The 51,735-nt window shown below is 60.8% G+C and carries 49 protein-coding genes, 1 tRNA gene and 1 pseudogene; 20 read left to right on the plus strand and 31 right to left on the minus strand.

The window, feature by feature from the left end; genetic code table 11:
• Positions 1-176: 176 nt before the first annotated feature.
• The 6 genes from prpD to QRN10_RS18430 all read right to left on the minus strand — a co-directional run bounded on the left by prpD (position 177) and on the right by QRN10_RS18430 (position 8,396).
• On the minus strand, positions 177-1,661 hold the full coding sequence (prpD, locus tag QRN10_RS18405; protein ID WP_253508929.1) for a 2-methylcitrate dehydratase: 1,485 nt from the start codon (positions 1,659-1,661) through the stop codon (positions 177-179).
• 31 nt (positions 1,662-1,692) lie between these two features.
• Positions 1,693-2,883: a 2-methylaconitate cis-trans isomerase PrpF gene (gene prpF / locus QRN10_RS18410; RefSeq protein ID WP_285428850.1), complete on the minus strand. Its 1,191-nt coding sequence runs from the start codon at positions 2,881-2,883 to the stop codon at positions 1,693-1,695.
• An 11-nt stretch (positions 2,884-2,894) separates the two neighbouring features.
• On the minus strand, positions 2,895-5,489 hold the full coding sequence (gene acnD, locus QRN10_RS18415; protein ID WP_285428851.1) for a Fe/S-dependent 2-methylisocitrate dehydratase AcnD: 2,595 nt from the start codon (positions 5,487-5,489) through the stop codon (positions 2,895-2,897).
• 137 nt (positions 5,490-5,626) lie between these two features.
• A complete protein-coding gene (prpC, locus tag QRN10_RS18420; RefSeq protein ID WP_181081673.1) occupies positions 5,627-6,754 on the minus strand; it encodes a bifunctional 2-methylcitrate synthase/citrate synthase in 1,128 nt (375 codons plus the stop codon).
• Between the two features lie 41 nt (positions 6,755-6,795).
• A complete protein-coding gene (prpB, locus tag QRN10_RS18425; protein WP_122772418.1) occupies positions 6,796-7,689 on the minus strand; it encodes a methylisocitrate lyase in 894 nt (297 codons plus the stop codon).
• Complete coding sequence (locus QRN10_RS18430) at positions 7,686-8,396, minus strand: GntR family transcriptional regulator (protein WP_181081674.1); 711 nt, start codon at positions 8,394-8,396, stop codon at positions 7,686-7,688. The genes prpB and QRN10_RS18430 overlap by 4 nt, the downstream gene beginning before the upstream one ends.
• A gap of 268 nt (positions 8,397-8,664) precedes the next feature.
• Here QRN10_RS18430 and rloA point away from each other — a divergent pair, with 268 nt between their 5' ends.
• From rloA to QRN10_RS18460, 6 genes are all read left to right on the plus strand, one after another.
• Positions 8,665-9,201 carry a retropepsin-like aspartic peptidase RloA gene (rloA, locus tag QRN10_RS18435; RefSeq protein WP_285428852.1) on the plus strand — a complete coding sequence of 179 codons (537 nt, stop codon included), beginning with the start codon at positions 8,665-8,667 and terminating at the stop codon, positions 9,199-9,201.
• Positions 9,202-9,206: 5 nt separating this feature from the next.
• Positions 9,207-10,739: an osmotic stress tolerance membrane protein RloB gene (rloB, locus tag QRN10_RS18440; RefSeq protein WP_181081676.1), complete on the plus strand. Its 1,533-nt coding sequence runs from the start codon at positions 9,207-9,209 to the stop codon at positions 10,737-10,739.
• On the plus strand, positions 10,739-11,725 hold the full coding sequence (locus QRN10_RS18445; protein ID WP_034099736.1) for an alpha-L-glutamate ligase-like protein: 987 nt from the start codon (positions 10,739-10,741) through the stop codon (positions 11,723-11,725). The genes rloB and QRN10_RS18445 overlap by 1 nt, the downstream gene beginning before the upstream one ends.
• Positions 11,726-11,823: 98 nt before the next feature.
• Entirely contained in the window at positions 11,824-13,167 is a 1,344-nt protein-coding gene (pabB, locus tag QRN10_RS18450; RefSeq protein WP_285428853.1) for an aminodeoxychorismate synthase component I, read from the plus strand.
• 223 nt (positions 13,168-13,390) lie between these two features.
• Positions 13,391-13,693: a type II toxin-antitoxin system HigB family toxin gene (locus QRN10_RS18455; RefSeq protein WP_285428863.1), complete on the plus strand. Its 303-nt coding sequence runs from the start codon at positions 13,391-13,393 to the stop codon at positions 13,691-13,693.
• Positions 13,693-14,049, plus strand: a complete 357-nt coding sequence (locus tag QRN10_RS18460; RefSeq protein ID WP_040269126.1) for a helix-turn-helix domain-containing protein — start codon at positions 13,693-13,695, stop codon at positions 14,047-14,049. The genes QRN10_RS18455 and QRN10_RS18460 overlap by 1 nt, the downstream gene beginning before the upstream one ends.
• A 66-nt stretch (positions 14,050-14,115) precedes the next feature.
• Here the strand turns inward: QRN10_RS18460 and thrH are convergent, their stop codons facing one another.
• Complete coding sequence (thrH, locus tag QRN10_RS18465; RefSeq protein ID WP_266246347.1) at positions 14,116-14,733, minus strand: bifunctional phosphoserine phosphatase/homoserine phosphotransferase ThrH; 618 nt, start codon at positions 14,731-14,733, stop codon at positions 14,116-14,118.
• Between the two features lie 151 nt (positions 14,734-14,884).
• On the opposite strand from thrH, the gene QRN10_RS18470 reads away from it, so the two are divergent.
• From QRN10_RS18470 to QRN10_RS18480, 3 genes are all read left to right on the plus strand, one after another.
• Complete coding sequence (locus tag QRN10_RS18470; protein ID WP_181081678.1) at positions 14,885-15,619, plus strand: phosphoadenylyl-sulfate reductase; 735 nt, start codon at positions 14,885-14,887, stop codon at positions 15,617-15,619.
• A gap of 467 nt (positions 15,620-16,086) precedes the next feature.
• A complete protein-coding gene (locus QRN10_RS18475; RefSeq protein WP_181081679.1) occupies positions 16,087-17,616 on the plus strand; it encodes an NCS1 family nucleobase:cation symporter-1 in 1,530 nt (509 codons plus the stop codon).
• A gap of 13 nt (positions 17,617-17,629) precedes the next feature.
• On the plus strand, positions 17,630-18,358 hold the full coding sequence (locus QRN10_RS18480) for an aspartate/glutamate racemase family protein (protein ID WP_181081680.1): 729 nt from the start codon (positions 17,630-17,632) through the stop codon (positions 18,356-18,358).
• A gap of 13 nt (positions 18,359-18,371) precedes the next feature.
• On the opposite strand, the gene QRN10_RS18485 is transcribed toward QRN10_RS18480, so the two are convergent.
• On the minus strand, positions 18,372-19,295 hold the full coding sequence (locus QRN10_RS18485; protein WP_285428854.1) for a LysR family transcriptional regulator: 924 nt from the start codon (positions 19,293-19,295) through the stop codon (positions 18,372-18,374).
• Between the two features lie 126 nt (positions 19,296-19,421).
• Between QRN10_RS18485 and QRN10_RS18490 the strand changes: the two genes are divergently transcribed.
• Positions 19,422-20,168, plus strand: coding sequence for a 3-oxoacyl-ACP reductase family protein (locus tag QRN10_RS18490; protein WP_181081682.1), 747 nt, complete (start codon positions 19,422-19,424; stop codon positions 20,166-20,168).
• Between the two features lie 48 nt (positions 20,169-20,216).
• Here QRN10_RS18490 and QRN10_RS18495 read toward each other — a convergent pair whose 3' ends face one another.
• Positions 20,217-20,903 carry an HAD-IA family hydrolase gene (locus QRN10_RS18495; protein ID WP_285428855.1) on the minus strand — a complete coding sequence of 229 codons (687 nt, stop codon included), beginning with the start codon at positions 20,901-20,903 and terminating at the stop codon, positions 20,217-20,219.
• A 164-nt stretch (positions 20,904-21,067) separates the two neighbouring features.
• On the opposite strand from QRN10_RS18495, the gene QRN10_RS18500 reads away from it, so the two are divergent.
• The 3 genes from QRN10_RS18500 to QRN10_RS18510 all read left to right on the plus strand — a co-directional run bounded on the left by QRN10_RS18500 (position 21,068) and on the right by QRN10_RS18510 (position 23,199).
• Entirely contained in the window at positions 21,068-21,646 is a 579-nt protein-coding gene (locus QRN10_RS18500) for a DUF4337 domain-containing protein (RefSeq protein ID WP_181081684.1), read from the plus strand.
• A 115-nt stretch (positions 21,647-21,761) separates the two neighbouring features.
• A complete protein-coding gene (locus tag QRN10_RS18505) occupies positions 21,762-22,097 on the plus strand; it encodes a hypothetical protein (protein WP_181081685.1) in 336 nt (111 codons plus the stop codon).
• A gap of 61 nt (positions 22,098-22,158) precedes the next feature.
• On the plus strand, positions 22,159-23,199 hold the full coding sequence (locus QRN10_RS18510) for a DMT family transporter (RefSeq protein WP_285428856.1): 1,041 nt from the start codon (positions 22,159-22,161) through the stop codon (positions 23,197-23,199).
• 15 nt (positions 23,200-23,214) lie between these two features.
• Here the strand turns inward: QRN10_RS18510 and QRN10_RS18515 are convergent, their stop codons facing one another.
• Positions 23,215-24,780, minus strand: coding sequence for a diguanylate cyclase (locus tag QRN10_RS18515; protein ID WP_285428857.1), 1,566 nt, complete (start codon positions 24,778-24,780; stop codon positions 23,215-23,217).
• A 162-nt stretch (positions 24,781-24,942) separates the two neighbouring features.
• On the opposite strand from QRN10_RS18515, the gene QRN10_RS18520 reads away from it, so the two are divergent.
• Positions 24,943-25,320 carry a c-type cytochrome gene (locus QRN10_RS18520; RefSeq protein WP_285428858.1) on the plus strand — a complete coding sequence of 126 codons (378 nt, stop codon included), beginning with the start codon at positions 24,943-24,945 and terminating at the stop codon, positions 25,318-25,320.
• 111 nt (positions 25,321-25,431) lie between these two features.
• Here QRN10_RS18520 and QRN10_RS18525 read toward each other — a convergent pair.
• Positions 25,432-25,521, minus strand: a tRNA-Ser gene (locus QRN10_RS18525).
• A gap of 320 nt (positions 25,522-25,841) precedes the next feature.
• Between QRN10_RS18525 and QRN10_RS18530 the strand changes: the two genes are divergently transcribed.
• From QRN10_RS18530 to QRN10_RS18540, 3 genes are all read left to right on the plus strand, one after another.
• Complete coding sequence (locus QRN10_RS18530) at positions 25,842-26,534, plus strand: crotonase/enoyl-CoA hydratase family protein (protein WP_034099749.1); 693 nt, start codon at positions 25,842-25,844, stop codon at positions 26,532-26,534.
• Positions 26,535-26,746: 212 nt separating this feature from the next.
• A complete protein-coding gene (locus QRN10_RS18535; RefSeq protein ID WP_181081689.1) occupies positions 26,747-27,469 on the plus strand; it encodes a 1-acylglycerol-3-phosphate O-acyltransferase in 723 nt (240 codons plus the stop codon).
• A gap of 104 nt (positions 27,470-27,573) precedes the next feature.
• A complete protein-coding gene (locus QRN10_RS18540) occupies positions 27,574-28,545 on the plus strand; it encodes a magnesium and cobalt transport protein CorA (RefSeq protein ID WP_181081690.1) in 972 nt (323 codons plus the stop codon).
• Here QRN10_RS18540 and QRN10_RS18545 read toward each other — a convergent pair.
• The 3 genes from QRN10_RS18545 to QRN10_RS18555 all read right to left on the minus strand — a co-directional run bounded on the left by QRN10_RS18545 (position 28,523) and on the right by QRN10_RS18555 (position 32,720).
• Entirely contained in the window at positions 28,523-29,266 is a 744-nt protein-coding gene (locus tag QRN10_RS18545; RefSeq protein WP_253508949.1) for an amidotransferase, read from the minus strand. The genes QRN10_RS18540 and QRN10_RS18545 overlap by 23 nt on opposite strands.
• Before the next feature lie 84 nt (positions 29,267-29,350).
• Positions 29,351-31,498, minus strand: coding sequence for a 3-hydroxyacyl-CoA dehydrogenase NAD-binding domain-containing protein (locus QRN10_RS18550; protein ID WP_285428859.1), 2,148 nt, complete (start codon positions 31,496-31,498; stop codon positions 29,351-29,353).
• A 16-nt stretch (positions 31,499-31,514) separates the two neighbouring features.
• Entirely contained in the window at positions 31,515-32,720 is a 1,206-nt protein-coding gene (locus QRN10_RS18555) for an acetyl-CoA C-acetyltransferase (protein ID WP_253508953.1), read from the minus strand.
• Positions 32,721-33,365: 645 nt separating this feature from the next.
• Between QRN10_RS18555 and QRN10_RS18560 the strand changes: the two genes are divergently transcribed.
• The gene (locus QRN10_RS18560; protein ID WP_181081694.1) at positions 33,366-34,172 is read left to right on the plus strand and encodes a c-type cytochrome; all 807 of its coding nucleotides are present in this window, start codon (positions 33,366-33,368) and stop codon (positions 34,170-34,172) included.
• Positions 34,173-34,222: 50 nt separating this feature from the next.
• Here QRN10_RS18560 and QRN10_RS18565 read toward each other — a convergent pair whose 3' ends face one another.
• The 14 genes from QRN10_RS18565 to QRN10_RS18630 all read right to left on the minus strand — a co-directional run bounded on the left by QRN10_RS18565 (position 34,223) and on the right by QRN10_RS18630 (position 45,903).
• Positions 34,223-35,026 carry a transglutaminase family protein gene (locus tag QRN10_RS18565; RefSeq protein WP_266246369.1) on the minus strand — a complete coding sequence of 268 codons (804 nt, stop codon included), beginning with the start codon at positions 35,024-35,026 and terminating at the stop codon, positions 34,223-34,225.
• Positions 35,023-35,973 carry an alpha-E domain-containing protein gene (locus QRN10_RS18570; RefSeq protein ID WP_181081696.1) on the minus strand — a complete coding sequence of 317 codons (951 nt, stop codon included), beginning with the start codon at positions 35,971-35,973 and terminating at the stop codon, positions 35,023-35,025. The genes QRN10_RS18565 and QRN10_RS18570 overlap by 4 nt, the downstream gene beginning before the upstream one ends.
• A 4-nt stretch (positions 35,974-35,977) precedes the next feature.
• The gene (locus tag QRN10_RS18575; RefSeq protein ID WP_181081697.1) at positions 35,978-37,387 is read right to left on the minus strand and encodes a circularly permuted type 2 ATP-grasp protein; all 1,410 of its coding nucleotides are present in this window, start codon (positions 37,385-37,387) and stop codon (positions 35,978-35,980) included.
• A 411-nt stretch (positions 37,388-37,798) separates the two neighbouring features.
• A complete protein-coding gene (locus QRN10_RS18580; protein WP_181081699.1) occupies positions 37,799-38,140 on the minus strand; it encodes a ribonuclease E inhibitor RraB in 342 nt (113 codons plus the stop codon).
• A 214-nt stretch (positions 38,141-38,354) separates the two neighbouring features.
• Positions 38,355-38,591, minus strand: a complete 237-nt coding sequence (locus tag QRN10_RS18585) for a hypothetical protein (RefSeq protein WP_253508959.1) — start codon at positions 38,589-38,591, stop codon at positions 38,355-38,357.
• Between the two features lie 103 nt (positions 38,592-38,694).
• Positions 38,695-39,300, minus strand: a complete 606-nt coding sequence (locus QRN10_RS18590; RefSeq protein ID WP_285428860.1) for an START domain-containing protein — start codon at positions 39,298-39,300, stop codon at positions 38,695-38,697.
• Between the two features lie 41 nt (positions 39,301-39,341).
• Entirely contained in the window at positions 39,342-39,596 is a 255-nt protein-coding gene (locus QRN10_RS18595) for a YkgJ family cysteine cluster protein (RefSeq protein ID WP_181081702.1), read from the minus strand.
• Between the two features lie 162 nt (positions 39,597-39,758).
• Entirely contained in the window at positions 39,759-40,247 is a 489-nt protein-coding gene (locus QRN10_RS18600; RefSeq protein ID WP_181081703.1) for a translation initiation factor 2, read from the minus strand.
• Positions 40,248-40,361: 114 nt separating this feature from the next.
• Complete coding sequence (locus QRN10_RS18605; protein WP_017527404.1) at positions 40,362-41,801, minus strand: aminotransferase-like domain-containing protein; 1,440 nt, start codon at positions 41,799-41,801, stop codon at positions 40,362-40,364.
• 335 nt (positions 41,802-42,136) lie between these two features.
• Positions 42,137-42,952: an OmpA family protein gene (locus QRN10_RS18610; RefSeq protein ID WP_253508963.1), complete on the minus strand. Its 816-nt coding sequence runs from the start codon at positions 42,950-42,952 to the stop codon at positions 42,137-42,139.
• Positions 42,949-43,311, minus strand: coding sequence for a DUF4398 domain-containing protein (locus QRN10_RS18615; RefSeq protein WP_181081705.1), 363 nt, complete (start codon positions 43,309-43,311; stop codon positions 42,949-42,951). The genes QRN10_RS18610 and QRN10_RS18615 overlap by 4 nt, the downstream gene beginning before the upstream one ends.
• A 9-nt stretch (positions 43,312-43,320) precedes the next feature.
• A complete protein-coding gene (locus tag QRN10_RS18620; protein WP_253508965.1) occupies positions 43,321-44,139 on the minus strand; it encodes a substrate-binding periplasmic protein in 819 nt (272 codons plus the stop codon).
• 82 nt (positions 44,140-44,221) lie between these two features.
• Positions 44,222-45,151, minus strand: coding sequence for an electron transfer flavoprotein subunit alpha/FixB family protein (locus QRN10_RS18625; RefSeq protein WP_181081707.1), 930 nt, complete (start codon positions 45,149-45,151; stop codon positions 44,222-44,224).
• Between the two features lie 2 nt (positions 45,152-45,153).
• Positions 45,154-45,903: an electron transfer flavoprotein subunit beta/FixA family protein gene (locus QRN10_RS18630; protein ID WP_181081708.1), complete on the minus strand. Its 750-nt coding sequence runs from the start codon at positions 45,901-45,903 to the stop codon at positions 45,154-45,156.
• Positions 45,904-46,420: 517 nt separating this feature from the next.
• On the opposite strand from QRN10_RS18630, the gene QRN10_RS18635 reads away from it, so the two are divergent.
• Entirely contained in the window at positions 46,421-48,085 is a 1,665-nt protein-coding gene (locus tag QRN10_RS18635) for an electron transfer flavoprotein-ubiquinone oxidoreductase (protein ID WP_181081709.1), read from the plus strand.
• A 162-nt stretch (positions 48,086-48,247) separates the two neighbouring features.
• Here QRN10_RS18635 and QRN10_RS18640 read toward each other — a convergent pair whose 3' ends face one another.
• Positions 48,248-49,141 carry an AraC family transcriptional regulator gene (locus tag QRN10_RS18640; protein WP_181081710.1) on the minus strand — a complete coding sequence of 298 codons (894 nt, stop codon included), beginning with the start codon at positions 49,139-49,141 and terminating at the stop codon, positions 48,248-48,250.
• A gap of 222 nt (positions 49,142-49,363) precedes the next feature.
• On the opposite strand from QRN10_RS18640, the gene QRN10_RS18645 reads away from it, so the two are divergent.
• On the plus strand, positions 49,364-50,416 hold the full coding sequence (locus tag QRN10_RS18645) for an NAD(P)-dependent alcohol dehydrogenase (protein WP_253508971.1): 1,053 nt from the start codon (positions 49,364-49,366) through the stop codon (positions 50,414-50,416).
• Here the strand turns inward: QRN10_RS18645 and QRN10_RS18650 are convergent, their stop codons facing one another.
• Complete coding sequence (locus QRN10_RS18650) at positions 50,417-51,220, minus strand: IclR family transcriptional regulator (protein WP_285428861.1); 804 nt, start codon at positions 51,218-51,220, stop codon at positions 50,417-50,419.
• Positions 51,221-51,577: 357 nt separating this feature from the next.
• A pseudogene (locus QRN10_RS18655) lies at positions 51,578-51,735 on the minus strand (L-arabinose ABC transporter permease AraH); the annotation flags it as partial.

A 51,735-nucleotide genomic window follows, 5' to 3' on the forward strand; every position in this document is an offset into this window, starting at 1 on the left:
AAAGCGAGAGCAAGAGCGGCTCGCTTCGCATCGTGGTTAGGGTTGGTGGCTGCATGTCTTCGGTGAAAACATAGCCTGAGAAAATGAGGTTCTTGTAGTGAACGGGCTTGCTGTGGTGAGCAGGCTTGTCGAATCGTCGCACCGCCCCTGCCACAGGTTTAGCTCGGCGCATCCTGCTAGATCACGAACAAGTCCACGAAACGGTTGACCGGGGTGGCTTCAAGCTTCGCCTGATCCTTGCACAACGCAAAAATCTCGGCACTGCGCTGCGCGGTAAACCGCGTGGCCAGGTTGGCCTTGAACTTGTCTTCCAGCAATGGAATGCCCTGCGCCCGGCGGCGACGATGACCAATCGGATATTCCACCGCCACCTCTTCGGTGCAAGTGCCATCGGTAAAGAACACTTGCACCGCATTGGCAATCGAACGCTTGTCGGCCTCCAGGTATTCACGGCTGTAGCGCGGGTTCTCGACGATGACCATCTTGTTGCGCAGCACGTCGATGATCGGGTGCGCGGCATGGAAAGTATCCTCGTAGTGCTCGGCCACCAGGTTGCCGAACGCCAGGGGCACGGCGGTCATGTATTGCAGGCAGTGGTCGCGGTCGGCGGCGTTGGCCAGGGGGCCGACCTTGGAGATGATACGAATCGCTGACTCATGGGTAGTGATCACGATGCGTTCGATCTCGTGCAGGCGGTCCCTGACCTGCGGATGCAACCTCACCGCCGCTTCGCAGGCGGTCTGCGCGTGGAACTCGGCGGGAAAGCTAATCTTGAACAGCACGTTCTCCATCACATAAGTGCCATAAGGCTGACTCAAGCTGAATGCACGCTGGTCTTCGGGCTTGAGCGCCAAGTCCTTGTTGGTGTGGCTGAACAGTACGTCATAGAAACCCCATTGCGGCGCACTCAGCACCCCCGGGATGCCCATTTCGCCACGCAGCGCGATATCCGCCAGGCGTACGCCGCGACTTGAAGCGTCCCCCGCCGCCCAGGATTTGCGCGAACCGGCATTCGGCGCGTGGCGGTAGGTGCGCAACGCCTGGCCGTCAACGAATGCATGGGACAGCGCCGACAGTAACTGCTCGCGATTGGCGCCCATCAGTTTGGCGCTGACCGCGGTGGAGGCGACTTTCACCAGCAGCACATGGTCGAGGCCGACACGGTTGAACGAATTTTCCAGGGCTATCACGCCCTGGATTTCATGGGCCATGATCATCGCCTCCAGCACCGCGCGCAGGGTCAAGGGCGCATCGCCATTGGCCACGCGCTTTTGCGAGAGGTGATCGGCCACAGCGAGGATGGCGCCCAGGTTATCCGAAGGGTGGCCCCATTCGGCGGCGAGCCAGGTGTCGTTGTAGTCGAGCCAGCGCACGAGGCAGCCGATGTCCCACGCGGCCTTGACCGGGTCCAGCCGGAATGAAGTACCCGGCACCCGCGCGCCGAACGGCACCACCGTGCCCTCCACCGTCGGCCCCAGATGCTTGGTGCATTCGGGGAAACGCAGGGCCAGCAGGCCGCAGCCGAGGGTGTCCATCAGACAGTGGCGTGCGGTGTCCAGGGCGGCCTGGGATGCGATCCGATAATCGAGAACGTAATCGGCGATGTCCTGCAGGACCTGATCATAGTCAGGACGGTTGTTCTGGTCGACGTTGGCGCTCATGGCAGTTCTCCACAAGGATTGGTGTTGCGCTTTAGAAGGAGCCCCCGGGTACGCGCACGAAGCCTTCCATCAATACCCGGGCACTGCGGCTCATGATGGCCTTCTTCACCACCCATTCACCGTCCACCTGGGTGGCCTCGGCCCCCACGCGCAAGGTGCCGGACGGATGCCCGAAGCGCACGGCGTTACGCTCGATGCCACCGGCCGCCAGGTTGACCAGCGTCCCGGAAATCGCCGCCGCCGTGCCGATCGCCACCGCCGCCGTCCCCATCATGGCGTGGTGCAACTTGCCCATCGACAGCGCGCGCACCAGCAAATCCACGTCGCCGGCCTTGATTGACTTACCGCTGGAGGCCACGTAATCGGCGGGTTTGGCCACGAACGCGACCTTGGGCGTGTGCTGACGCTGGGCGGCTTCGTCCAGATGCTTGATCAAGCCCATGCGCAGAGCGCCATGGGCGCGCACGGTCTCGAACATCGCCAGGGCCTTGGGGTCGCTGTTGATCGCGCCTTGCAGTTCGGTGCCGGTGTAACCGAGGTCTTCGGCGTTGATAAAAATCGTCGGGATGCCGGCGTTGATCAGCGTGGCCTTGAACGTGCCGACGCCCGGCACTTCCAGCTCGTCCACCAAGTTGCCGGTGGGGAACATCGAGCCGCCGCCGCCCTCTTCGTCCGCCGCCGGGTCCATGAATTCCAACTGCACTTCGGCGGCCGGGAAGGTCACGCCGTCCAATTCGAAGTCGCCGGTTTCCTGAACCGCGCCATCGGTGATCGGCACGTGGGCAATAATGGTTTTGCCGATATTGGCCTGCCAGATGCGCACCACGGCCACGCCATCGCGCGGCACACGGGCCGGGGCCACCAGCCCGGCGCTGATGGCGAACGAACCCACCGCCGCCGACAGGTTGCCGCAGTTGCCGCTCCAGTCCACGAAGGGCTTGTCGATGGAGACCTGGCCGAACAGGTAATCCACGTCGTGATCGGCGCGGGTGCTCTTGGCCAGGATCACCGTCTTACTGGTGCTGGACGTGGCGCCGCCCATGCCGTCGATTTGCTTGTCGTAGGGATCGGGGCTGCCGATCACTCGCAACAACAAGGCGTCGCGTGCCGCACCCGGCACCTGCGCCGACGCGGGCAGGTCCTGGAGGCTGAAAAAAACGCCCTTGCTGGTGCCGCCACGCATATAGGTGGCGGGAATTTTGATTTGCGGTGCGTGTGCCATGGTCATCCTCCTCAGGCGGTCGTCGCCGATTCCAGGAAGTCCTGGGCAAAACGCTGCAATACGCCGCCCGCCTCGTAGATCGACACTTCTTCGGCGGTGTCCAGGCGGCAGGTGACCGGCACTTCGACACGGGCGCCATTCTTGCGGTTGATCACCAACGTCAGTTGCGCGCGCGGGGTGCGTTCGCCGACCACATCATAGGTTTCACTGCCGTCGATCTGCAGGGTGTGCCGGTTGGTACCCGGCAGGAACTCCAGCGGCAACACACCCATGCCCACCAGATTGGTGCGGTGGATACGCTCGAACCCTTCGGCGGCAATTGCTTCCACGCCGGCCAGGCGCACGCCCTTGGCCGCCCAGTCACGGGACGAGCCCTGGCCGTAGTCGGCGCCGGCGATGATGATCAGCGGCTGTTTGCGCTCCATGTAGGTTTCGATGGCTTCCCACATCCGCGTGACCTTGCCTTCCGGCTCGATGCGCGCCAGGGAACCCTGCTTGACCTTGCCGTTTTCCACCACCATTTCGTTGAACAGTTTCGGGTTGGCGAAGGTGGCGCGCTGCGCGGTCAGGTGGTCGCCACGGTGAGTGGCATAGGAGTTGAAGTCGACCTCCGGCAGGCCCATTTTCGCCAGGTACTCACCGGCGGCGCTGTCGAGCATGATCGCGTTGGACGGCGACAGGTGGTCGGTGGTGATGTTGTCCGGCAGCACCGCCAGCGGCCGCATGCCCTTGAGCGGCCGCGCCCCGGCCAGCGCGCCTTCCCAGTACGGCGGACGACGGATATAGGTGCTCTGCGGACGCCAGTCGTACAGCGGCGCGACTTTCGGGCCGGTGTCCTCGTGGATCGCGAACATCGGGATATACACCGCGCGGAACTGCTCCGGCTTGACCGACGCCTGAACCACCGCGTCGATTTCCTCATCGCTTGGCCAGATGTCCTGCAGGCGGATCTCCTTGCCGTCGGCGTCGAAGCCCAGCACGTCTTTCTCGATATCGAAACGGATGGTGCCGGCAATCGCATACGCCACCACCAGCGGCGGCGAGGCGAGAAAGGCTTGCTTGGCGTACGGGTGGATGCGCCCATCGAAGTTACGATTGCCCGACAATACGGCGGTGGCATACAGGTCGCGGTCGATGATTTCCTGCTGGATCGCTGGGTCGAGCGCGCCGGACATGCCATTGCACGTGGTGCAGGCAAACGCCACCACGCCAAAACCGAGTTTTTCCAGTTCATGGCCCAGGCCGGCTTCTTCCAAGTACATCGCCACGGTTTTCGAGCCTGGCGCCAGGGACGACTTGACCCACGGCTTGCGCGTGAGCCCCAGTTTGTTGGCGTTGCGCGCCAACAGGCCTGCGGCAATTACGTTGCGCGGGTTGCTGGTGTTGGTGCAGCTGGTGATGGCGGCAATGATCACCGCACCGTCGGGCATTTGGCCGGGCACTTCGTCCCATTGGCCGCTGATGCCTTTGGCGGCCAGGTCGCGGGTGGCGACGCGGGCGTGCGGGTTGCTCGGGCCGGCCATGTTGCGCACCACGCTGGACAGGTCGAAGGTCAGGCCGCGCTCGTATTGCGCGCCCTTGAGATCGTCGGCCCACAACCCGGTATGGCGAGCATATTGCTCGACCAGCGCGACCTGCTGGTCTTCGCGGCCGGTGAGTTTGAGGTAGGCAATGGTCTGTGGGTCGATGTAGAACATCGCCGCCGTGGCGCCGTATTCCGGGGCCATGTTGGAGATGGTTGCGCGGTCGCCGAGGGTCAGTTTGGACGCGCCCTCACCGAAGAATTCCAGCCAGGCGCCGACCACTTTTTGTTGACGCAGAAACTCGGTCAGCGCCAGCACCATATCGGTGGCGGTGATGCCAGGCTGCAGTTCGCCGGTCAGTTCCACACCCACGCTTTCCGGCAGGCGCATCCACGACGCGCGGCCGAGCATCACGCTTTCGGCTTCCAGGCCGCCGACGCCGATGGCGATCACGCCCAGGGCATCCACATGCGGGGTATGGCTGTCGGTGCCGACGCAGGTATCGGGGAACGCCACGCCGTCGCGCACCTGGATCACCGGGGACATTTTCTCCAGGTTGATCTGGTGCATGATGCCGTTGCCCGGTGGGATCACGTCGACATTCTTGAAGGCTTTCTTGGTCCATTCGATAAAGTGGAAACGGTCTTCGTTGCGACGGTCTTCGATGGCGCGGTTTTTCTCGAACGCGTCCGGGTCAGAGCCACCGGCTTCGACGGCCAGGGAGTGGTCGACGATCAGCTGTGTCGGCACCACCGGATTGACCTGCGCCGGATCACCGCCTTGCAGGGCGATGGCATCGCGCAGGCCGGCGAGGTCGACCAGTGCGGTCTGGCCGAGAATGTCATGACACACCACACGCGCCGGAAACCACGGAAAATCCAGATCGCGCCTGCGCTCGATCAACTGGCTCAGGGAGGCGTTGAGGGTGGCAGGCTCGCAACGGCGCACCAGGTTCTCGGCGAGTACACGAGAGGTATAAGGCAGCGTGGCATAGGCGCCGGGACGGATGGCGTCGACCGCCGCACGGGCGTCGAAGTAATCCAGGCGACTGCCGGGGAGCGGTTTGCGAAATTCAGTGTTCATCGTCAGGACTCGGTCACGGTGATTGCAAAAGGAAGACCTGCGCCGATCCAAAATTGAAATGCGACTTAAATGTGGGAGGGGGCTTGCCCCTCCCACACTGGGTCCGGTTTCCACTTCGGGATCGTCGGTATTCCCATTCAGCGACGTTCGATTGGCACGAACTTGCGCTGCTCCACGCCGACGTACTCGGCGCTTGGACGGATGATGCGGTTGTTGGCGCGCTGCTCAAATACGTGGGCCGCCCATCCTGTGAGCCGCGAGCACACGAAGATCGGCGTGAACAGCTTGGTCGGGATGCCCATGAAGTGGTACGCCGAGGCATGGTAGAAGTCGGCGTTGGGGAACAGTTTCTTCTGTTCCCACATGGTTTTGTCGATGGCTTCGGAGACCGGGAACAGCACGGTGTCGCCTACTTCATCGGCGAGTTTTTTCGCCCAACCCTTGATCACTTCGTTGCGCGGGTCGCTGTCTTTGTAGATCGCGTGGCCGAAGCCCATGATTTTGTCCTTGCGCGCCAGCATGCCGAGGGTGCCTTCCACCGCTTCTTCGGCCGAGGCGAAGCGCTCGATCATCTCCATCGCCGCTTCGTTGGCGCCGCCGTGCAGCGGGCCGCGTAGGGAACCGATGGCGGCGGTGACGCAGGAATACAGGTCCGACAAGGTCGAGGCACAGACCCGCGCGGTGAACGTCGAGGCGTTGAATTCATGTTCGGCGTAGAGAATCAGCGATACGTTCATGACTTTTTCATGCAACTCGCTCGGTTTCTTGCCGTGCAGCAGATGCAGGAAGTGAGCGCCGATGCTCGGCTCGTCGCTCACGCAGTCGATGCGCTTACCGTCGTGGCTGAAGCGATACCAGTAGCACATGATCGCCGGGAATGCGGCGAGCAGGCGGTCGGTGACATCGCGCTGGGCGCCGAAGTCTTTTTCCGGCTCGATATTGCCCAGAAACGAGCAACCGGTGCGCATCACGTCCATCGGGTGGGCGTCGGCGGGGATACGTTCGAGCACTTCTTTGAGCGCCTGCGGCAGGTCGCGCAACGTGCTCAGCTTGGCACTGTAGGCCGCCAATTCGGTTTTGCTCGGCAACTCGCCGTACAACAGCAGGTAGGCGACTTCTTCGAATTGCGCGTCGGCGGCCAATTCACGCACGTCGTAGCCGCGATAGGTCAGGCCGGCACCGGCCTGGCCCACGGTGGACAGTGCAGTCTGCCCGGCCACCTGGCCACGCAGGCCGGCGCCACTCAATACTTTTGCTTCAGCCATGGTTCTTCTCCAATTTTGTAATTATCAGGGAGGCGCTGCGCTTATTTCTTGGCGGCGAACAGCGCGTCGAGCTTCTGCTCGAAGGTGTGGTAGTCGATGCGATCGTAAAGCTCCATGCGCGTTTGCATGGTGTCGATCACGTTCTGTTGGGTGCCGTCGCGACGGATCGCGGTGTACACGTTTTCGGCGGCCTTGTTCATGGCGCGAAAGGCCGAGAGCGGGTACAGCACCAGGGAAACATCCGCAGATTTCAACTGTTCGGTGGTGTACAACGGGGTCGAGCCGAATTCGGTGATATTGGCCAGGATCGGCGCTTTTACCCGCGCAGCGAACAGTTTGTACATCTCAAGCTCGGTGATCGCTTCCGGGAACACCATGTCGGCACCGGCTTCGATGCACGCGGCGGCACGCTCCAGCGCGGACTCCAGGCCTTCGACGGCGAGGGCATCGGTGCGCGCCATGATCACGAAACTGTCATCGGTGCGCGCGTCCACGGCGGCCTTGATGCGGTCGACCATTTCCTGCTGGGATACGATTTCTTTGTTCGGACGATGGCCGCAGCGCTTGGCGCCCACCTGGTCTTCGATATGAATGGCGGCCGCGCCGAACTTAATCATCGACTTGACCGTGCGCGCCACGTTGAAGGCCGAGGAACCGAAGCCGGTGTCCACATCCACCAACAGCGGCAAATCGCACACGTCGGTGATGCGCCGCACGTCGGTCAGTACGTCGTCCAGCCCGGTGATACCCAGGTCCGGCACGCCGAGGGAACCGGCGGCCACCCCGCCACCCGAGAGATAGATGGCCTTGAAGCCGGCGCGCTTGGCCAACAGCGCATGGTTGGCGTTGATCGCGCCGACGACCTGCAACGGGTGCTCGCTGGCCACCGCGTCACGGAAGCGCTGGCCGGGTGTGCTTTTGTTGTTCGAACTCATGACTCACCTCTATCAGGGGCGCCGCCTGGGAAATGACGGGCAATATTGCGTTTGGAAGCGCCGATATGCCGGCGCATCAATAACTCGGCCAGTTCGCCGTCGCGATCGGCAATCGCATCAAGAATGCGGTGATGCTCGGCAAACGCCTGGCGGGGACGGTTGGGCGTGGTGGAGAACTGGATGCGGTACATGCGCACCAACTGGTACAGCTCGCCGCAGAGCATCTGGGTAAGCGTGCGGTTGCCCGCGCCTTGAATGATGCGGTAATGAAAGTCGAAGTCGCCTTCCTGCTGGTAGTAGCCGACACCGGCCTGGAACGCCGCGTCCCGCTCATGGGTGTGCAGCACCTGGCGCAGCTCTTCAATCTCGGCGTCGGTCATGCGCTCGGCGGCCAGGCGACAGGCCATGCCTTCCAGGGATTCGCGGATTTCGTACAGTTCGATCAGCTCGGCATGGCTGAGCGAAACCACCCGCGCGCCTACGTGCGGCACCCGCACCAGCAGGCGCTGGCCTTCCAGGCGGTGGATCGCTTCACGCAGCGGGCCACGGCTGATGCCGTAGGTGCGCGCCAGCTCCGGTTCGGAAATCTTGCTGCCGGGGGCGATCTCACCTTTGACGATGGCTGCCTGGATCCGCCGAAAGACGTTCTCCGACATCGTTTGGGACTCGTCTGACGCCACCGTCGGAAGTTCTGATTGAACCGGCATATTGTCGACACCTTGAAAACCAATGCGGCAAAAACTAGCCAATCAATCACGCTTAGTCAAAGAATAAATGCATATTGTCGACAATCGTCTAATAACCTCGACGCGTCGCTTAGGAGCATGGCCGGCTGCCAGCGCTGGCGCCAGAAAAGCATCATGCTAGAATGCCCGCCGCCTTTGCCTGACATCGCTTGATGAAACGGCGCACCAGAGATTGCGCAGTCATGCCAGTCGCCATGAATGAACATCGCACTGCACCGCGTCAGGATCTATGAGACTCAAGCCCCTCCCCCTAATGTTTTGCCTGTTGTCCATCCCGAGCCTCGGCGCCGCCGCCGAGAAGACCGTGTATGGCCTCAACGAATATGCCCAATTGGCCGGTATCGACCTGGAAGTCGCCGCCAAATTGGACACCGGTGCCAAGACCGCCTCCCTCAGCGCCCGCGATATCAAGCGTTTCAAACGCAACGGCGAATCCTGGGTGCGCTTCTACCTGGCCATCGACACCGCCCATTCCCACCCCATCGAACGCCCCCTGGCCCGCGTCAGCAAGATCAAGCGCCGCGCCGGTGACTACGACCCCGATGAGGACAAGAACTACACCGCCCGCCCGGTGATTGCCCTGGATATCTGCATGGGCAGCGCTTTACGCAGCATAGAAGTGAACTTGACTGACCGCAGCGCTTTCCAATATCCGCTGCTGATCGGCTCCGAAGCGCTCAAACGCTTTGATGCGCTGGTCGACCCCAGTCTTAAATATGCAGCAGGCAAACCTGCCTGCGCCGCCGACGCTCATACCGCCGAGTAAACCGAATGCGCTCTCTGACCCTGCACCTGAAAATCCTCATCACCCTTCTGGTGGTGCTGGGCATTTCGGTCACCGCCTACCAGATCTTCGTGCTGGGGATCCCCGTGACCGAGGACGCCACGGATGACCTGTGGAACATCGACGCCAAGGTCGAGTTCGTCGCCAGCCCCAAGGACCCGGTCAAGATCCAGATGTTCGTGCCGCCGTTGAGCCGTGACTTCGTCAGCCTCAACGAGAGCTTCATCTCCAATAACTACGGGGTGAGCGTCAACCGCATCGACGGCAATCGCAAGGTCACCTGGTCGGCGCGCCGGGCCAAGGGCAACCAGACCCTGTATTACCGCCTGGTGCTGACCAAGCGCTACAGCGGCGAAAAAGCCAAGATCAAGGGCCCGACCTTCCGTGACAGCATCGCCGTGGAAGGCCCGGAAAAAATCGCCGCCGAAGCCCTGCTGGCGCCGATCCGCCAGCACTCGGCCGACGTCGAGACCTTTATCACCGAAGCCATCAAGCGCACCAATAACCTCAACGATGACAATGTGAAGCTGCTGCTGGCGGGCGACCCCTCGACGCCGCACAAAGCCAAGATCGTCGAGTTGCTGCTGTCCATCGCCCACGTGCCGGTGGAAAAAGTCCACACCATCCGCCTGGTCGCCGACCAACCGCAAACCCCGGAACTGTGGCTGCGCAGCTTCAATGGCAACGACTGGCTGTACTTCAACCCGGAAACCGGCGAACCGGGCCTGCCCGCCGACCGCCTGCTGTGGTGGACCGGCGATGAAAACCTGATCACCGTCGATGGCGGCAAGAAAGCCATGGTCACCTTCAGCCTCAACAACAGCGAAATGAACGCGATTCGCCTGGCCAAGCTGACCGACGAAAACACCGACGCCAATTTCCTCGAATACTCGCTGTACGGCCTGCCGCTGCAGACCCAGCAGACCTTCATGATCATGGTGATGATCCCGATCGGCGTGCTGGTGATCCTGATCCTGCGCAACCTGATCGGCCTGCAGACCCTGGGCACCTTCACCCCGGTGCTGATCGCCCTGGCGTTCCGTGAAACACAGCTGGGCTTCGGGATTGTGTTGTTCACCATCATCACCGCGCTGGGGCTGTCCCTGCGCTCGTACCTGGAACACTTGAAACTGCAGATGCTGCCGAGGTTGTCGGTGGTGCTGACGTTTGTGGTGGTGTTGATCGCCGCGATCAGCCTGTTCAGCCATAAGTTGGGGCTGGAGCGCGGCTTGTCGGTGGCGCTGTTCCCGATGGTGATCCTGACCATGACCATTGAACGCCTGTCGATTACCTGGGAAGAACGCGGCGCCAGCCATGCCCTGAAAGTGGCGATCGGTACGCTGTTCGCTGCGTCCCTGGCACACATCATCATGAGCGTGCCGGAGCTGATCTACTTTGTGTTCACCTTCCCGGCGATCCTGCTGATCCTGGTGGGCTTCATGCTGGCCATGGGTCGTTATCGCGGCTATCGCCTGACCGAACTGGTGCGGTTCAAGGCCTTCCTCAAGGCTGATTCGTAATGTTCGGCTTCTGGAAGACCTGGAAAGCCCTGGAGGCGCGGGGGATCATGGGCATCAACCGGCGTAACGCCGACTACGTGCTCAAGTACAACAAGCGCAGCCTCTACCCGATCGTGGATGACAAGATCATCACCAAGGAACGGGCGCTGGCGGCCGGCATTCATGTGCCGGAAATGTACGGGGTGATCTCCACCGAAAAGGAAATCGACAAGCTCGACGAGATCATCGGCGGGCGCAGCGATTTCGTGATCAAGCCGGCCCAGGGCGCCGGCGGTGACGGCATCCTGGTGGTGGCCGACCGCTTTGAAGGGCGCTACCGCACGGTGTCCGGCAAGATCATCAGCCACGAGGAGATCGAACATCAGATTTCCAGCATTCTCACCGGGCTGTACTCCCTGGGCGGCCACCGCGACCGCGCGCTGATCGAATACCGCGTGGTGCCCGACCAGATCTTCAAAAGCATCAGTTACGAAGGCGTGCCGGACATCCGCATCATCGTGCTGATGGGTTACCCGGTGATGGCCATGCTGCGCCTGCCGACCCGGCAGTCCGGCGGCAAGGCCAACCTGCACCAGGGCGCAATCGGCGTGGGCGTCGACCTGGCCACCGGCCTGACCCTGCGCGGCACCTGGCTGAACAACATCATTACCAAACACCCCGACACTACCAACGCGGTGGACGGCGTGCAATTGCCCAACTGGGACGGCTTCATGAAGCTCGCGGCGGGCTGCTATGAACTGTGCGGGCTGGGCTATATCGGCGTGGACATGGTGCTCGACCAGGAAAAAGGCCCGCTGATCCTGGAGCTGAATGCACGGCCGGGGCTGAATATCCAGATCGCCAACGACTGCGGCCTGACCTTGCGTACCCATGCGGTAGAGGCGCGGCTGGAAGAACTGAAGGCTGCCGGCGTGACGGAAACCGTGGAAGAGCGGGTGAAGTTCGTGCAGGCGATGTTCGGCCATATTCCGCCCGTTGAAGGCTGATCCGGCCTTCGAACTGTCTATCCCCGACATCCCCTCTAGGAGCAAATCCTACAGGGGACTACAATCCCCTCCCCCGCGTCCTGGCTGATCCACCCCGCATGTCGACCTGCACCGTTTATCCGCTGCCCTACCGGGCCAACCCCGCTGAGTATTTCGCGGCGATTCGCCACGCCCCCGGCGCGGTGCTGCTCGACAGCGGCCGCCCGACGGCCGACCGCGGCCGCTATGACCTGCTCAGCGCCTGGCCGGAAACCACGTTGACGGTATCGCCTGACGAAAGCGGTGAGCATTTCCTGCAACGCCTGCGGGAAAACCTTACGCAGTTGGGTAAGGCCGACCTGCCGGTAGGATATGACCTGCCGTTCGCCGGCGGTTTGATCGGCTATTTGAGTTACGACTTCGGCCGGCATCTGGAGCAGATGCCGACCCTGGCGATAGACGATCTGCATCTGCCGGATGCACGCTTGGGCCTGTATGCCTGGGCGCTGGTCAGTGATCACCTGGCGCAGACCAGCCAATTGGTGTTTCATCCGGCCCTGATCGACAGCGAACGGCAACGGTTGATGGCGCAGTTCACTCAAGCGCCCGTCGCCACTTCGGCCACCTTCGGGCTCCAGGGGCCGATGACGCCGGATATCACGGCGCAGGCGTACCGCCAGGCCATCGTGCGCATCCAGGACTATATCCAGGCCGGCGACTGCTATCAGGTCAACTTCGCCCAACGCTTTCGCGCCCCCTGCAGCGGCGATCCCTGGGCCGCTTACTGCGCGTTGCGCGAAGCCTGCCCGACACCGTTTTCCGGGTTCCAGAGCCTGCCCGACCAGGGCGCGGTTCTCAGCCTGTCGCCGGAACGTTTCGTGCACATCAGCGAGCGCCGGGTCGAAACCCGCCCGATCAAAGGCACCCGCCCGCGCGGCCACACACCCGAAGAAGACGCCGCCCACGCCGCGGAGCTGCTGGCCAGCCCCAAGGATCGCGCGGAAAACCTGATGATCGTCGACCTGCTGCGCAACGACCTGGGCCGTACTTGCCGCACCGGTTCGGTCAGCGTGCCGCAGCTGTTCAGCCTGGAAAGCTACCCCAACGTGCACCACCTGGTGAGCAGCGTCATCGGCACCCTCGCCGACGACAAGGACGCCCTGGACCTGATCGCTGGCAGCTTCCCCGGCGGCTCCATCACCGGCGCGCCGAAAATCCGCGCCATGCAGATCATCGATGAACTGGAACCGACCCGGCGCGGCCTGTACTGCGGCTCGCTGATGTACCTGGACGTACGCGGCGAGATGGACAGCTCGATTGCCATCCGCAGCCTGTTGGTCAAGGACGGGCAAGTGTGCTGCTGGGGCGGCGGCGGGATCGTGGCGGACTCGCAGTGGGAGGCGGAGTATCAGGAGTCGTTGACGAAGGTGGCGGTGTTGTTGCGGACGTTGGAAGGGTTGTAGAGGCTGGGGAGTCGACTGGGGGCAAGCCCTCCCCCACTGGAAAAAGCCTGAATCAGAACCGCGCTGGACTGGGTTCGAGGGGGAGGATAGGTTCCAAATCCGACTATCCACCGCCGGTTGTGAAGGACCACATGAAGCGACTGTCTGCTTGCCAGAAATCATTTCCTCGTTTGCATATCCCCTTGACCGCACCTATCATCTCCCAAATTGGGAGGATGCGGCGATGAGAATAATTGCGCGGTCCACCCTGCGAACATTCTGGGAAAGCCATCCCGCTCATACCGATGCAAAAGCCCCCCTCACCGAATGGTATCGCCACATGGAACAGGCCATTTATCCGACACCGCAAGCGCTGAAAGCACAGCTCAGGACAGCAAGCATTCTGAAGAGTGGCAGAGTTGTATTTAACGTGGGCGGCAATAAGTATCGAGTGATCATGGCTATCGATTATCAGCGACAACTTGGCTTCATACGTTTCGTGGGAACCCATGCGCACTACGATCAGATCAATGCGGAGACCATCTGATGAACATCAAACCCATTCATAGTCAGGAAGATCTGACCGCCGCGCTCGCACGCGTCGAGCAGCTATGGGGCGCAGAAGCCGGCTCGCCCGAAGGTGATGAACTGGAGATCCTGGCCATCTTGATCGAGAAATACGAGGCCGAACACTTCCCGATGCCTGGGTCGGATCCAGTGGAAGCGATTAAATTCCGCATGGAGCAGTTGGGCATGACAGCCCGCGATCTTGAGCCTTTCATTGGTACGAGCGGGCGTGTTTCCGAAGTGCTGAATCACAAGCGCAAGTTGAGCTTGTCGATGATCAAACGCCTACATGAAGGCCTGCGCATTCCTTACGAAAGCTTGCTGGCAGGCAATTGAGGCTCAGGCTTAACTTGCGCCCCATCGGGGCTTGCACCGATGGGGCCCTCAGTCGCGCTGAAAGCTTTAAAGACTCAACGACCGATTCGACGCCTTGATAAATTCCTGCTTCAACGCCTCGAACGTATGCACCGCCGGAAACTGCGGGAATTCGCGGATCACATTGTCCGGCGCATGGAACAAAATCCCCTGGTCAGCCTCGCCCAACATAGTGGTGTCGTTGTAGGAATCGCCGGCGGCGATCACGCGGTAGTACAGGCTCTTGAAGGCCAGTACCGATTGGCGCTTGGGGTCTTTCTGGCGCAGTTGGTAGCTCACCACGCGATCGGTCTCGTCGGTGATGAGGCGGTGGCACAGCAAGGTCGGGAAACCCAGCTGGCGCATCAGCGGCTGGGAAAATTCATAGAAGGTGTCGGACAGGATCACCACCTGGAAGCGTTCGCGCAGCCAGTTGACGAACTCGACGGCGCCCTCCAGCGGTTTGAGGGTGGCGATCACTGCCTGGATATCGGCGAGTTTCAGGCCGTGTTCGTCGAGAATGCGCAGGCGCTGTTTCATCAGCACATCGTAGTCGGGAATGTCCCGGGTGGTGGCCCGCAGGGATTCGATGCCGGTTTTTTCGGCGAAGGCGATCCAGATTTCCGGCACCAGCACCCCTTCCAGGTCAAGGCAGGCGATTTCCACGAGACACTCCATATTGGTGTTATTGGTTGAGCGAACAAAAGGACTGCCGAACTCTAGCGATTCAAGCCCGTGGCCGCAACGCAGGACGGTTTTTGGTACCATCGCCCACCTATAGAGCGCTCAGCGCCACTGACCTGCAGGAACCGTGCTGATGAACCAAGCCTTCGACGTCGTTGGACTCGCCGCGACTTACGCCAACAAATCCGCCCAGGACATCCTCAAACTGGCGTTCAGCCAGTTCGGCGACGACCTGTGGATCTCTTTCAGCGGTGCCGAGGATGTGGTGCTGGTGGACATGGCCTGGAAGCTGAACAAAAACGTCAAGGTGTTCAGCCTCGACACCGGTCGCCTCCATCCGGAGACCTACCGGTTTATCGAACAGGTCCGTGAGTTCTACAAGATCGACATCGAACTGATCTCGCCCGACCAGAGCAAGCTGGAACCTTTCGTCAAGGAAAAGGGGCTGTTCAGCTTCTATAAGGACGGTCACGGCGAGTGCTGCGGTATCCGCAAGATCGAGCCGTTGCGCCGCAAACTCGCCGGCGTCAGCGCCTGGGCCACCGGCCAACGCCGCGACCAGAGCCCCGGCACTCGCAGCCAGGTGGCGGTGCTGGAAATCGACACAGCGTTTTCCACCCCGGAACGCACCTTGTACAAGTTCAACCCGCTGGCGCAGATGAGCAGCGAAGAAATCTGGGGCTACATCCGCATGCTGGAGCTGCCTTACAACAGCCTGCACGAACGCGGCTTTATCAGCATCGGCTGCGAGCCATGCACCCGCCCGGTGTTACCGAACCAACACGAACGCGAAGGCCGTTGGTGGTGGGAAGAAGCCACGCAGAAAGAATGCGGGCTGCACGCCGGGAATATCATCAGCAAAGCCTAAGGGCTGACGCAGTTAAATAGGTGGGAGGGGGCTTGCCCCCGATAACGGTGGATCAGCCAGCTTAGCGCTGTCTGACACTGCGCTATCGGGGGCAAGCCCCTCCCACATTTGTTTTGAGTTTAACCTTTTGATGTACACACATTTGTAACCATAGGTGCCATTTATGTGTGCAATTCTCAGAAATCCGCACCATAACGTAACACCGATTCCGCATCATCCTGCGTACTGGCGAATAGCCCTGCCTCAACAGAAAAATAAATAGCTGTTCAAACGGTCAATTTATATCGCTTTGAATTCAGATAGTTATTTATCCCGCCTATAAAAACGAAATTACCCACAGTTTTGATAGATCCAAAACTGGCACGCATGTGGCTTAAGGTGAAAAGCGCTTTGTATACAATAAATACAAAACCTACATACAGTTTGCCATCCGCGGCTTTGCTGCAGATGCCTTGGAGCCTGCCGGAATGCGTACAAGCCTCTCGAATGACATCGCACTGGATCTGCCCTCCTGCGCCGTGAACCATCAGGCCATGAGCCCTGGCCCGCTGGTGCTGAGCCCGCGCCTGCACAACAAGGACCTGGCGCCGACCAAGGTGGAAGGCCGCCGCTGGGGGCGCTACAGCATCTTTGCGCTGTGGACCAACGACGTGCACAACATCGCTAACTATTCATTCGCCATCGGCCTATACGCCCTGGGCCTGGGCGGCTGGCAGATACTGCTGTCCCTGGGGATCGGTGCGGCGCTGGTGTACTTCTTCATGAACCTGTCGGGGTACATGGGGCAAAAAACCGGCGTGCCGTTTCCCGTGATCAGCCGCATCAGCTTCGGTATCCATGGGGCGCAGATACCGGCGTTGATCCGTGCGGTGATCGCGATTGCCTGGTTCGGTATCCAGACCTACCTGGCTTCGGTGGTTTTCCGCGTGCTGCTGACAGCGATTCATCCAGGCTTTGCCGATTACGACCACAACTCGATCCTCGGCCTGTCGACCCTGGGCTGGGTATGTTTCGTGGCGATCTGGTTCGTGCAACTGGTGATCCTGGCCTATGGCATGGAAATGGTGCGGCGCTATGAAGGGTTTGCCGGCCCGGTGATTCTGCTGACCATGGCCGCCCTGGCCGGCTGGATGTACTTCCAGGTGGACGGCCATATTGCCTGGTCGGTCCGCGAGCCCCTGAGCGGCGGTGAGATGTGGCGCAATATCTTTGCCGGCGGCGCACTGTGGCTGTCGATCTACGGCACGCTGATTCTCAATTTCTGCGATTTCGCGCGGTCTTCGCCGTGCCGCAGGACCATCGTGGTCGGCAACTTCTGGGGCCTGCCGGTGAATATCCTGGTGTTCGCCGCCATCACCGTACTGCTGTGCGGCGGGCAGTTCCAGCTCAATGGTCGAGTGATCGAGAGCCCCACCGAGATCATCGCGGCGATCCCCAACACCCTGTTCCTGGTGCTCGGTTGCCTGGCCTTCATGATCGTGACGGTGGCGGTGAATATCATGGCCAACTTCGTCGCGCCGGCCTTTGTGCTGAGCAACCTGGCGCCCAAGTACCTGAATTTCCGCCGCGCCGGGCTGATCAGCGCCACCGTGGCGGTGCTGATCCTGCCGTGGAACCTCTACAACAGCCCGCTGGTGATCGTGTACTTCCTCTCGGGTCTGGGCGCTCTGCTGGGGCCGCTGTATGGCGTGATCATGGTCGATTACTGGCTGATCCGTAAAAGCCAGGTGAACGTGCCGCAGCTCTACAGCGAAGACCCGCTGGGCGCCTATTACTACAGCCGTGGGGTCAACTTGCGCGCGGTGGCGGCGTTTATTCCGGCGGCAGTGATCGCCATCCTGCTCGCCTTGCTGCCGGGGTTCGCCAGTGTATCGCCGTTTTCCTGGCTGTTTGGCGCCGGTATTGCAGGGCTGCTGTACCGGCTGATCGCCAAGCGCCAGCCTTTCTATGCCGATGTCAGCGGCGAAAGCATTGCAGTCGATAACGTCAGTCATTAATCAAGGACACCCCATGCGCATCCTCGTGGTCAACGTCAACACTACCGCCTCCATCACCGAAACCATTGCCCAACAGGCGCGGGCCGTGGCGGCACCGGGCACCGAGATTGTCGGGCTCACCCCGTATTTCGGCGCCGAATCGGTGGAGGGCAACTTCGAAAGCTACCTGGCTGCCATCGCCGTGATGGACCGCGTGATGGCCTATGACCAGCCGTTCGATGCGGTCATCCAGGCCGGCTACGGCGAACACGGTCGCGAAGGCCTGCAGGAGTTGCTCAACGTGCCGGTGGTGGACATCACCGAAGCGGCCGCCAGCACTGCCATGTTTCTTGGCCATGCGTACTCGGTGGTGACCACCCTGGACCGCACCGTGCCATTGATCGAAGACCGCCTGAAACTGGCCGGCCTGTACGCGCGCTGTGCCTCGGTACGCGCCAGCGGCATGGCCGTGCTGGAACTGGAAGAAGACCCATTGGCCGCCATGGAGGCCATCGTGCGCCAGGCCGAGCGGGCCATCCACGACGACAAGGCCGAGGTAATCTGCCTCGGCTGCGGCGGGATGGCCGGGCTGGATGAGCAGATTCGCCAGCGCACCGGCGTGCCGGTGGTGGACGGCGTAACGGCGGCGGTGACTATTGCCGAATCGCTGGTGCGACTGGGGTTGTCGACGTCGAAGATCAGGACCTATGCCACGCCAAGGCCGAAGAAGGTGATCGGCTGGCCGGGGATGTTCGGGCGATAGGCCCACGATTCGATTAAACCGCGCTGAACCGCTGCCCCAGACGCAGTTCAGCAAACTGCTCGATGATGAAATCCACAAAGGCCCGGGTTTTGCCGGGCAGCAGCTTGTGCTCGGCGTAGTAGATGGAAATATTGCCATCGTCCACATACCACTCAGGCAGCACCCGCACCACCGCGCCACTGTCCAGAAACGGCACCGCCATGGGCATGCTCACCAGCGCAATGCCCAGGCCCTGGGCGCTGGCGCAGCAGGCGGCTTCGGAGTCGCTCAGGGTCATGCGCGGTTTGAGTGTGAGGGGGCGCTGTTCACGCTCGGGACCGGTCAACTGCCAGGTGCGCACGCGGCCGGTTTGCGGCGAGCGGATCAGGATGCCCAGGCAGCGCCCCAGGTCTTCGGGCCCTCGCACCAGCGGGCGTGTGGCCAGGTAACCCGGCGACGCCACCAACACTCGATGGGCTGGCGCCAGTTTGCGCGCCACCACGCCCTGAGGCAGTTCGAAGCCACCACCGATGGCCGCATCGAAGCCCTGGCCGATCAGGTCTACCTGGCGATTATCAAAGTGCCAGTCAGGGCTGATATCCGGAAAGCGTTCGATGAATCGCGCCAACAATGGCATCACATAACGATTGCCGAACACAGTGCCCATGCTCACCTTGAGTGTGCCCACCGGCCGCCCTTCGGCGCTGGCCAGGTTGGCTACGGCGTTCTGGATGGTGATAAGGCTGCCGCTGACTTCATCGAGGAACAGCTTGCCGGCTTCGGTGAGGGTCAGGCGCCGCGTGCTGCGCTGAAACAGACGCACACCGAGGCGCGCTTCAAGCTTGGCCACGCTTTTGCCCACCGCCGCAGGGGTCAGGCTCAAGTGCCGCGCAGCCTCGGCAAAGCTGCCGCCTTCGGCGCTGCGCACAAAGCATTCGATACTGCCAAAGCTTTCCATATCGCCCCACTCTAAACTTCTGGTTTACACAGACTATAGCAATCACGGTCTACCGGCCTGAGCGAGCGAGGTCGATACTCGGCTGCAACCACAAGGCATACCGCCTTGAACAGACAGGAGATCGACATGACTGCACACACCCTGAACGGCAAAGTCGCCTTGATCCAAGGCGGCTCGCGCGGCATCGGCGCCGCGATCGTCCAGCGCCTGGCCGCCCAAGGCGCTGCCGTGGCCTTTACTTACGTCAGCTCGGCGGCCAAGGCTGAGGCTTTGCAGAACAGCGTGATCAACGCCGGCGGCCAAGCCCTGGCCATTCACGCCGACAGCGCCGATGCCGCCGCGATCCGCAACGCGGTCACCGCCACCGTCGAGGCATTCGGCCGTCTGGATATTCTGGTGAACAACGCCGGCGTGCTGGCCATCGCCCCGCTGGAAGACTTCACGCTGGAAGACTTCGACCAGACCCTCGCGATCAACGTGCGCAGCGTATTCATCGCCACCCAGGAAGCCGCCAAGCACATGAGCGAAGGCGGCCGCGTGATCAATATCGGCAGCACCAACGCCGAGCGCATGCCCTTCGGTGGCGGTGGGCCGTATGCCATGAGCAAAGCCGCGCTGGTCGGTTTGACCAAGGGCCTGGCACGAGACCTGGGGCCGCGTGGCATCACCATTAACAACGTGCAGCCTGGGCCGGTGGACACCGACATGAACCCGGCCAACAGCGACTTTGCCGAGAGCCTGATCGGCTTGATGGCCATTGGGCGGTACGGACATGTGGAGGAGATCGCCAGTTTTGTGGCGTATCTGGCGGGGCCGGAAGCGGGGTATATCACAGGCGCGAGCCTCACCATCGACGGTGGCTTCAGCGCCTGACCCAGTGCAGGAGGGGCTTGCCCCTCTCACCTGTTGACCGTGTTCGATTCAGGTCATCGGCGGTAAGCCATAGGCCGCCAGATCAAAGTCCGCGAGCTTGCGGATGATCTGGTCGGCGTGGTGGTACTTGCTGTCGACCATGGCTTCATCGGGCACGGCGATGGCAGTCATCTGGGCGGCCTTGGCAGCGGTCACGCCGAACGGCGAATCTTCGAACACCAGGCAATCTTTGGGGTCGACACCCAGGCGGCGCGCGGCAGTGAGGAAGATGTCCGGCGCGGGCTTGGCCGCGCCGACTTCCGGGTCGTCCGCCGTGACGATGGTGTCGAACAACGCAAACCACTCGCGGTGCAAGGTGGTCTTGTGGCCGAACGAATTGCGCGACGAGCTGGTGCCCACGGCAATCGGGATGTTGTGCGCTTTCAAGTGCCGCACCAAAGCCTCAGCGCCGGGCATGCCAAGGGCCTTGGGGAAACGCTCGCTCATCAGCGGTTCGCGGATCTGCAGAAACTCGGCCGGAGTGATCGGCAGTTCCAGCGCCTTGACCACGTATTCAGCCAGGTCCCGAGCCCCACGCCCGATGATGTGCTGCTTGATACCCCAGTCGTAGGTGCGGCCGTAGCGTTCGGCGATAATCTGCGTCACTTCGGTGTAGATGCCTTCGGTATCCAGCAATAACCCGTCCATATCGAAAATCACGGCCTTGATCGGGACAGCGGTACGCGGTGCATTCATCACAACGGATCCTTGGGAGAACGACTAAAAGGGTTCAGCACAATAACGGTGACACCGACACGCGGGCAACCTTTAGGGCGTGGTTGATCCCGCGTCGCGTACAGGATCGCGACAGCTTGGCTGGTGAAGAATCAGTATCCCTCACGCCGTTCACAGACGCCGCCATGTCCGAAGCCTTCGAAGTCCCCAGCCCCCACGAAAAACATATCGAACACACCACCGAACATGCCCACGCCCGCGGGGATAGTTTCGCCAGTCGCATCGCCGTGATGACCGCGTTGATGGCCACCCTCGGCGCCATGCTCAGCTACCAGGCCGGTTCCACCGAGAGTGAAGCGGCGATGGACAAGAACAACGCCGCGATCATCAAGACCGAAGCCGCCAACCAGTGGAATTACTACCAGGCCAAGTCCAGCCGACAAAACCTGGCGGAGCTGGCCACCCATATCCCCGGCGTGGATGCCGCGCATTACCGGGAAGAGATCGAACGCTACAAAAACCAGAAGGAGGCCGTGCGCCAACAGGCAGAAAAGCTTGAAGCCACTTCACGGGAGTGGGATGAAAAATCCGAACAGGCGCTGCATCGGCACCACCGCTGGGCCCAGGCGATGACTGCGATTCAGATCGCGATTTCGTTGGCGGCAATTACTTTGTTGACGAGGAAGGAATGGTTGAAGCGGCTTTCTTATACGGCCGCAGGCGTGGCCATGGTGCTGGGCGGGTTGGCGTGGCTGCATGTTTAGCCAGCGCGGCGTGAGCGAGCCTAATCGTCCAGATTCGTTTCAATTCGTCAGAGCAGCGATTACAGTACGCGCCCCCAGGAATTGAATCCTGGGCTTTAGTTCATGGAGTTACACAGTGAAGTACGTCAGCAAAGTGGTTGCAGCAGCAGTACTCGGTTTCACCCTGGCCGGCTGCACCGGCACCGCCATCAAATCCCCACAGTACGACAGCAGCCAATACACCGTGCTCGGTCACAGCGAAGCCAGCGCCACCGGCATCATGTTGTTCGGCCTGATCCCGATCGGTCAGAACAGCCGTTTCGTGCGCGCGCAGCAAGCCGCCATCCAGGCTAAAGGCGGCGACGCGCTGATCAATACCCAAGTGCAGGAAAAATGGTTCTGGGCCTGGGTGCTCAGCGGCTACACCACCAAGATCTCCGGTGATGTGGTCAAGCTGAAAACCGCGCACTAAATCGCCCGGGCGCTCGCCCACGCCCGCGACGTATCATGGGCCGACCTTTCGAGGATGGCCCATGAACCTCAGTATCGTTTACGCCCTCTGCGCCGCCGCCCTGTTCGGTGCCAGCACCCCGCTCGCGAAACATTTCGGCATGGGCCTCTCGCCCCTCCTGCTGGCCGGTTTGCTGTACCTCGGCAGCGGCCTCGGCCTCGGCGTGGTACGCCTGATCCGCGATCGCGGCTGGCGGCCCAGCGGGCTGAAGCCCCTTGAATGGCCCTGGCTGCTGGGCGCCATCCTCTTCGGCGGCATCCTCGGCCCCGTTGCCCTCATGTATGGTTTGATCCGCACCGCAGGCGCGACCGCTTCACTGCTGCTCAACCTGGAATCGGTACTTACCGCCCTGATCGCCTGGCTCGTGTTCCGAGAGAACGCCGACCGCCGTATCGTGCTGGGGATGATCGCGATTGTGCTGGGCGGCTTGGTGTTGTCGTGGTCCGACGGCGTCGGCGCCGGTCACGACTGGAGCGGGCCGCTGGCGGTCGCGCTGGCCTGCCTGTGCTGGGGCATCGATAACAACCTGACGCGCAAGGTCTCTGCCTCCGATGCGGTGTTTATCGCCGGCATCAAAGGCCTGATCGCCGGCCTGGTGAATACTGCCCTGGCCGTTTACCTCGGCGCACAATGGCCGGCGGCCACACAGTTGGCGCCGATCCTGCTGGTGGGCTTGCTCGGCTACGGCATCAGCCTGGTGCTGTTTGTACTGGCGTTGCGCGGCCTGGGCAGCGCGCGCACGGGGGCCTACTTCTCCACCGCCCCCTTCCTCGGAGCGGTCCTGGCCGTTCTGGCGCTGGGCGAGTCGGTATCGAACACGTTCTGGATCGCCTCGGCATTAATGGCGGCAGGCGTGTGGCTGCACCTGACCGAACGCCACGCCCACGAACATCAGCACGAAGCCACGGAACACGGCCATCGGCATGTGCATGACGAACATCATCAGCATGAACATGCCTTTGAATGGGACCCGAAAGAGCCTCACAGCCATGTGCATGTGCACAGCCCGCTCAGGCATAGCCATGCGCACTTTCCGGATGTGCATCATCGACACCGGCATTGAGCGCCTGGCCGCAGCTCAGTCCGGCACCTGCTCAACCACCACGCGATTGCGTCCGCCTTGCTTGGCCTGGTACAGCAATTGATCCGCTCTCTCGAGGACGGCAGATATCGACTCGCCATCAGCACGCCACAAAGCCACCCCGAGTGAGACCGTAACATGCCCGACGGTCTCGATGCTGGCTGCCTCAATCGAGGCGCGCAGCCGCTGAGCAACGTCGGCCGCTGTGTGCAGTGAACTGCCCGGCAATAACAGGACGAACTCCTCCCCACCTACCCTGCAAGGCAGGTCGTTGGCGCGTGAATTCTGTTGCATGAGTTGAGCAACGGCACGCAGCGTTTCATCCCCCACGCCGTGCCCGAACGTATCGTTGACGCGCTTGAAATGGTCAATGTCGATGGACACCACGGCGAACGCTTTGCCCGCCTCCTGCCAGAGCGACAGAACGTCCTGCATCGCACGGCGATTGGCCAGCCCTGTCAGGGTATCCGTGTGGGCCTGCTGATTGAGCTTGCCGATCTTTTCCTGCAACAGGGCTGCCCCCAGCAACAACGCTCTGCGGATCTGCCAGCTTTCAAAATAGCGCGCCGGTACAGCGCTGATGCGCGCATAACTGTCCGGCGTGTCCAAGCGTTTGGCACAGTCGGCGAGCCGCGACAACGGGGCCGAAATTCTGGTCCCCAACCACCAGATCAGAATGATCCCGAACAGCCCCAGTGGCGCGATACCTTGAGCGATTTTGATCATTGTCCGGCGCAGGACTGCCTGGATATTTTCCAGGGGCTGCTGCGAGATCACGCCCCACCCGCTGCTGGGCACTTGAGCAAAGCCGGCGAGCATTTCCACACCGTGCTCATCCACAGCCTGCAATGTGCCCGCGGCCTCTTTGAGCGATGCATCGGCGATCAAATCCGCGCCCCTCACGCTGCCTATCTGCTCGGGATAATTGTGATAGAGCACCCGGCGGGCGCCGTCGATCAAGTAGAAATGCGCGCCGTCTTTACGCACATTCGTGTCCATGAGGGCTTGAAGGGTATTGCTCTGCTCCAGCCGAATAGTGCCGCCGATCAAGCCCAGGTACTGCCCTTTCACATCGAATATGGGATGAGAGATAAAGACCACCAGGTTGCCGGTGATGGATCTGAAGGCGTTGCTGATTTTCGCCGTGCGCAGACTCAGGGGCTCTTTGTGCTGCAACGTACGGCCGTTGAGCTGAAGGCTTTCGGGGGCAGAAGCAACGATGGTGCCGTTCGCGTCGGCGACCAGTACGGAGTTGAAACTGGCATCCTGCTCAACCAGGCGTTTGGCTTCCCGAGTCAACGCACTGTTGTCGCCAAACGTTTTGCCAATCCCGGCTGAACCGTACTTCAACTTATCAAGGTCGGCGTTCAGTACCTGCTCGACACTGCGAGCAATACGGGCGGCATAGGCCTGGTTGGCGTCCAGTGCATTTTCAATCAGCTCTTGCTTCTGAATCTTGAACATCACCCAGAAACTGTTGGCCAGCGTCGCAACGGCAGAAAACAGGACAAAAATAAGAATCAGGCTACGCAGGTTGAGTGTGGGCTTCGGTCGAGTGGTCATTTACGCAATCCGGGTGAGGCGCAGGAGGTACAACAAACAAGTTAAAGTATGAATCGCCCGGTACACCGGCAGGAATGCGGGCTTCTCACACCAAGCTTGGCACCCATCGGGCGGTTAGAAAATGGAATTCGGATCTGCTTTGGATAATAGGGCTGCAGCCACATGAAAATGCTCGTCATCGCCTCACTGGGAATGCTGTCGCTGTCCCAGGTATCACTCGCCTTCGCAGACACTGCCAACGGCAAATCCCTGTTTTTACAGCGATGCGCCATGTGCCACGGGCCAGACCTCAAAGCGACGGGCCCTTTAGCGAGAAAAAGCACCCCGCCCACGCCTGACCTGACCACACCGGCTTTCAAGCAACGTTTAAATGAATACCCAGGTGTTATCGTGGCGTCAGTCATCCTTCGCCCAAATGGCAACTTGATTCCGAAAACCTTGCAGGAAAATGGTGTAAAGCTGCCGGCGCACGCATGGAGCGTTCAGGATCTGCGGGACTTGAATGACTATATGCGAGGGGTGATTGTAAAAAGTCGGTGACGAGACAGGGGCTGGGCACTACCTACCGTGCCGGACCTTGTATTTGCGAACCCCAGAAACCACAAACCCCCGGCTCTTTATAAGAAACCAGGGGTTTGTGTTTGTAGAATGTGGCGGTGAAGGAGAGATTCGAACTCTCGATACAATTTCTTGTATACACACTTTCCAGGCGTGCTCCTTAAGCCACTCGGACACTTCACCGTATCTCGTCAAACCAGTTCAGTCTGTCGAGGCGCGCTAATGTAGTCGAAAGCCTTTCTGATGGCAAAGGTTTTTTTCAGAATATTCATGCGGTTAGCCGGCTATGCCGGAGCCTGCCCGGCGCGGGGTGGCGATTGTGCCATTCTCGGGCACTGCTGATGCCGGTCTTAAGGCTTTGCCGCGCCACGCCGCAGGCCGTCTACGCTTGGGCATGCAAGAAAAGCCTGACTGGGCAGTCAGTCATGGCGCTTTACCCGGGCGGGCGCGGTGGGTAACGTCTGCTGCATTCTTCTATAACAAGCCCTACAAGGAACCGCGTCATGAGTGAGCTGATTGCCTACCACCTCGAAGACGGTATCGCGACCCTGACCTTGAGCAACGGCAAGGTCAACGCCATTTCCCCTGCGGTGGTCAGTGCGTTTAACGAAGCGCTGGACCAGGCCGAGAAGGATCGGGCGGTGGTGGTGATCACCGGCACGCCGGGAATTCTGTCCGGGGGTTACGATTTGAAGGTGATGACCGCCGGCCCTAAAGAAGCAATCGGCCTGGTGACGTCGGGCTCCACATTGGCGCGGCGCCTGTTGTCGCACCCCTTCCCGGTGATTGTGGCGTGCCCTGGGCATGCGGTGGCCAAGGGCGCATTTCTGTTGTTGTCGGCGGATTATCGGATCGGTGTCGAAGGTCCGTTCAGCATCGGCCTCAACGAAGTGATGATCGGCATGACCATGCACCACGCCGGCATCGAGCTGGCGCGGGACCGTCTGCGCAAATCGGCGTTTCATCGCTCGGTGATCAACGCCGAGATGTTCGACCCGCAGGGCGCATTGCAGGCCGGCTTCCTCGACAAGGTGGTCGCCCCCGAAGAACTGCACGCAGCAGCCCTGGAAGCTGCACGGCAATTGAAGAAGATCAACATGAACGCCCACAAGCACACCAAATTGAAAGTGCGCAAAGCGCTGCTGGAAGCGCTGGACGAGGCGATCATCCAGGATCAGGGCCATATTCTGAGCTAAGTCCTTCGTTGCGTGCGTCTAAGCCCGACCTTGCGTCGGGCTTTGTCTTACAGCCATATCTGAAAAAACTCCCGCCGCTCTAGGCTGGAGTCTCTGACAGATACAGAAACATGCCCTCAAACATCGCCCATCTCCTCACTCTATAGCGCCAATTGCCGAATACAGTGCACATCCGTACACTGCGCCCCCTTTTGTTTCGATAGGCCATGTGGATGCTTTTTCTGTTACGGATGGTGCTGATGAGCCTGCACTTTATAGTCGCCGGGGTGCTGGGCGTGCTGATCGGCGTCTGCCGACCGTTCAACCCGGACAACAGCCGCCTGTGCGCCCGTCTCTATGCGGTGCCTGCCATGTGGTTGCTGGGGCTGAAGGTGAAGGCCGATGTCGACTCGCTGCGCCATAAACCGGGCACCTGCGTGATTATCGCCAACCATCAGTCCAACTATGACTTGTTCGTGTTCGGCACCGTGGTGCCCCACCGTACCGTGTGCATCGCCAAGAAGAGCCTGAAATGGGTGCCCTTGTTCGGCCAGTTGTTCTGGCTGGCGGGCAATGTGTTGATCGACCGGGGCAATGCGCACAAGGCGCGCCGGGCGATGCTTACCACCACACGCACACTGCAACACGAAGACACGTCAATCTGGGTATTCCCGGAAGGTACGCGCAACCTGGGCAAGGGCCTGCTGCCCTTCAAGAAAGGCGCGTTTCATATGGCGATTGCCGCCGGCGTGCCCATCGTGCAGGTATGTGTCAGCAATTACGTCACCCATATGCAACTCAATCGCTGGAACAGCGGTGATGTGCTCATACGCTCGTTGCCACCTATTCCTACCGTTGGCATGACCTCGGAGGATATCCCAGCCTTGATGCAAGCCTGTCAGGCGCAGATGGACGCGTGCATCAAGGCAATGGATGGGCAACTGAACAGCGTGTAATCCCGTCTCCTTTGCAGGGCTGGGGTTGCTCGCTGCTCCAACGGAACGCCATTCAGGCTAAGCTGCCCAACATCTGTCCCCTCCTATAAGAAGTGATCAGCACCATGGGTAGAGTTGTTGCGGCCGCCGTGTACAGCGCCGGAAAGAAAGTCACCGATATCACCCTTGATGAAGGCGCGGCATGGGCCGCAAAACCCGGCCATTTCGTATGGATCGGCCTGGAAGAGCCCAACGCCCAGGAATTGGCCAACCTGCAACGCCAGTTCAACCTGCATGAACTGGCCATCGAAGATGCCTTGGAAAAACACAGCCGTCCCAAGCTGGAAACCTTTGGTGACGCGCTGTTTATCGTCACTTACTCGCCGGTGCGCGAGAACGGCAAACTGATATTTATTGAAACCCATATTTTCGCCGGCAACGGTTACGTGATCACCGCGCGCAACGGTCATTCGGCGTCCTACGGTTTTGTGCGCCAGCGCTGTGAGGCGCGGCCGCTGTTGCTGGAGCATGGGGAAGATTTCGTACTGTATGCGCTGCTGGATTTCGTCACGGAAAACTACCAGCCGGTCAGCGAGGCGATTCACGCCGAGATCGATGAGCTGGAGCGCAATGTGCTGTGCAGTTCGTTGAGCGAACGCGATATCCAGAACCTGCACAGCCTGCGGCGCGATGTGCTGCGGCTCAAACGTCACGTGGCGCCGATGGTGGAGATCAGCCAGGAACTGCAAAAGCTGAGCTTCCCGTTTATCGACAAGAACATGCGCCCGTACTTCCGCGATGTGCAGATCCACGTCACGCGGCAGATGGAAGACCTGACCACCCTGCGCGACATCGCCAGCCAGACCATCGAGATCGGGGTGTTGCTGGAGGCGTCGCGCCAGAGCGTGGTGCAGCGCAAATTCGCCGCCTGGGCGGCGATCCTGGCGTTCCCCACTGCGGTGGCAGGGATTTACGGGATGAATTTCCAGAACATGCCCGAGCTGCAATGGCACTACGGCTACTTTGCGGTGCTCGGGCTGATTGCGGTGGGATGCACCAGCCTATGGGCCAGTTTCAAGCGCTCGGGATGGCTTTAACCTCGGCCTCGGGCGTGTGCGCCACGAAGCGCATCATCCATTCCGCCACGGTGACGCCGTGGTGCTCGCGTGCCAGGCTGGCCACACCGTTTGAGTAGACCTTTTCACCCAAGGTTGTCTGAAGAATCTCCAGCAACTCGCGCGAATAGTCCTGGATAAATTCCGGGTGGCCCTGAAAGCACAGCACCTGATCGCCGATGTGGTATGCGGCGAACGGGCAAAACTCGCTGGAGGCAATGACCTTGGCGCCCTCCGGCAAGGTGGTCACCTGGTCCTGATGGCTGATCAGCAGGGTCAGTTCCGGCACCTCGGGGCTCATCCAGGGGGTCTTGGCATCCAGCGTGTAATCATGGATGCCCATGCCCCAGCCTTGAGTGGCGCGCTCGGCTTTGCCACCCAGCAGCAGTGCCAGCAACTGGTGACCGAAACAGATGCCCAGCAATTTGTCGCCGCGCTTGTAACGCTCAAGCAGGTAGGTTTTGAGCGTCTGGATCCACGGGTCGGTACCGAAGGAATCGGCCTTGCTGCCGGTAACCAGGTAGGCGTCAAACCGCTCATCGTCCGACGGGTATTCTCCGTTCACCACGTTGTACACGACAAACTCGGCAGGGATCGGCTGCTTGGCGAACAGGCGCTTGAACATCTGTCCGTAACCTTGGTACTGATCGATCAGGCCTGGACGCAGGATATCGGTTTCCAGGATGCAGACGCGTAGCGACATAAAAAATACCTGACACGGCGATGGGAATATTGAACACCTCAAGCCTGCCTGCAAACCTACCTGCAAAGCAAGCCCCCGCCGCACCTATACAAAGCGCTGCCCGCGCGCGGCCTTCTCCAGCAACAACGCCGGCGGTGTGAACCGCTCGCCATACTGTTCGGCCAGATAGCGGGCGCGGGCGATAAAGTCGTTCAGGCCGTACTGATTGATAAATTGCAGCGCGCCGCCGCTCCACGCGGCAAAGCCGATGCCCAGGATCGAGCCCACATTGGCGTCCGCCGTGGACATCAACACGCCCTCCTCCACGCAGCGCACGGTTTCGATGGCCTGGATAAACAGCAACCGGTCGCGCACGTCCTGGGATGCAATCCGTTGTTCGGGCCGCTCGAAACGTTGTTTAAGCTCAGGCCAGAGGTATTTCTGCGCGCCACTGGGGTATTCATAAAAACCGCCGCCGGCGGCCTTGCCTGGCCGTTTGAATTGATTGACGAACAGGTCGATCAGCGCTGTGGCTGGATGGGCCCGCATCGCCTTACCTTCGGCCTGCAGGTCCTTGGCGGTTTGCTGTCGGATATGGTTCATCAGGCTGAGGGAGACTTCATCGGACACCGCCAGCGGCCCTACCGGCATGCCCGCCTTGCGCGCTTGCATCTCGATCAACGGCGCGGCCACGCCCTCGCCCAGCATGGCGATACCTTCGCTGGTGAACGTGCCAAACACCCTTGAGGTGAAGAAGCCGCGACTGTCGTTGACCACGATAGGAGTTTTTTTGATCTGGCGTACGAAATCAAAGCTGCGGGCCAGGGTTTCATCCGAGGTGCGCGCGCCCTTGATGATTTCCACCAGCGCCATCTTGTGCACCGGGCTGAAGAAATGCAGACCAATAAACCTGGCCGGGTCCGGCACCGCCGTGGCCAGGCCACTGATGGGTAAGGTGGAGGTGTTGGATGCGATCACCGCGTCGGCCCCCACCACACGTCGGGCGGCGGCTGACACAGTCGCCTTGAGTTCGCGGTCTTCAAACACCGCTTCAATGATCAGGTCACAGCCGGCCAGGTCGCTGTCATCTTGAGTAGGATGGATCCGCGCCAGGATGCTTTCGCGTTGTTCAGCGCTCAATTGCCCACGGCCGAGCTTCTTGTCGAGCAGCGCCGCCGAATGCGCCTTGCCCTTCTCGGCCGCCGCCAGGTTGATGTCCTTGAGCACCACGTCGATCCCGGCACTGGCGCTGACATAAGCGATACCCGCGCCCATCATGCCCGCGCCGAGCACGCCGAGCTTGCGCGTCACACAAGGCGCAATACCCTGCGGGCGTGAACGGCCGGCGTTGATGTCATTGAGCTGGAACCAGAAGGTGCCGATCATATTTTTAGCCACTTGCCCGGTGACCAGTTCGGTGAAGTAGCGGGTTTCGATCAGATGGGCGGTCTCGACGTCCACCTGGGCGCCTTCGACGGCGGCGCAGAGGATTTTCTCCGGCGCAGGGAAGCAGCCGTGGGTTTTGCTGCGCAGGATCGATGGCGCAATCGCCAGCATTTGCGCGATTTTGGGGTGCGACGGTGTCCCGCCGGGGATCGGGTAGCCCTTGTGGTCCCAGGGCTGTCTGGCCTCGGGATTGGCAAGAATCCAGGCACGAGCCAGGGCCAGCATCGCCTCGCGGTCCGTGGCCAGCGCATGGACCAAACCGGCCTGCAGTGCTTGCTGCGGCCGCACTTTTTTCCCTTCGAGCAAATACGGCAGGGCTTTTTCCAGGCCCAGCAGGCGCACCATGCGCACCACGCCCCCGCCGCCGGGCAGTAAACCCAGGGTGACTTCCGGCAACCCCAACTGTATCGATTGATCGTCCAGGGCGATGCGGTAATGACAGGCCAGGCAAATCTCCCAGCCACCGCCCAGTGCCGCACCATTGATGGCAGCCACCACCGGCCTGCCCAAGGTCTCCAGGCGACGCAACTGCGCCTTAAGCACCCGCACGCCGTCGTAGAACGCCTTGGCGTCGGCCTTCTCGACCTTGATCAACTCGTTGAGGTCGCCGCCGGCGAAGAACGTCCTCTTGGCCGAGGTCATCATCACGCCGGCGATGTGGTCCTTTTCCGCTTCCAGCCGTGTGACGGTGGCGGCCATGGCTTCTCGGTATACAGCGTTCATGGTGTTGGCGTTCTGGCCGGGCAGGTCGAGGGTCAGCACTACGATCCGGTCCTGGCCTATTTCGTAACGAATGGCATCGGTCATGACTAATTCCTAAGGCTCAGAGACGTTCGATTACAGTGGCGATACCCATGCCACCGCCCACACACAGAGTGGCCAGGCCGTAGCGCTGTCGGCGTGCCTCCAGTTCGTCGAGCAAGGTGCCCAGGATTGCGCAGCCGGTGGCGCCCAACGGGTGGCCCATGGCGATCGAGCCGCCATTGACGTTGACCCGCGCCGGGTCGATGCCCATGTCCTTGATGAACTTGAGCACCACCGAGGCGAAGGCTTCGTTGACCTCAAACAAGTCGATGTCTTCCACACGCAAACCGGCCTTGGCCAAGGCCTTGCGGGTGGCCGGAGCGGGGCCGGTGAGCATGATGGTGGGGTCGGTGCCGGTCACCGCTGCGGCGACAATGCGCGCCCGTGGCTGCAGCCCCAGCTCCCGGCCCTTGGACTCGGAACCGATCAGCATCAGCGCGGCACCGTCAACGATGCCGGAACTGTTACCCGGCGTGTGCACATGGTGGATGCGCTCCACATGGCTGTAGATCCGCAACGCGGTGGCGTCGAAGCCCATCTGCCCGATCATCTCGAAACTGGGTTTGAGCTGGCCGAGCCCCTGCAGGGTGGAGTCGGCGCGGATAAATTCGTCATGATCCAGCAGCACAATGCCGTTCTGGTCCTGCACCGCGATCAGCGACTTGCTGAAAGAACCGTCCGCACGGGCCCTGGCTGCTTTCTGCTGAGACTGTAAGGCAAAGGTATCGACGTCCTCACGGGTGAACCCTTCCAGCGTGGCGATCAGGTCCGCACCGATACCCTGGGGGGTGAAATGGCTGTGCAGGTTGGTCTGCGGGTCGAGCACCCAAGCGCCACCGTCGCTGCCCATGGGCACGCGGGACATGGATTCGACACCGCCGACCACCACCAGGTCTTCAAAACCTGAACGCACTTTCATCGCGCCCAGATTGACCGCCTCCAGGCCCGAGGCACAGAAGCGATTGACCTGTACGCCGGCGACGCTGATGGCCCAGTCGGCGACTAGTGCGGCAGTCTTGGCGATGTCGGCCCCCTGGTCGCCCACCGGGGTCACGCAGCCGAGCACGATGTCATCCACTTGCCGAGTGTCGAGGTCGTTGCGTTGCGCCAGCGCCGTGAGCAACCCGGCGGCCAGGTTGACCGGTTTGACGCTGTGCAAGGCGCCATCAGCCTTGCCTTTGCCACGGGGCGTGCGTATCGCATCAAAGATCAAAGCTTGGGTCATGACATCCTCGAAACGTGCATATGAGCCCTTACCTTAAGCCCGATTGACACGGTTTCAATGACGGATGCGCTCACGGCCTTTGACCCTCACGCTCGGACGAACGGTAGGTTCCTAAGCTAATTGCCGGATTAATCGTTTTAGCTGTCTAGCCAAGGCATTGGCGCCAAGATGGCGTTGTGCCTCATGCCTTTTTAAGCAGAAATGCTGATTAGCTGATACGAAATGGATCTAAGCGAGGAAGAGCGAGGGCTCTAAGGTTCAATCAGTAAGAAGTTGCTGCCGGGTTTTGCCGGGGCAGTTGTAAGAAAAGCGACACGTCACTGCGCCATACTGAAATATCACGGCACGTATTTGACGCTCAGGAATAACAACAAAAGGCAGTCAGCCATGTTCAAGCATTCGAAAGTTCGTCAGGCGGGACTCATTCTGTTCGCCACCACACTGATATTGATCCTGCCCAACCTGACCAAGGTCATTGGGTGATCGTTCAGCCCCCGTATTCTGTGCACTCACTGCATCAGGATTGCAGTTTTTGGCAGCACCTGTCGGGTCTTCGCGTAAAGCGATGCCGTGGCAGGGGCTGTCTTTTTACGCGCGTTTTTCCGGTATCGTGAGCGCTGTCGCCCTTCTTACCGAGCGCTCCTCTTGAAATCGATCCTCGCTCTTCTCCTCGTGCTGATTGCCCTGCCGGTTACGGCGGCATCCTTGACCCTCGAACTCGATCACGAGAGAAAGACCTGGCAGACCGCCGACTTGCTCACGCATCCGGATGCACAGACGGTGCGCATCGCTGATGACGTTTCCTACAAGCACGCCATGACTTATCGCGCAGTCCCCATGGCGGTGCTCCTGCAGGGCTTGAAGCCGGAGCACCATGTGCAAGCCGTTGCACTGGATGGCTTCGCCGCCGAGTTAAGCGCTGGCCCATTGCTGCAGAGCCACGGCGCCCGCGCCTGGCTGGCGGTGGAGGACCCGGCGCACCCCTGGCCCGCCCTCGCCGACGGCAAACCCAGCGCGGGGCCGTTTTACCTGGTGTGGACCGACCCGCAGGCCGGGCCTGTCAGCCCCGAACAATGGCCGTTCCAGATTTCCAGCATCAAGCAGTTAAAAACCGTGGCAGAGCGCTTTCCGGCTCTCTTGCCCGACCCGCAGCTGGCGGCCGACGATCCGGTCAATCAGGGTTTTACGCTGTTTCAGAAAAACTGCCTGGCATGCCATCGCCTCAACGGCGCGGGGGATGCGCAGGTGGGGCCGGATCTGAATATTCCCTACAACCCAACGGAATATTTCGCCGGGGATTTCCTCAAGCGCTACATCCGCGACCCGCAAAGCCTGCGGCATTGGCCACAGGCAAAAATGCCGGCGTTCGCCGCCAGCGTGTTGCCGGATCCTGAGCTGGACCTGCTGGTGGGCTATCTGAAGCACATGGCGGAGCGTAAGCAGCAGCGGTAAATCTCAGCGATGACCTTCGTTTGGCCGGTGAGCTTCGCGGCGGTGCCCGATTATTGCTGCTGGATTGAAATCACGGGCATCGGCGCCACCGATACCTTGGCGTGCATTTGTTCATGCCCACCGCCTCGGCGCATGCCGCGAACCGGGCAGGCGTCAAGATAGTCCAGGCCCACCGCCAGCTTGAGGTGGCGTTCCGGCCGGGCCAGACGGTTGGTCACGTCGAAGCTGTACCAGGCGTTGTCCAACCAGGCTTCGGCCCAGGCATGGCTGGCCAGGTGCGTGCTGTCCTCGCTGTACAAATACCCCGACACATACCGCGCCGGAATACCGAGGCTGCGTGCGCAGGCCAGGAATACATGGGTATGGTCCTGGCACACGCCCGCGCGGCCGGCGAACGCGTGGGCGGCGCAAGTGTCGACTTCGGTGGCGCCGGGCGTGTAGACCATGGCCTCGTTGAGCGCGTGCATGAGGTCGATCAGCGCGCTGCGGTCACGCCCTTGACGACAGTGCTGCCGCGCGAAGCCGCGCAGGGCTTCATCGGACTCGGTCAGGCGGGTACCGCGCAGGAACGGATAGGCCGACTGCTGCTCATGCTCGGCTTCGCGCAATTCATCGATCTCCACTTGGCCACGGGCGCCGATGATGATGGCGTCGTGGGGCTCATCCAGGGTCAACACATGCAGGATATTGCCGAACGGGTCGATCTGCGCGCGAACCGGGCGCGGCAGGTCGAGCTGCCAACTGAGTACCTGCTGCCGTTCGCTGTCGTGGGGCGTCAGGCGCAGGTACTGGATGCTGGCGCGCACCTGGTCTTCGTAGTGGTAGGTGGTTTCGTGGCTGATCGAAAGTCTCATGCCGCCTCCAGGTAGGAATGGTAGATGGCATCGCCCAAGTGGCGGACCAGGGGAATAAAGTCGGTCAGCCAGGCGTGCAGGCCTTCCTCCAGGATTTCATCAATGGCGGTAAAGCGCAGGCGCGCATCCATCTCCGCGGCCAGGCGCTGTGCCGGGCGGCCGTTCAGGCCGGGCAGGCTGGCGAGGATCTGATCGATCTCTTCGCTGCAGGCGCGCAGGGAGCGCGGCACATCGGCGCGCAACAGCAGCAACTGGGCCACTTGCCGGGCGCCGGGAGCGTCACGATAAATTTCGGTGTAGGCCTCGAACGAGGACAGCGCACGCAGCAACGCGCTCCACTGATAGTACGCGTGAGCGGTGCCGTCGGTGACCGTGTCGGCATGGTCGCCGGCCATTTCATACCGCGCATCCAGCAGGCGCAAAGTGTTGTCGGCGCGCTCGATAAAGGTGCCCAGGCGAATAAACCGGAACGCGTCATTGCGCATGATGGTGCCGTAGGTTGCGCCGCGAAACAGGTGGGAGCGCTCCTTGACCCACTCGCAGAAACGGCTCATGCCATAGCGGCTCAGGCCTTGTTGAGCGATTTCACGAATATCCAGCCAAGTGGCATTGATGTTTTCCCACATGTCGGCGGTGATTCGCCCACGCACCGCATGGGCGCTGGCCCGCGCGGCGCCCAGGCAGCTGTAGATGCTCGCGGGGTTGGCCGCGTCCAGGGCAAAAAAGTGCAGCAGACGCTCGGCGTGTAACTGGCCGTGACGCTCGTGGTAATCCTCCAGGGTGCCGGTGATCAGCAGCGGCATCGCCAGTTCATGCAGGCCATCGCCGCGCCCGTCCTGGGGCATCAGCGACAGCGAATAACTGACATCGAGCATGCGTGCGAGGTTTTCCGCGCGTTCCAGGTAGCGCGACATCCAGTACAAATCCGAGGCAGTTCGACTCAACATGGCATCAGTCCTCCACGACCCAAGTGTCTTTGGTGCCGCCGCCCTGGGACGAATTGACCACCAGCGAGCCCTCGCGCAGGGCCACGCGCGTCAGGCCGCCAGGCACCACGCGGGTGTCCTTGCCGGACAGCACGAACGGGCGCAGGTCGATATGGCGCGGGGCGATACCGTTCTCGACGAAGGTCGGGCACGTGGATAAACACAGCGTCGGCTGTGCGATATACGCATGGGGCTTGGCTTTGATGCGGGCGCGGAAGGCTTCGATTTCCGCCGCCGTGGACGCCGGCCCGACCAACATGCCGTAGCCGCCGGACCCTTGGGTTTCCTTGACCACCAGTTGCGGCAGGTGGGCGAGCACGTGGGACAATTCGTCGGGCTTGCGGCACTGAAAGGTCGGAACATTCTGCAGGATCGGCTCCTCATCCAGGTAAAAACGGATCATGTCGGTGACGAAGGGGTACACCGACTTGTCATCCGCGACCCCGGTGCCGATGGCGTTGGCCAGCACCACATTGCCCGAGCGATAGGCGGCCAACAGGCCCGGCACCCCGAGCATGGAGTCCGGGTTAAAGGCCAACGGGTCGAGGAACGCGTCATCGAGGCGGCGGTAGATCACATCCACCGCCTTGGGACCGTCGGTGGTGCGCATGAACACGTGATCGTCGCGCACGAACAGGTCGGCACCTTCCACCAATTCCACGCCCATTTCCCGGGCGAGAAAAGCATGTTCGAAAAAAGCACTGTTGAACCGCCCTGGGGTCAGCACCACCACGCTGGGGTTATCCAGGGCGCTTGCGCTTTTGAGGGTGTCGAGCAGCAGGTTGGGGTAGTGGTCGATCGGCGCAATACGCTGGGCAGCGAACAATTCGGGGAACAGGCGCATCATCATCTTACGGTCTTCGAGCATGTAGCTGACGCCGCTGGGTGTACGCAGGTTGTCTTCCAATACGTAGTAAGTGCCGTCGCCATCACGGACGAGATCGACCCCGGCGACGTGAGCATACACATCGCGGTGCAGATCCAGGCCCTGCATGGCCAGTTGGTATTGCTCGTTGGCCAGCACCTGCTCGGCGGGAATGATCCCGGCCTTGATAATGCGTTGTTCATGATAGAGGTCGGCAAGGAACAGGTTCAGTGCCTTGACGCGCTGGATGCAGCCGCGCTCGACAATCCGCCATTCGCTGGCCGGAATACTGCGCGGGATGGTGTCGAAGGGAATCAGGCGCTCGGTGCCCTGTTCATCCCCGTAAAGGGTGAAGGTGATCCCGGCACGGTGAAACAGCAAATCGGCTTCGCGCCGACGCTGCGCCAGCAGTTCAGCGGGGGTCTGGGCCAGCCAGCGGGCGAATTCGCGGTAGTGAGGCCTGACCTGCCCTGCCCCATCGTACATTTCGTCGTAATAAGTGCGGATCATGCCGTACTCCTTGTCACTCGGACGCCAGAACCATCGCAAGGCCCGTGCCATCGGCATAAACACTTAAGAATCAGTGAGTTGTATAAATACGAAGAACCATGCGCACCTTCCTGGTGCGCCGATTGCCCGGTGTGTGGTCGCGCGCTTCATCACAATGCAGGCTTTGACTATCAAGAGCATAGTCAGAGTTGATTTCACCGGCCTGCAAAGCTTGCGGATAATCGCCACCATCTGCTGAACAGACCTTCAGCGCTCCGCTCTTCCCTTCGGCCACCCTACTCGGGTGGCTTTTTTTTGGTGCATGAAAAGAGCTCGCAGAATGCGCCGGGCTTTGCCTGCGGCACAAACAACATCGGCCGACCCGAAGGCCAGCCGATGCGTGGTGTTGTTGCGAGTGCGGGCAGTGTCGAACTACATCGGCAAACCGCGCACCTCCTGTTTGACGCCCCACCCCTCGATAATGCCACCGAGGGGCTCGACCACTGCTTCAAAGTCCTGCTCGAAGTCTCCTATGCCGTCGTAGGTTGCAAACATGACCTTGCTCAGTTCCAGGTACCACGCGCCATCGTCGCGCGCGCTGACCTGGGCGTTCAGGGACTCTCCACGAAACTCGCCCGCCGCCCTGCGCGCCCGTTCTTCATCCGGGAAAATCGCGTAGAACTCGATGGGGTGGAAACGTGAGAAATCGAAACCGCCTTCTTTCATGCGGCGCAGAACGTGGGTGCTGATGTCTTCTTGATAGGCTGTGCTCATGAAAAGTGCTCCTCAAGACCGATGGATAGACTTTCCGTGCTCCCCGAAGCCCGCGCCCTGCTGGCGCGGAGGCTACGGCAATGACCTCACCGCGGGAAAACAAGCATGTAGCTGACAAGACCAGACCTTAGCGATTCATTCGCTGATCTCGTTTGCAGAGTAGCGCGAAGCAATCACCTCCACCAGAGGCGCTTGCCAGGCCTACAGGGAATATTCAGGCAGAGGGAGAAATATCGAGGATCTGGATACTGTTCTGGTCTTTGAGGATCTTGACCGTCGGCTCCGGCTTGCGTCCCTCAAGGTCATTGAGGTCGAGCTCGGCGGCGACCGGCACCAGTTTGCTGCGAATCATGTGCGCAGCGTCTTCGAGGCTGGGCTCTTGTTCGCAGGTGAACAGCTCTACGGTTTTTACGCCGTGATCATCAACGAAGGTAATTTGCCACGTTTGCATCGGTGCCTCCTCGATAAAACCCATGTGTGGGCTCACTTCTATCTGGACCTTGGGGGTTCGCCAAACGTTCCACCCAAGGCAGGGGGCACCCGATCAATCGCGCTTATTTTTCCGCGCGCGCTTTAAGCGCCTTGAGGGTGTTGAACGGCGCGTCGACCACGAACTTGTTGGCCAGCCACGAAGGCACGCTGCCGCCTGGCTCGGTGTGCACCTGGTAAGTCACTTCGGTCTCATTTGCTCCCTTAGGGACCAGTTTCCAGAAGCCCTCGACTTGAGCAACACGCACGTAGCCTTTTTCTTCGGGTTTATAGGTCGGCACGCCCTGCAACGTGCGGGTTACGTTGCCGTCGCCATCCTTGGTGGTGGTGACATGGATGTAAGAATCGCGGTCGGTCACCGGGAACGGTGCCTTGAACTGGGTGTAGGTCCAGGCTTCATCGCCTTTTTTGTCGACCAGCTTCTGGGACTTGCACTCATGAATCCACGAACAGGCACCGGCGACATCTTCCTGCAGGGCCTGGACCTTGGCGACAGGCGCCTTGATCGTGGTCACACCGCGATACGCCTTATATTTGGAGCCGGCGACTTCGCTCAGGGACACCTTGATGCCGTCTTCATCCTTGGCAACCTGCCAATCCTCAGCCTGGGCAGTGGCGGCAAATACCAGCGTAAAACCGCACACGACAGCTATTCGTTTCAGCGAACCCATTGTTGTATTCCTTATTGTTGAAGTTCCGATAGTAAAGCCCATCAAGCCGCCGTCATCTGTTCCCACCAGCCGATCAGGCGGATCGCATCGGCCTGGTCGGTGCCGCACACCTCGATATCAGCCTTGAAATCACTGCATACCGCCGGTCGCTCCGGTTGGCCGAACAGTTGGCACAGCAGTTCGACCGACAGGTGCGCGCAGCGTTCGCCCGCCGGTTTGCCATTGGGCATGCCGGGCAGCGGCGAACTGATGGAGGGGGCGATGCAGCAAGCGCCACAGCCTTCACGGCATTTCATGACCAGTGGGTCCTCGACGACTCAATAGGGATGGCCGGGCTAGACTACGCCCTTAAACAGCCGTTTTAAAATGGTCCAACAGGGGTTTTATGCAGAAAACCGAAGTGACCGACCAGTCCGCGACAAATGGTCGAAGGGTCATCTTGCAAAGGTAGGAAGCGCTTACTGTTTGAATTCGAAATCCAGCGCGGCACCCTCTACCTCGCGCCGCTCTTCATTGCGCAATTGCAGGCGCATTTCGTTACTGAGCAGACGTCCGTTGATCTGGAAATCGCTTTTATCGGTGGGTTTCTCACCGAACATCGGCGGCAGCAGTGGCACGCTCTTAGGCTGCGGCAAGGTGCCCAGCGGCTGCAGGTGCCGGACCATGTCCGAGGGCAGCGACAGGTCCAATTGGGCCGGTGGCAATTTGGTCTCGGCCACTTCATGGGCGGATTTGGCCTTCCTGGCCGCCGTACGTTTCTTGGCGTTGGTGGTGTTTTTCTTCACGGCAGGCGCTTTTTTTGCCGGAGCCGGCGTTTTCGCGGGAGTGCTCTGCTCACTGCCGGCGGCCGGCTTGTTTTCGCTCACAGGCGCCGCCGCCAGCGCGGTGTGGACGTTGCACAGGCTTAACAGGCCAATTACCAGAACAGCTCGGAACATCGAGGTCATATCGCCTACAGCATTAAAGGCAGAGGGCCATATGCTCGCTTGTTGTGCGCGCCATGACAAGCGCGGTGATTAGCCAGCTATCGGCATAGCCCTGTTTTGCACGCTCATCAGCGCTCAAAAACCGGCAGCGGTTTCCTGGCACAACTGGCTCGCCAGCATGCCCAACGTCATCAGCGCGCGCTCTGCCTCGCGGTTCCACGGCGTGCCGCAGTTAAGGCGGATGCAGTGGTTGAATTGCTCGGTATTACTGAAGATCAACCCTGGCGCGATGCTGATGCCCTGTTGCAGTGCACGTACGTGCAGTTCCTGAGTATTGACCCGTCCTGGCAAACTGACCCACAGGATGAAGCCGCCGGTGGGACGGGTCATCTGCGTGCCCTCCGGGAAGTATTGCTGCACCGCCAATTGAAAGGCGCTGAGGTTCTTGCGGTATTCCTGACGGATGTAGCGCAAATGTCGGTCGTAACCGCCGTTCTCCAGGTACGCAGCCACGCCCATTTGAGTCACGCTGCAGGCCGAGTGGGTGCTGAACATTTGCAGGCGCTGGATTTCCTGCTGGTACTTGCCGGCGATCATCCAGCCGATACGCACCCCCGGCGACAACGTCTTGGAGAAGCTCGAACAATAGATCACCCGATCCAGGCGATCATAGGCTTTCAGGGCCTTGGTGCGGCCCAGCTCGAACATCAGCTCGCCGTAGATGTCGTCCTCGACAATCTGAATATCGAAATCCGACGCCAGGCGCAGCAACTGCTTCTGACGCTCCTCCGGCATGGTGCCACCCAGCGGGTTGCTCAGCCGCGTGGTCAGCACCAGCGCCTTGATCGACCATTGGTTCGCGGCCAGTTGCAGCGCCTCCAGGCTCATGCCGGTGGACGGGTCGCTGGGGATCTCAATGACTTTGAGGCCCAGCAGATCCGCCAATTGCAGCAAGCCGTAATAGGTGGGGGATTCCGCCGCGATCAGATCGCCGGGGCGAGTCAGCACGCGCAGTGACATCTGCAACGCATCGACGCATCCGTGGGTGATCACCACTTCGGAAGGGTCCACCACCACCCCGGCATCGCGCATGCGGATAGCGACCTGGCGGCGCAGCGGCTCGAAGCCGGGACTGAACATGTAGCTGAACGCGCGCGGGCTCTGGAAACGCGTGACCTTGGCCAGTTGCTGATGCAACGCGCGCACCGGCAGGTAATCGACGCTCGGGACTGCGGCGCCCAGGGGAAATACCCCTTCGCGGCGCGACTCGCCCAATACCTGCTGGATGATGCTGCTGCGCGTGACCAGCCCCGGACGCTCGACCCGTGCGATATCCGGCGTGGGCGCGGTGAGCGCGGGGGTCTGGTGTACGTAATAACCGGACTGCGGTCGCGCCCTGATCAGCCCCTGGTCTTCGAGGTTGGCATAAGCCTGCAATACCGTGGCATGACTCACATTGAGCTGGGAGCTCATCTTGCGTACAGAAGGCACCCGTTCGCCCGGTTGATAGACACCACGCCGGATATCCTCAGCCAGCTGCTGAGCGATACGTTGGTAGAGCAGAAGATTGGTCATGTCGCAGCACTCGATTTCACGGGCATTTTATTTTTGTGTGAAACATACCGGCACAGTTTAGAAGTGTACGGGAACAGTTGCCACAATAGTCGAGCGCGGCTGGCAGTGACAGCAAAAACTGTAAGGGTGGTGGAGAGAGCTTTCAGGCTTATGCAGAAAAAAGCAGGAGGGGCGGTGCGACGATTCGATTGGCCCGATAGCGGTGCGTCAGTGACAGCTGGGCTGACTGACCCACCGCGATCGGGGCATGGGTATCGACTTCTCTTCAGTAAACACCTCACCTGCGAGCCTGAGGCTTTTGGGGTGAGCCCCACCTTGTCAATCAGCCCAAGGCTTCAGCGGGCGGCGCCCAACTGGCCCTTGGCGTCGGAGAATACGATTTCTACCCGGCGGTTCTGCGCACGACCGCGCTCGGAAGCATTGGCTTCCACTGGATACTGGTCGCCATAGCCTTCGACCTGGATGCGTTTTTCATCAATGCCCAGATCTACCAGAACGTCCGCCACCGCCTGCGCGCGATCACGCGACAGTTTGAGGTTTTCCTGTTCGCCACCGGTACTGTCGGTGTAGCCCTCGATGCGTACCACGCGCTTGGGGTTCAGTTGCAGGAATTGCACGATCTTGAGCACGGTGCGATTGGCCGAGTTTTTCAGTTCCGCTTCGCCGGTGTCGAACAGCACGTCACCCAGGGTCATCACCAGGCCGCGATCGGTCTGGGTAGTGGCCAAACTGGCGATCTGCTCTTCAAGCCACTTGCCCTGTTGCTGCACGCTGCTCAATTTGCTTTCGCGCAGGGCCAGTTGCAGGCGCTGACGCTCCAGCTCAAGTTTGGCGCCGCGTTCTTCATTCAGTGCCTGCTCGGTGTGTTCGCGGGCGATGGCGCTGTAGCGCTGGCTCAGGTAGGCGTAGTGCACGACGTCATTGCCGCTGCCCCAATAGCTGGACAGTCGGTCGGCCCTGGCCAGGGATTCACCGGCGCGGATCACGTCCTTGGGCGCGATGCGCAGCACATTGGCATCTTCCTTGACCTTCTGGAAGTCGCTGCCGGCCTGCTGCAATGCCTGCTCGCTGTTGGGATGGCTGGCACACCCGCCCAGTACCGCACCGGCCAACAACGTTGCAAAGCCCAGACCTCGGATCGTCAGGCTCATTGGGCATCTCCCAATTGCAGTTGCTTGCGCAGGCGCGTGATGCGGGTATTGAGCACGTTCAGTTGTTCCTGGCTTTTGCGGGTCAGCACCTTGGCCTCGGCCAGACGCGCATCCAGCTCGGCCTGCTCAGCGCGCATGCGCGCATGTTTGAAGGATTGGTCGGCCATGTCGGCCCTGGCCCGGGCAAATTTATCCTCGGCCAGCTTCAGCTCGGGCGAGTCATCGGCATTGGCACCGACGGCGCTGGCCTGTTCGAGAGCCTGCTGAGTAAGGCGTATTTGTTCATTCGGCGCAGGATCGGCTGCACATCCCGCCAGAGCGACAACGGCGAGGGCCGCGAAAAGAGGTCGAAGAGTCACTGAAAATCCCTACTTTGTTGGGGTGCCGACGGGTTGTTGCAATTGCGCCTTCCAGCGCTCGATATTGCGCTGCAGTGCAGCTTGCACCCCATCGGACCCGCGCAATTCTGTCATCTTTTTGGCCAGCTGTCCGCGCAGCCACGGATCATTACAGGCCGAGTTGTGGGAAATCGCCAGGTACAGGCCGGGCTGATCGACCGGTACATCGCGGGCGACCAAGTCATTGCTCATGCCCAACGACTGCGCCATGGCCATGCCGGAGTAACGCCCGGCCAGCACATAATCCACCTCGCCCAGCAGCAGTTTCTGGAACGCCGGGGTCAAGGTGGCAAAGCGTTGCAGGCTCAACTGCTGGCCCGCGAAGGTTTCAAAACCACGGCTCAGCCGCGCGCGTTCCGACACCGCGCCCTGATGGCCGTGCAGATCCGCAGCCGTGGCGTAAGCCAGCGTCGAGTCTTTGCGCGTCCAGACCAGGTAATCGTTCTGCATCAGGGCTGGATGAATGTAGTCAAAGTTTTCCAGCTCGCCGACATTTAGCGGCGCATCGGCCAACATATCCATGCGCCCGCTGCGTGCTTCATCCAGGGCCAGGGCGCGCTTGCCGCCGTAAAGCAGATCGATCTTTACACCCAGGTCCTTGGCCACTTGCTGCAACACATCCGCGGTGGCGCCAATCAAGCGCGTAGGGTCCTGCGGGTCGCGCCACAATAAAGGCGGTGCATCCGGGCTGCCGGTAATCACCAGGCGGTCACATTTACCGGCGGCCAGCGACAAGGTCGGCAGCAACAGTGTGAAACCCAGCAGCGCGGTCCAGGGACGCAATTGCATGGTGCATTTCTCCGATAGGCAAAAAGCCGGGCAAAAAAAACCCGGTCATACGACCGGGCTCTTTATAAGTGAAGCGACTGGATTAGACCAGCTTCTCCAACTCGGGTACGGCTTCGAACAAGTCCGCCACCAGGCCGTAATCGGCCACCTGGAAGATCGGAGCTTCTTCGTCCTTGTTGATCGCAACGATCACTTTGGAGTCTTTCATACCGGCCAGGTGCTGGATCGCGCCGGAGATACCGACGGCGATGTACAGCTGTGGCGCAACGATCTTGCCGGTCTGGCCGACCTGCATATCGTTGGGCACAAAACCTGCGTCCACTGCGGCGCGCGAAGCGCCAACCGCGGCGCCGAGCTTGTCGGCCAGGGCGTACAGGTGTTTGAAGTTGTCACCGTTCTGCATGCCACGCCCGCCTGAAACGACGATCTTGGCAGCGGTCAGTTCAGGACGATCGGACTTGGCCAGTTCTTCGTTGACGAAGCTGGATGTGCCGGCGTCATGAGCAGCCGCAACGGCTTCAACAGCAGCCGAACCGCCTTCTGCAGCAACCGGGTCGAAACCGGTGGCACGCACGGTGATCACTTTGATGGCGGCGGTCGACTGTACGGTAGCGATGGCGTTACCGGCGTAGATCGGGCGCTTGAACGTGTCGGCGCTTTCGACCGAGATGATCTCGGAGATCTGGTCAACATCCAGCTGCGCGGCTACGCGCGGCAGGATGTTTTTACCGTTGGAGGTGGCGGCCGCCAGGATGTGGCTGTAGCCCTTGCCCAACTCGGCGACCAGCGGCGCAACGTTTTCCGGCAGCTGATGCGCGTAGGCCGCGTTGTCAGCGTTCAGAACCTTGCTCACACCGGCGATTTTCGCAGCGGCTTCAGCAACGGCGCCCGCGCCCTGGCCGGCAACCAGTACGTGAATGTCGCCACCGATCTTAGCGGCGGCAGCCACGGTGTTGAGGGTGGCCGGAGCCAGCACCTTGTTGTCGTGTTCGGCGATTACCAAGATAGTCATGTTCAGATTACCTTCGCTTCGTTTTTCAGTTTCTCGACCAGTTCAGCCACCGACTTGACCTTGATGCCCGCGCTGCGTGCAGCCGGCGCTTCGACTTTGATGGTCTTGTTGGTGGAGGCGGTGGAAACGCCCAAGGCATCCGGAGTCAGCGACTCGAGCGGCTTTTTCTTGGCTTTCATGATGTTTGGCAGGGACGCATAGCGCGGCTCGTTCAAACGCAGGTCGGTGGTGACGATGGCCGGCAATTTCAGGGAAACCGTCTGGGCGCCGCCGTCGATCTCACGGGTCACGGCAACGCTGTCGCCGCTCACTTCGACTTTGGAAGCGAAGGTGCCCTGGCCGTAACCGGTCAGTGCAGCCAGCATCTGGCCAGTCTGGTTGTTGTCGCTGTCGATGGCTTGTTTGCCGAGGATCACCAACTGGGGCTGTTCCTTGTCGACAACGGCCTTGAGCAGCTTGGCCACGGCCAGAGAGGTCAGGTCTTCGGCGGACTCGACCAGGATGGCGCGGTCGGCACCCAGGGCCAGGGCAGTACGCAACTGCTCTTGAGCGGTGGTCGGGCCGATGGACACTACGACGATTTCAGTCGCGACGCCTTTCTCTTTCAGGCGCACCGCTTCTTCAACAGCGATTTCACAGAAAGGGTTCATCGACATTTTGACGTTAGCAAGATCGACGCCGGAATTGTCCGCCTTGACGCGAACTTTCACGTTGTAATCGACAACGCGTTTGACAGCTACAAGAACCTTCATGGATTCCTCGTTACTCTCCGGTGAAAAGAAAGTCGCCTAGGCGAACCTGGCGGTTGATGCTCATCGGCACACAAGGGCACCTCCAAAAACAACCGCAGCGGCGAATCGACAGTAAAATGCAGACCGTTCGTCAGGAGTGACTGGGAGGTCATTCTCTATCGCGGCGTGTAAACTGCGCGCCACCCTCTGCACGCGTACCCGCCGTTCATGCCGTTGCATTGCTTTTGGACGTGCTCTTGAAACCTGCTGTCTGCCTACGGTAAGCGCAAAACCGACCGTATCTTGACCGGAACGCCTATTCTGGTCAATACGGCAAAATGGTCAGTCATAAGCCGCGTTGCTTTGATTTATCTAGCCTGCGGGCAATTCAAACAAACGTTTGTATTGGACGCTGTCGGTGGTCTATATATAATGCGCCACCTAGAGAGAGAGGTGGGTCTTGCCCTGTCTGCAAGACGAAACCGAACCTCCACCCATTAGAAAAAAAGCCTGTTGAGCCTTGAGTAGGAGATAGCCTGTGGAACGCGAATACATGGAATTCGACGTGGTCATCGTCGGCGCTGGCCCGGCTGGCCTGTCCGCCGCCTGCCGACTGAAGCAGAAGGCCGCCGAAGCCGGTAAGGAAATCAGCGTCTGCGTGGTCGAGAAAGGCTCTGAAGTCGGCGCCCATATCCTCTCCGGTGCCGTATTCGAACCACGCGCCCTGAATGAATTGTTCCCGGACTGGAAAGAACTCGGTGCCCCGCTCAACACCCCGGTGGTGCGCGACGACATCTATGTACTGCGCAGCAGCGACACCTCCACCAAGGTGCCTGACTTCTTTGTGCCCAAGACCATGCACAACGAAGGCAACTACATTATTTCCCTGGGCAACCTGTGCCGCTGGCTGGCCCAACAGGCCGAAAACCTCGGTGTGGAAATCTACCCCGGCTTCGCCGCCCAGGAAGCACTGTTCGATGAAAACGGCGTGGTGCGCGGGATCATCACCGGCGACCTCGGCGTCGACCGTGAAGGCAACCCCAAGGAAGGCCTCTACACCCCCGGCATGGAGCTGCGCGGCAAATACACGCTGTTCGCCGAAGGCTGCCGTGGCCATATCGGCAAGCAACTGATCCAGCGTTTCAACCTGGACAGCGATGCCGACGCCCAGCACTACGGCATCGGCCTCAAGGAAATCTGGGAAATCGACCCGGCCAAGCACCAGCCAGGCCTGGTGGTGCACACCGCCGGTTGGCCGCTGGACATCATGAGCGCCGAGAACACCGGTGGCTCGTTCCTGTATCACCTGGAAAACAACCAGGTGGTGGTGGGTCTGATCGTCGACCTGTCCTACAGCAACCCTTTCCTGTCGCCGTTCGATGAGTTTCAGCGCCTCAAGCATCACCCGGTACTGGCTCAGTACCTGGAAGGCGGCAAACGCGTCAGCTACGGCGCCCGCGCCATCTGCAAAGGCGGCCTGAACTCACTGCCGAAGATGGTCTTCAAAGGCGGCGCGCTGATCGGTTGCGACCTCGGCACCCTGAACTTCGCCAAGATCAAAGGCAGCCACACTGCCATGAAGTCCGGCATGCTCGCCGCCGATGCCGTGGCCGATCGCCTGTTCGCCGCGTCCGAAGGCGGCGATGAACTGACCGCCTACGTCGACAGTTTCAAGTCCAGCTGGCTCTACGAAGAACTGTTCGCCACACGCAACTTCGGCCCGGCGATGCACAAGTTCGGCCCGATCCTCGGCGCCGGCTTCAACTGGTTCGACCAGAACATTCTGGGCGGCAAGATGCCGTTCACGCTGCACGACACCAAGCCGGACTACGCCTGCCTGAAACTGGCCAAGGACAGCCAGAAAATCGATTACCCCAAGCCCGACGGCAAATTGAGCTTCGACAAGCTCAGCTCGGTGTTCATCTCCGGTACCAACCACGAAGAAGAGCAGCCGTGCCACTTGAAATTGAAAGACCCAAGCATCCCGATCGGCACCAACCTGCCGCTCTACGATGAACCGGCGCAGCGCTACTGCCCGGCCGGGGTGTATGAAGTGGTGACGAAAGAAGACGGCGAGAAACGCTTCCAGATCAACGCCCAGAACTGCGTGCACTGCAAGACCTGTGACATCAAGGACCCTTCGCAGAACATCACCTGGGTCACGCCGGAAGGCGCGGGCGGGCCGACTTACCCGAATATGTAAGCCAGACAAGGCTCCCAAATGGGAGCCTTTTTTATAGTTAACATCAATCCAATGTGGGAGGGGCTTGCCCCCGATATCGGTGGTGAGTTGCAGAAATGCTGACTTCACACCGCCATCGGAGGCCCCTTCGCACCTTGGGATTTGTGTCTTCGCCTGAACTCCCTACGCCGCTCGTTCTTCACCCGGATTGCGCAAAAAGTAGCGCTTATATTCCCGACTGAACTGCGACGTACTCTGATACCCCACGCTGTGTGCCGCCTGCGCCACGCCCATGCCGTCCACCAGCAGCAATTGCTGGGCCTTGAGCAGGCGCAGCCGTTTGAGGTACTGCACCGGCGACAACAACGTGCAACGCTTGAAATGCTCGTGAAAGGTCGACGCGCTCATATGTGCATAGCCGGCCAGGGTCTCGATATTCAGCGGCTCGGCGTAATGGGCATGCAGGTGATTCAACGAGGTGGCGATGCGTGAGAATTGCCCCTGTTGCTCCACCAGCGCGCGCAGCACATCGGCCTGGGGCCCGCGCAAGGCGGTAAACAGCAATTCGCGCACCCGCGATGGGCCGATGATCCGGCTTTCCAGCGGATCGTGCAGGCACTGCAACAGCCGCTCGACGCAGCCGCGCATCGCTTCGTCGAGCACCACCGAACTCATCGATGCCAACGTCTGCGCAGCGGGCGGCGGACCGGCCTGAATACCCATGGCCATGACCAGCTCGCCAAGCACCACGCGGTCGATCGCCACCGTCACGCCCAACAGCGGTGCACCAGGCGCCATGGCGAAGGTCTCGCACTCGAACGGCACCGGCATCGCCTGGATCAGATAGTGCCCGGCACCATACTCCAGCGTGCGCGGTCCCAGGTACGCGACCTTACTGCCCTGAGCCACGAACATCAGGCTCGGCTCATAGATCTGCGGGCCGCGTGCCACATCACAACTGGCACGCAAAACCTGTACGCCAGGCAAGTGGGTCGGGGAGAAACCGTCACGGGTCGTGAGGCCCTCGATCAAGGAAACCAGCGTGGCGTTGGCGTCGAGATGGCGGGTCAATAGCATAAAAGCAGTTCTCGGGAGTTTTCAGATCTGAGCGTCAGCAAGCTTCAAGCCTCAAGCTGCAAGAGAGCGCGCAGTTTATAGCTTGCGGCTTGCAGCTTGCTGCTTTTAGCTGCTCCCCCGGAGCTTTAGGCATAAGACTCGGAGCAATCGCCATGGCCGCCAACCAAGTCGATGGGGACAATGGCCCGCCTCACTTGCCATTGCTTTTGCGAGGTTCTCCCCATGTACACCGCCATCGGTTACGCCGCCCAGTCGGCCACCACTCCCCTCGCCCCCATGAGTTTCCAACGTCGCAGCCCACGGGCCGACGACGTGGCCATCGAGATTCTGTACTGCGGCGTCTGCCACTCCGACATTCACCAGGCACGCAACGAGTGGGGCATCGCCGTCTACCCGCTGATGCCCGGCCATGAGATCGTCGGCAAAGTCACCGCCGTGGGCGCCAGCGTCACCGCGCACAAAGTCGGCGACCTGGTGGGCGTGGGCTGCATGGTCGATTCGTGCCGCCAGTGCCAGGCCTGCCAGTCGGACCTGGAGCAATACTGCCTTGAAGGCCCGACCATGACCTACGCCACCCCCGACCGCGTGGACGGCAGCAACACCATGGGCGGCTACTCCGACAGCATCGTGGTCAGCGAGCATTTTGTGGTAAAGATCCCGGCCAAGCTCGACCTGGCCAGCGCTGCGCCGATCCTGTGCGCGGGCATCACCACCTACTCGCCGCTCAAGCACTACGGCGTGAAGGCCGGCGACAAAGTCGGGATTCTCGGCATGGGCGGCCTGGGCCACATGGGTATCAAGTTCGCCAAGGCCATGGGCGCCGAAGTGACGCTGTTCACCCGCTCCGCGAGCAAGGCCGAAGAAGGCCGCCGCCAGGGCGCCGATCATGTGATCGTGTCCACCGATGCCGAGCAAATGAAAGCCGCCGCCGGGCAGTTCGACTTCCTGTTGGACACCATTCCGGTGCAGCACGACCTGAACCCCTACCTCGATACCCTGCGCTTTGACGGCGTGCATATCCTGGTGGGCCTGATCGAGCCAGTGGACCCGCCCGTCAACGCCGCCAAGCTGGTGCTGGGCCGTAAAGTGCTGGCCGGCTCGTTGATCGGGGGTATTGCCGAAACCCAGGAAGTCCTGGATTTCTGCGCCGAGCATGACATCACCTGCGATATCGAAATGCTCGACATCCGCCAGATCAACGAGGCTTATACCCGCATGATCGCCGGCGATGTGAAGTACCGCTTTGTCATCGACATGGCGACCCTCAAGGTCTGATCAGGCCTTGGCGCCCAACTCCGCCGACAGCCGCGCTGCGACCTGTTTGATCACAGGGATCAGCTCGGCCATTTTTTCCAGCGGCATGTAGGGCACGGTACTGGCGATGCTGATGCCGGCGACGATCCGCCGGCTGACATCGCGCACCGGTGCAGCCACGCAACGGATCGACGGTTCGTTGTCTTCCAAGTCGAAGGCATAACCACCCGCTACGTACTCGTGCATGCGTTGCTCGAACTGCGCCCAGGATTGCTCCGGATGATGGGGCCACTGCAGATTCTTCCCTCCTGCCGGCAAGCTGGCGTCGTACAGGCGTTGCCACTCCTGTACCGAGTCATCCAGCAACATCGCCTTGCCCACCCCGGTACGCGCCAACGGCATGCGGTGGCCGACCCGCGAGCGCATTTCCGGCCCGTAGCGGCCTGGGTTCTTGTGCAGGTAAAGCACGTCGTCGTGTTCACGGATGGCCAGGTGGATGGTGTCGCCGGTCAGCGCCGAGAGCTCGTCCAGATAGGGCACTGCCAGGGTGACCAGCGGCAACTCTTCGCGTGCCTGGAACCCCAATTCGATCAACTTGGGGCCCAGCAGATAACCGACTTGCGGCACCACACGCAGGTAACGCTCGTCCACCAGGCAACTGGCCAGGCGGTGAGTGGTGCTGCGGGTGGTGCCGATGCGCCTGGCGATCTCTTTCAGATCCCGCGCACCCGCCGCCACCGCTTGCACCACCCCCAGGCCACGCAACAGGGTCTGGGTGCCGGTGGGAGCGGCGTCTTTGGCGGGGGTGTGGGCGTTTTCCTGCATATCGGGCCTATTGGGAAGTACGAAAACGGGCGCCATTATGGCAAATACCCGAGGGCAACACAGTGCGGATATCTATGTGGCGGGGGGGCTTTACCCGATGGCTGTGGGTCAGTTTGAACATCCGGGTCTGACACATCGCTATCGGGGGCAAGCCCCCTCCCACCTTTTGATTTCACATGACCAGGGCTCAGCTTTGTTTCATGGACTCAATCACCGCTGCCAGCAACCACATCGAACCGCCTTACTGTGGGAGGGGGCTTGCCCCCGATTACGGAGTGTCAGGCTGCAATTTTTGCTCTGATACACCGCTATCGGGGGCAAGCCCCCTCCCACACTCAGTCCTCACATGGCCTGGAGTCAGCGTTGTTTCATGCGGTCGATGACCACGGCCAGCAGCAGGATCGAACCTCGAATCACATATTGGTAGAAGGTGTCGATGTTCTTCAGGTTCATCGCGTTTTCGATGATCGCCAGGATCAGCACGCCCGCGATCACATGGCGGATCATGCCGATGC

Source organism: Pseudomonas sp. lyk4-R2A-8, assembly GCF_030209095.1.
In the GTDB taxonomy this organism is placed as follows: Bacteria; Pseudomonadota; Gammaproteobacteria; order Pseudomonadales; family Pseudomonadaceae; genus Aquipseudomonas; species Aquipseudomonas quebecensis.

Bases quoted from the DNA above. Each gene is read 5' to 3' on its own strand.
- rloA (WP_285428852.1), top strand. From the start codon at position 8,665: ATGAGACTCAAGCCCCTCCCCCTAATGTTTTGCCTGTTGTCCATCCCG.
- QRN10_RS18475 (WP_181081679.1), top strand. From the start codon at position 16,087: ATGCGTACAAGCCTCTCGAATGACATCGCACTGGATCTGCCCTCCTGC.
- QRN10_RS18605 (WP_017527404.1), bottom strand. From the start codon at position 41,801: ATGACCAATCTTCTGCTCTACCAACGTATCGCTCAGCAGCTGGCTGAG.
- QRN10_RS18600 (WP_181081703.1), bottom strand. From the start codon at position 40,247: ATGACCTCGATGTTCCGAGCTGTTCTGGTAATTGGCCTGTTAAGCCTG.
- QRN10_RS18460 (WP_040269126.1), top strand. From the start codon at position 13,693: ATGAACATCAAACCCATTCATAGTCAGGAAGATCTGACCGCCGCGCTC.
- QRN10_RS18535 (WP_181081689.1), top strand. From the start codon at position 26,747: ATGCTTTTTCTGTTACGGATGGTGCTGATGAGCCTGCACTTTATAGTC.
- QRN10_RS18490 (WP_181081682.1), top strand. From the start codon at position 19,422: ATGACTGCACACACCCTGAACGGCAAAGTCGCCTTGATCCAAGGCGGC.
- pabB (WP_285428853.1), top strand. From the start codon at position 11,824: ATGTCGACCTGCACCGTTTATCCGCTGCCCTACCGGGCCAACCCCGCT.
- QRN10_RS18550 (WP_285428859.1), bottom strand. From the start codon at position 31,498: ATGACCGATGCCATTCGTTACGAAATAGGCCAGGACCGGATCGTAGTG.
- prpC (WP_181081673.1), bottom strand. From the start codon at position 6,754: ATGGCTGAAGCAAAAGTATTGAGTGGCGCCGGCCTGCGTGGCCAGGTG.
- QRN10_RS18595 (WP_181081702.1), bottom strand. From the start codon at position 39,596: ATGAAATGCCGTGAAGGCTGTGGCGCTTGCTGCATCGCCCCCTCCATC.
- QRN10_RS18620 (WP_253508965.1), bottom strand. From the start codon at position 44,139: ATGCAATTGCGTCCCTGGACCGCGCTGCTGGGTTTCACACTGTTGCTG.
- QRN10_RS18540 (WP_181081690.1), top strand. From the start codon at position 27,574: ATGGGTAGAGTTGTTGCGGCCGCCGTGTACAGCGCCGGAAAGAAAGTC.
- prpB (WP_122772418.1), bottom strand. From the start codon at position 7,689: ATGAGTTCGAACAACAAAAGCACACCCGGCCAGCGCTTCCGTGACGCG.
- QRN10_RS18480 (WP_181081680.1), top strand. From the start codon at position 17,630: ATGCGCATCCTCGTGGTCAACGTCAACACTACCGCCTCCATCACCGAA.
- QRN10_RS18640 (WP_181081710.1), bottom strand. From the start codon at position 49,141: ATGCTATTGACCCGCCATCTCGACGCCAACGCCACGCTGGTTTCCTTG.
- QRN10_RS18570 (WP_181081696.1), bottom strand. From the start codon at position 35,973: ATGTTGAGTCGAACTGCCTCGGATTTGTACTGGATGTCGCGCTACCTG.
- QRN10_RS18645 (WP_253508971.1), top strand. From the start codon at position 49,364: ATGTACACCGCCATCGGTTACGCCGCCCAGTCGGCCACCACTCCCCTC.
- QRN10_RS18520 (WP_285428858.1), top strand. From the start codon at position 24,943: ATGAAAATGCTCGTCATCGCCTCACTGGGAATGCTGTCGCTGTCCCAG.
- QRN10_RS18585 (WP_253508959.1), bottom strand. From the start codon at position 38,591: ATGCAAACGTGGCAAATTACCTTCGTTGATGATCACGGCGTAAAAACC.
- QRN10_RS18530 (WP_034099749.1), top strand. From the start codon at position 25,842: ATGAGTGAGCTGATTGCCTACCACCTCGAAGACGGTATCGCGACCCTG.
- QRN10_RS18555 (WP_253508953.1), bottom strand. From the start codon at position 32,720: ATGACCCAAGCTTTGATCTTTGATGCGATACGCACGCCCCGTGGCAAA.
- QRN10_RS18545 (WP_253508949.1), bottom strand. From the start codon at position 29,266: ATGTCGCTACGCGTCTGCATCCTGGAAACCGATATCCTGCGTCCAGGC.
- QRN10_RS18485 (WP_285428854.1), bottom strand. From the start codon at position 19,295: ATGGAAAGCTTTGGCAGTATCGAATGCTTTGTGCGCAGCGCCGAAGGC.
- QRN10_RS18580 (WP_181081699.1), bottom strand. From the start codon at position 38,140: ATGAGCACAGCCTATCAAGAAGACATCAGCACCCACGTTCTGCGCCGC.
- QRN10_RS18590 (WP_285428860.1), bottom strand. From the start codon at position 39,300: ATGGGTTCGCTGAAACGAATAGCTGTCGTGTGCGGTTTTACGCTGGTA.
- rloB (WP_181081676.1), top strand. From the start codon at position 9,207: ATGCGCTCTCTGACCCTGCACCTGAAAATCCTCATCACCCTTCTGGTG.
- QRN10_RS18470 (WP_181081678.1), top strand. From the start codon at position 14,885: ATGAACCAAGCCTTCGACGTCGTTGGACTCGCCGCGACTTACGCCAAC.
- prpF (WP_285428850.1), bottom strand. From the start codon at position 2,883: ATGGCACACGCACCGCAAATCAAAATTCCCGCCACCTATATGCGTGGC.
- QRN10_RS18430 (WP_181081674.1), bottom strand. From the start codon at position 8,396: ATGCCGGTTCAATCAGAACTTCCGACGGTGGCGTCAGACGAGTCCCAA.
- QRN10_RS18500 (WP_181081684.1), top strand. From the start codon at position 21,068: ATGTCCGAAGCCTTCGAAGTCCCCAGCCCCCACGAAAAACATATCGAA.
- QRN10_RS18445 (WP_034099736.1), top strand. From the start codon at position 10,739: ATGTTCGGCTTCTGGAAGACCTGGAAAGCCCTGGAGGCGCGGGGGATC.
- QRN10_RS18630 (WP_181081708.1), bottom strand. From the start codon at position 45,903: ATGAAGGTTCTTGTAGCTGTCAAACGCGTTGTCGATTACAACGTGAAA.
- QRN10_RS18575 (WP_181081697.1), bottom strand. From the start codon at position 37,387: ATGATCCGCACTTATTACGACGAAATGTACGATGGGGCAGGGCAGGTC.
- QRN10_RS18625 (WP_181081707.1), bottom strand. From the start codon at position 45,151: ATGACTATCTTGGTAATCGCCGAACACGACAACAAGGTGCTGGCTCCG.
- acnD (WP_285428851.1), bottom strand. From the start codon at position 5,489: ATGAACACTGAATTTCGCAAACCGCTCCCCGGCAGTCGCCTGGATTAC.
- QRN10_RS18455 (WP_285428863.1), top strand. From the start codon at position 13,391: ATGAGAATAATTGCGCGGTCCACCCTGCGAACATTCTGGGAAAGCCAT.
- QRN10_RS18515 (WP_285428857.1), bottom strand. From the start codon at position 24,780: ATGACCACTCGACCGAAGCCCACACTCAACCTGCGTAGCCTGATTCTT.
- QRN10_RS18495 (WP_285428855.1), bottom strand. From the start codon at position 20,903: ATGAATGCACCGCGTACCGCTGTCCCGATCAAGGCCGTGATTTTCGAT.
- QRN10_RS18610 (WP_253508963.1), bottom strand. From the start codon at position 42,952: ATGAGCCTGACGATCCGAGGTCTGGGCTTTGCAACGTTGTTGGCCGGT.
- prpD (WP_253508929.1), bottom strand. From the start codon at position 1,661: ATGAGCGCCAACGTCGACCAGAACAACCGTCCTGACTATGATCAGGTC.
- QRN10_RS18565 (WP_266246369.1), bottom strand. From the start codon at position 35,026: ATGAGACTTTCGATCAGCCACGAAACCACCTACCACTACGAAGACCAG.
- QRN10_RS18650 (WP_285428861.1), bottom strand. From the start codon at position 51,220: ATGCAGGAAAACGCCCACACCCCCGCCAAAGACGCCGCTCCCACCGGC.
- QRN10_RS18510 (WP_285428856.1), top strand. From the start codon at position 22,159: ATGAACCTCAGTATCGTTTACGCCCTCTGCGCCGCCGCCCTGTTCGGT.